The organism is Aliterella atlantica CENA595 (assembly GCF_000952155.1).
In the GTDB taxonomy this organism is placed as follows: Bacteria; Cyanobacteriota; Cyanobacteriia; order Cyanobacteriales; family Chroococcidiopsidaceae; genus Aliterella; species Aliterella atlantica.
The window spans coordinates 1-53,420 of record NZ_JYON01000037.1 but is presented as its reverse complement, the minus strand read 5'-3'; the positions used below and the strand labels follow the sequence as shown (position 1 = coordinate 53,420).

At 42.2% G+C, this 53,420-nt stretch carries 62 protein-coding genes and 3 pseudogenes; 33 read left to right on the top strand and 32 right to left on the bottom strand.

Annotation, left to right across the window (positions count from 1 at the left end):
• Positions 1-121: 121 nt before the first annotated feature.
• From UH38_RS28385 to UH38_RS22850, 5 genes and pseudogenes are all read left to right on the top strand, one after another.
• Positions 122-346 (top strand): annotated as a pseudogene (locus UH38_RS28385) (Uma2 family endonuclease); the annotation flags it as partial.
• 35 nt (positions 347-381) lie between these two features.
• Entirely contained in the window at positions 382-735 is a 354-nt protein-coding gene (locus tag UH38_RS22865) for a hypothetical protein (RefSeq protein WP_144405759.1), read from the top strand.
• 43 nt (positions 736-778) lie between these two features.
• Entirely contained in the window at positions 779-1,312 is a 534-nt protein-coding gene (locus UH38_RS22860; protein ID WP_144405758.1) for a hypothetical protein, read from the top strand.
• 221 nt (positions 1,313-1,533) lie between these two features.
• Positions 1,534-2,526 carry a hypothetical protein gene (locus UH38_RS22855; RefSeq protein WP_045057019.1) on the top strand — a complete coding sequence of 331 codons (993 nt, stop codon included), beginning with the start codon at positions 1,534-1,536 and terminating at the stop codon, positions 2,524-2,526.
• Between the two features lie 4 nt (positions 2,527-2,530).
• A complete protein-coding gene (locus UH38_RS22850) occupies positions 2,531-2,809 on the top strand; it encodes a hypothetical protein (protein WP_045057011.1) in 279 nt (92 codons plus the stop codon).
• Positions 2,810-2,834: 25 nt separating this feature from the next.
• On the opposite strand, the gene UH38_RS22845 is transcribed toward UH38_RS22850, so the two are convergent.
• From UH38_RS22845 to UH38_RS22795, 13 genes are all read right to left on the bottom strand, one after another.
• A complete protein-coding gene (locus UH38_RS22845; RefSeq protein ID WP_045057010.1) occupies positions 2,835-3,530 on the bottom strand; it encodes a hypothetical protein in 696 nt (231 codons plus the stop codon).
• A gap of 331 nt (positions 3,531-3,861) precedes the next feature.
• Positions 3,862-4,326 (bottom strand): hypothetical protein, encoded by a 465-nt coding sequence (locus UH38_RS22840; RefSeq protein ID WP_045057009.1) that lies wholly within the window; start codon positions 4,324-4,326, stop codon positions 3,862-3,864.
• A 225-nt stretch (positions 4,327-4,551) separates the two neighbouring features.
• A complete protein-coding gene (locus tag UH38_RS22835) occupies positions 4,552-5,232 on the bottom strand; it encodes an RICIN domain-containing protein (RefSeq protein WP_052672534.1) in 681 nt (226 codons plus the stop codon).
• A 397-nt stretch (positions 5,233-5,629) separates the two neighbouring features.
• On the bottom strand, positions 5,630-6,172 hold the full coding sequence (locus tag UH38_RS22830; RefSeq protein WP_045057008.1) for a hypothetical protein: 543 nt from the start codon (positions 6,170-6,172) through the stop codon (positions 5,630-5,632).
• A gap of 73 nt (positions 6,173-6,245) precedes the next feature.
• Positions 6,246-7,661 (bottom strand): WD40 repeat domain-containing protein, encoded by a 1,416-nt coding sequence (locus UH38_RS22825; protein ID WP_045057007.1) that lies wholly within the window; start codon positions 7,659-7,661, stop codon positions 6,246-6,248.
• A gap of 160 nt (positions 7,662-7,821) precedes the next feature.
• Entirely contained in the window at positions 7,822-10,137 is a 2,316-nt protein-coding gene (locus tag UH38_RS22820) for a prolyl oligopeptidase family serine peptidase (RefSeq protein ID WP_045057006.1), read from the bottom strand.
• A gap of 180 nt (positions 10,138-10,317) precedes the next feature.
• A complete protein-coding gene (locus UH38_RS22815) occupies positions 10,318-10,914 on the bottom strand; it encodes a hypothetical protein (protein WP_045057005.1) in 597 nt (198 codons plus the stop codon).
• Positions 10,915-10,995: 81 nt separating this feature from the next.
• The gene (locus tag UH38_RS27970; RefSeq protein WP_268748910.1) at positions 10,996-11,127 is read right to left on the bottom strand and encodes a hypothetical protein; all 132 of its coding nucleotides are present in this window, start codon (positions 11,125-11,127) and stop codon (positions 10,996-10,998) included.
• A gap of 112 nt (positions 11,128-11,239) precedes the next feature.
• The gene (locus UH38_RS22810) at positions 11,240-11,488 is read right to left on the bottom strand and encodes a hypothetical protein (RefSeq protein ID WP_144405756.1); all 249 of its coding nucleotides are present in this window, start codon (positions 11,486-11,488) and stop codon (positions 11,240-11,242) included.
• Between the two features lie 355 nt (positions 11,489-11,843).
• The gene (locus tag UH38_RS26940) at positions 11,844-12,026 is read right to left on the bottom strand and encodes a hypothetical protein (RefSeq protein WP_160296015.1); all 183 of its coding nucleotides are present in this window, start codon (positions 12,024-12,026) and stop codon (positions 11,844-11,846) included.
• Positions 12,027-12,033: 7 nt separating this feature from the next.
• Positions 12,034-13,407: a DUF4189 domain-containing protein gene (locus tag UH38_RS22805; RefSeq protein WP_045057003.1), complete on the bottom strand. Its 1,374-nt coding sequence runs from the start codon at positions 13,405-13,407 to the stop codon at positions 12,034-12,036.
• A 45-nt stretch (positions 13,408-13,452) separates the two neighbouring features.
• A complete protein-coding gene (locus UH38_RS22800; RefSeq protein WP_045057002.1) occupies positions 13,453-13,665 on the bottom strand; it encodes a hypothetical protein in 213 nt (70 codons plus the stop codon).
• Positions 13,666-14,095: 430 nt separating this feature from the next.
• Entirely contained in the window at positions 14,096-14,446 is a 351-nt protein-coding gene (locus tag UH38_RS22795) for a hypothetical protein (RefSeq protein ID WP_045057001.1), read from the bottom strand.
• Between the two features lie 431 nt (positions 14,447-14,877).
• Between UH38_RS22795 and UH38_RS22790 the strand changes: the two genes are divergently transcribed.
• Together UH38_RS22790 and UH38_RS22785 are read left to right on the top strand one after the other, a co-directional pair.
• The gene (locus UH38_RS22790) at positions 14,878-15,207 is read left to right on the top strand and encodes a hypothetical protein (RefSeq protein ID WP_045057000.1); all 330 of its coding nucleotides are present in this window, start codon (positions 14,878-14,880) and stop codon (positions 15,205-15,207) included.
• The gene (locus UH38_RS22785; protein ID WP_045056999.1) at positions 15,192-17,168 is read left to right on the top strand and encodes a sensor histidine kinase; all 1,977 of its coding nucleotides are present in this window, start codon (positions 15,192-15,194) and stop codon (positions 17,166-17,168) included. Before UH38_RS22790 ends, UH38_RS22785 begins: the two co-directional genes overlap by 16 nt.
• Before the next feature lie 8 nt (positions 17,169-17,176).
• Here UH38_RS22785 and UH38_RS22780 read toward each other — a convergent pair whose 3' ends face one another.
• The gene (locus UH38_RS22780; protein ID WP_052672533.1) at positions 17,177-17,896 is read right to left on the bottom strand and encodes a response regulator transcription factor; all 720 of its coding nucleotides are present in this window, start codon (positions 17,894-17,896) and stop codon (positions 17,177-17,179) included.
• Between the two features lie 378 nt (positions 17,897-18,274).
• Between UH38_RS22780 and UH38_RS22775 the strand changes: the two genes are divergently transcribed.
• The 6 genes and pseudogenes from UH38_RS22775 to UH38_RS22755 all read left to right on the top strand — a co-directional run bounded on the left by UH38_RS22775 (position 18,275) and on the right by UH38_RS22755 (position 22,972).
• A complete protein-coding gene (locus UH38_RS22775) occupies positions 18,275-19,732 on the top strand; it encodes an ATP-binding protein (RefSeq protein WP_052672532.1) in 1,458 nt (485 codons plus the stop codon).
• The gene (locus UH38_RS22770) at positions 19,729-21,261 is read left to right on the top strand and encodes a tetratricopeptide repeat protein (RefSeq protein WP_045056998.1); all 1,533 of its coding nucleotides are present in this window, start codon (positions 19,729-19,731) and stop codon (positions 21,259-21,261) included. Before UH38_RS22775 ends, UH38_RS22770 begins: the two co-directional genes overlap by 4 nt.
• Before the next feature lie 89 nt (positions 21,262-21,350).
• On the top strand, positions 21,351-21,932 hold the full coding sequence (locus UH38_RS22765) for a tyrosine-type recombinase/integrase (RefSeq protein ID WP_052672531.1): 582 nt from the start codon (positions 21,351-21,353) through the stop codon (positions 21,930-21,932).
• A gap of 112 nt (positions 21,933-22,044) precedes the next feature.
• Positions 22,045-22,203: pseudogene (locus tag UH38_RS26050) on the top strand (tyrosine-type recombinase/integrase); the annotation flags it as partial.
• Between the two features lie 83 nt (positions 22,204-22,286).
• Positions 22,287-22,481, top strand: coding sequence for a hypothetical protein (locus UH38_RS22760; protein ID WP_045056997.1), 195 nt, complete (start codon positions 22,287-22,289; stop codon positions 22,479-22,481).
• Positions 22,482-22,765: 284 nt separating this feature from the next.
• On the top strand, positions 22,766-22,972 hold the full coding sequence (locus UH38_RS22755; RefSeq protein ID WP_144405754.1) for a hypothetical protein: 207 nt from the start codon (positions 22,766-22,768) through the stop codon (positions 22,970-22,972).
• A gap of 135 nt (positions 22,973-23,107) precedes the next feature.
• Here UH38_RS22755 and UH38_RS25095 read toward each other — a convergent pair whose 3' ends face one another.
• The 7 genes from UH38_RS25095 to UH38_RS22720 form a co-directional block, all read right to left on the bottom strand.
• On the bottom strand, positions 23,108-24,670 hold the full coding sequence (locus tag UH38_RS25095) for a restriction endonuclease subunit S (RefSeq protein WP_052672530.1): 1,563 nt from the start codon (positions 24,668-24,670) through the stop codon (positions 23,108-23,110).
• A 148-nt stretch (positions 24,671-24,818) separates the two neighbouring features.
• Positions 24,819-25,304 (bottom strand): DUF3368 domain-containing protein, encoded by a 486-nt coding sequence (locus UH38_RS22745; RefSeq protein WP_045056995.1) that lies wholly within the window; start codon positions 25,302-25,304, stop codon positions 24,819-24,821.
• Positions 25,304-25,585, bottom strand: coding sequence for a UPF0175 family protein (locus tag UH38_RS22740; protein ID WP_045056994.1), 282 nt, complete (start codon positions 25,583-25,585; stop codon positions 25,304-25,306). Before UH38_RS22740 ends, UH38_RS22745 begins: the two co-directional genes overlap by 1 nt.
• Positions 25,586-25,615: 30 nt before the next feature.
• Positions 25,616-27,091: a class I SAM-dependent DNA methyltransferase gene (locus UH38_RS22735; RefSeq protein ID WP_045056993.1), complete on the bottom strand. Its 1,476-nt coding sequence runs from the start codon at positions 27,089-27,091 to the stop codon at positions 25,616-25,618.
• A gap of 30 nt (positions 27,092-27,121) precedes the next feature.
• Entirely contained in the window at positions 27,122-27,541 is a 420-nt protein-coding gene (locus UH38_RS22730; protein WP_045056992.1) for a hypothetical protein, read from the bottom strand.
• 327 nt (positions 27,542-27,868) lie between these two features.
• On the bottom strand, positions 27,869-31,192 hold the full coding sequence (gene hsdR, locus UH38_RS22725; protein ID WP_045056991.1) for a type I restriction-modification system endonuclease: 3,324 nt from the start codon (positions 31,190-31,192) through the stop codon (positions 27,869-27,871).
• A gap of 223 nt (positions 31,193-31,415) precedes the next feature.
• On the bottom strand, positions 31,416-31,664 hold the full coding sequence (locus tag UH38_RS22720) for a helix-turn-helix domain-containing protein (protein WP_045056990.1): 249 nt from the start codon (positions 31,662-31,664) through the stop codon (positions 31,416-31,418).
• Between the two features lie 294 nt (positions 31,665-31,958).
• Between UH38_RS22720 and UH38_RS22715 the strand changes: the two genes are divergently transcribed.
• Complete coding sequence (locus tag UH38_RS22715) at positions 31,959-32,285, top strand: hypothetical protein (RefSeq protein ID WP_045056989.1); 327 nt, start codon at positions 31,959-31,961, stop codon at positions 32,283-32,285.
• Between the two features lie 41 nt (positions 32,286-32,326).
• Here the strand turns inward: UH38_RS22715 and UH38_RS22710 are convergent, their stop codons facing one another.
• Complete coding sequence (locus tag UH38_RS22710) at positions 32,327-32,617, bottom strand: hypothetical protein (RefSeq protein ID WP_045056988.1); 291 nt, start codon at positions 32,615-32,617, stop codon at positions 32,327-32,329.
• A 72-nt stretch (positions 32,618-32,689) separates the two neighbouring features.
• Here UH38_RS22710 and UH38_RS22705 point away from each other — a divergent pair, with 72 nt between their 5' ends.
• A complete protein-coding gene (locus UH38_RS22705) occupies positions 32,690-33,898 on the top strand; it encodes a J domain-containing protein (RefSeq protein ID WP_045056987.1) in 1,209 nt (402 codons plus the stop codon).
• A 70-nt stretch (positions 33,899-33,968) separates the two neighbouring features.
• Entirely contained in the window at positions 33,969-34,631 is a 663-nt protein-coding gene (locus tag UH38_RS22700; protein WP_235355384.1) for a vWA domain-containing protein, read from the top strand.
• Positions 34,632-34,756: 125 nt separating this feature from the next.
• Here UH38_RS22700 and UH38_RS22695 read toward each other — a convergent pair whose 3' ends face one another.
• Positions 34,757-35,101, bottom strand: coding sequence for a hypothetical protein (locus tag UH38_RS22695; RefSeq protein WP_045056985.1), 345 nt, complete (start codon positions 35,099-35,101; stop codon positions 34,757-34,759).
• A 259-nt stretch (positions 35,102-35,360) separates the two neighbouring features.
• Here UH38_RS22695 and UH38_RS22690 point away from each other — a divergent pair, with 259 nt between their 5' ends.
• The 4 genes and pseudogenes from UH38_RS22690 to UH38_RS22675 all read left to right on the top strand — a co-directional run bounded on the left by UH38_RS22690 (position 35,361) and on the right by UH38_RS22675 (position 38,546).
• Positions 35,361-35,657, top strand: coding sequence for a hypothetical protein (locus UH38_RS22690; protein WP_045056984.1), 297 nt, complete (start codon positions 35,361-35,363; stop codon positions 35,655-35,657).
• 2 nt (positions 35,658-35,659) lie between these two features.
• A pseudogene (locus UH38_RS27785) lies at positions 35,660-36,925 on the top strand (glutathionylspermidine synthase family protein).
• A gap of 75 nt (positions 36,926-37,000) precedes the next feature.
• Entirely contained in the window at positions 37,001-37,948 is a 948-nt protein-coding gene (locus UH38_RS22680) for a hypothetical protein (RefSeq protein WP_045056983.1), read from the top strand.
• 208 nt (positions 37,949-38,156) lie between these two features.
• Positions 38,157-38,546 carry a hypothetical protein gene (locus UH38_RS22675; RefSeq protein ID WP_235355383.1) on the top strand — a complete coding sequence of 130 codons (390 nt, stop codon included), beginning with the start codon at positions 38,157-38,159 and terminating at the stop codon, positions 38,544-38,546.
• 19 nt (positions 38,547-38,565) lie between these two features.
• Here UH38_RS22675 and UH38_RS22670 read toward each other — a convergent pair whose 3' ends face one another.
• The 3 genes from UH38_RS22670 to UH38_RS22660 all read right to left on the bottom strand — a co-directional run bounded on the left by UH38_RS22670 (position 38,566) and on the right by UH38_RS22660 (position 39,647).
• Positions 38,566-38,841, bottom strand: coding sequence for a hypothetical protein (locus UH38_RS22670; protein ID WP_160296014.1), 276 nt, complete (start codon positions 38,839-38,841; stop codon positions 38,566-38,568).
• A gap of 18 nt (positions 38,842-38,859) precedes the next feature.
• Positions 38,860-39,102 (bottom strand): hypothetical protein, encoded by a 243-nt coding sequence (locus UH38_RS22665; protein WP_045056980.1) that lies wholly within the window; start codon positions 39,100-39,102, stop codon positions 38,860-38,862.
• Between the two features lie 89 nt (positions 39,103-39,191).
• The gene (locus UH38_RS22660) at positions 39,192-39,647 is read right to left on the bottom strand and encodes a hypothetical protein (protein WP_045056979.1); all 456 of its coding nucleotides are present in this window, start codon (positions 39,645-39,647) and stop codon (positions 39,192-39,194) included.
• A 105-nt stretch (positions 39,648-39,752) separates the two neighbouring features.
• On the opposite strand from UH38_RS22660, the gene UH38_RS22655 reads away from it, so the two are divergent.
• Both UH38_RS22655 and UH38_RS22650 read left to right on the top strand, forming a co-directional pair.
• A complete protein-coding gene (locus UH38_RS22655) occupies positions 39,753-41,288 on the top strand; it encodes an FAD-binding domain-containing protein (RefSeq protein WP_045056978.1) in 1,536 nt (511 codons plus the stop codon).
• Position 41,289: 1 nt separating this feature from the next.
• On the top strand, positions 41,290-41,562 hold the full coding sequence (locus UH38_RS22650) for a hypothetical protein (protein ID WP_045056977.1): 273 nt from the start codon (positions 41,290-41,292) through the stop codon (positions 41,560-41,562).
• A gap of 157 nt (positions 41,563-41,719) precedes the next feature.
• Here the strand turns inward: UH38_RS22650 and UH38_RS22645 are convergent, their stop codons facing one another.
• A complete protein-coding gene (locus UH38_RS22645; protein WP_045056976.1) occupies positions 41,720-42,094 on the bottom strand; it encodes a hypothetical protein in 375 nt (124 codons plus the stop codon).
• A gap of 265 nt (positions 42,095-42,359) precedes the next feature.
• Between UH38_RS22645 and UH38_RS22640 the strand changes: the two genes are divergently transcribed.
• Both UH38_RS22640 and UH38_RS22635 read left to right on the top strand, forming a co-directional pair.
• The gene (locus UH38_RS22640; RefSeq protein ID WP_144405753.1) at positions 42,360-42,851 is read left to right on the top strand and encodes a hypothetical protein; all 492 of its coding nucleotides are present in this window, start codon (positions 42,360-42,362) and stop codon (positions 42,849-42,851) included.
• A gap of 238 nt (positions 42,852-43,089) precedes the next feature.
• Positions 43,090-43,350 carry a hypothetical protein gene (locus UH38_RS22635; RefSeq protein WP_144405752.1) on the top strand — a complete coding sequence of 87 codons (261 nt, stop codon included), beginning with the start codon at positions 43,090-43,092 and terminating at the stop codon, positions 43,348-43,350.
• Between the two features lie 10 nt (positions 43,351-43,360).
• On the opposite strand, the gene UH38_RS22630 is transcribed toward UH38_RS22635, so the two are convergent.
• Positions 43,361-44,197 carry a helix-turn-helix transcriptional regulator gene (locus tag UH38_RS22630; RefSeq protein WP_045056973.1) on the bottom strand — a complete coding sequence of 279 codons (837 nt, stop codon included), beginning with the start codon at positions 44,195-44,197 and terminating at the stop codon, positions 43,361-43,363.
• Between the two features lie 144 nt (positions 44,198-44,341).
• Here UH38_RS22630 and UH38_RS22625 point away from each other — a divergent pair, with 144 nt between their 5' ends.
• From UH38_RS22625 to UH38_RS22585, 9 genes are all read left to right on the top strand, one after another.
• Positions 44,342-44,977 (top strand): hypothetical protein, encoded by a 636-nt coding sequence (locus UH38_RS22625; protein ID WP_045056972.1) that lies wholly within the window; start codon positions 44,342-44,344, stop codon positions 44,975-44,977.
• Positions 44,970-45,560 carry a vWA domain-containing protein gene (locus tag UH38_RS22620; protein ID WP_045056971.1) on the top strand — a complete coding sequence of 197 codons (591 nt, stop codon included), beginning with the start codon at positions 44,970-44,972 and terminating at the stop codon, positions 45,558-45,560. The genes UH38_RS22625 and UH38_RS22620 overlap by 8 nt, the downstream gene beginning before the upstream one ends.
• Before the next feature lie 50 nt (positions 45,561-45,610).
• Complete coding sequence (locus UH38_RS22615; protein ID WP_045056970.1) at positions 45,611-45,979, top strand: hypothetical protein; 369 nt, start codon at positions 45,611-45,613, stop codon at positions 45,977-45,979.
• Positions 45,980-46,021: 42 nt separating this feature from the next.
• Positions 46,022-46,426, top strand: a complete 405-nt coding sequence (locus UH38_RS22610) for a hypothetical protein (protein ID WP_144405751.1) — start codon at positions 46,022-46,024, stop codon at positions 46,424-46,426.
• 3 nt (positions 46,427-46,429) lie between these two features.
• Entirely contained in the window at positions 46,430-47,389 is a 960-nt protein-coding gene (locus tag UH38_RS22605; protein ID WP_045056968.1) for a hypothetical protein, read from the top strand.
• A 110-nt stretch (positions 47,390-47,499) separates the two neighbouring features.
• Complete coding sequence (locus tag UH38_RS22600; RefSeq protein WP_160296013.1) at positions 47,500-47,706, top strand: Lar family restriction alleviation protein; 207 nt, start codon at positions 47,500-47,502, stop codon at positions 47,704-47,706.
• A 133-nt stretch (positions 47,707-47,839) separates the two neighbouring features.
• Positions 47,840-49,003 (top strand): GIY-YIG nuclease family protein, encoded by a 1,164-nt coding sequence (locus UH38_RS22595; protein WP_045056966.1) that lies wholly within the window; start codon positions 47,840-47,842, stop codon positions 49,001-49,003.
• A 68-nt stretch (positions 49,004-49,071) separates the two neighbouring features.
• Entirely contained in the window at positions 49,072-49,353 is a 282-nt protein-coding gene (locus tag UH38_RS22590) for a type II toxin-antitoxin system Phd/YefM family antitoxin (protein WP_045057014.1), read from the top strand.
• Entirely contained in the window at positions 49,316-49,579 is a 264-nt protein-coding gene (locus UH38_RS22585; RefSeq protein WP_045056965.1) for a Txe/YoeB family addiction module toxin, read from the top strand. The genes UH38_RS22590 and UH38_RS22585 overlap by 38 nt, the downstream gene beginning before the upstream one ends.
• On the opposite strand, the gene UH38_RS22580 is transcribed toward UH38_RS22585, so the two are convergent.
• From UH38_RS22580 to UH38_RS22565, 4 genes are all read right to left on the bottom strand, one after another.
• Positions 49,580-50,374: a RecB family exonuclease gene (locus UH38_RS22580; RefSeq protein WP_045056964.1), complete on the bottom strand. Its 795-nt coding sequence runs from the start codon at positions 50,372-50,374 to the stop codon at positions 49,580-49,582. It lies immediately after the preceding gene.
• A 72-nt stretch (positions 50,375-50,446) separates the two neighbouring features.
• Positions 50,447-51,406, bottom strand: coding sequence for a ParB/RepB/Spo0J family partition protein (locus tag UH38_RS22575; protein ID WP_045056963.1), 960 nt, complete (start codon positions 51,404-51,406; stop codon positions 50,447-50,449).
• A complete protein-coding gene (locus tag UH38_RS22570) occupies positions 51,399-52,049 on the bottom strand; it encodes a nucleotide-binding protein (RefSeq protein WP_045056962.1) in 651 nt (216 codons plus the stop codon). Before UH38_RS22570 ends, UH38_RS22575 begins: the two co-directional genes overlap by 8 nt.
• An 89-nt stretch (positions 52,050-52,138) precedes the next feature.
• A complete protein-coding gene (locus UH38_RS22565; RefSeq protein WP_045056961.1) occupies positions 52,139-53,368 on the bottom strand; it encodes a hypothetical protein in 1,230 nt (409 codons plus the stop codon).
• Positions 53,369-53,420: the final 52 nt, after the last annotated feature.

Here is a 53,420-nt window from a genome sequence, read left to right as displayed (position 1 = left end):
CTCTTGGTTTCAACGCAAGTACAGAAGACTCGTTGTCCGATGGGAACGTTTGAAGGTGTGTTTTGATGCTTTCCTCCTCCTAGCCTGTTCCTATATTTGGTTTCCAAAGTTAGTGGGATAGGTTCATGCCGATCTAGGAGTAGCGGAAGTTTGGATTTATAACGGCGACGAGTTAACGGTTAAACAACTGCAAAATGGAATTTATACCACCACTCAAACAAGTCAATTTTTTGCAGGTGTGCCAATTTCAGAGATAGCTGGGTTTTTGCAACAAGCGCAAACAATAGATTATCTTGAAACCGTAAAATCTTTTCGCAGTTGGGTAAACAGTCAGATTGAAAAATAAAAAGGCGCTAATTGTTTGATCTTAAGGAATAGAAAATGTCTCGAAATTTACTCAGTTCGTCGTGTTGTGGAAATGTCGTTCGGCTAGCTGATTTGAGGGGTCAGCCGATTGAGTTCCGGCGTTACGGTAGTGAGCCAGTTGCAATCGGAACAAAGTGGGTATGTCCCAGTTGCAAGACAGCTTATTTCGCTTGGTGGAATGATGCTGTTTGGAAGGATGGCTACGATGAGCTAACGCCGAAGTTTGCTATTGATTTGAGTTATTACGAAACTTTTAACAACGAAAAAGAACTAGAACCATTAGGTGAGCCGTTGCATTTGTGCCTGAGCAATGCTGAGGACAACCAAAATGTATTGGGAAATCCTCAGCAGACAAGAACGCCTTGGTAGAGACTCTTGCCTTTAGCTGATGTCTTCAATTGGGAATTTTCCAGTGTTGAAGGATTCAAAAGCGCGAGGAGCGCGATCGCAAGCTTGCGAATTTCATAAGATGGATCGAAAGAAAGCCCCTAGAGCAATAAGAACTTCCCGCCGCCACCCTTGCCCAATCGATATTAACTGCGAGTTAGTTGCAGCCGAGCGTGGCAAGACTTGTCCAAATCGCAATTATTGCAAAAGTGTTGCAGCACCTTGGGAGTTTCCTTACAATCGAAGCACTCTACCTGATGGTACTGAAGTATTAATCGTTAGCTTTTCCTTTCTTTCGCCCTACAGAGCCACATATCAGGAAGCTGGATGGTATGCCAGTCAGGAACTTCCTTATTTCTATGCGGTCTTGCCAGAAGACAACAAGCCCATGCTGGTTGTCGCTATCGATCCAATAGGTCATGGCGCAAAAAAAATAATTGAATGTGGGTGGCAAAACGCGGAAGATTTGACAGACGATTTTTATATAGCTTACTGGTTTTACAGAATCGAGATACCCAAATGCAATCGTCCTCATTGCATACTACCGCCCAACTATTAGCTTGTCAAAATCCTCGATTGCCTTCGGTATTTCCCAAGTAGATTGCTCCCAAATCAAATAGCTTTGCTCGTGCGATCGCATAATAAATTCTTCGCTTCAATGCGATCTCGTAATATAGGCTTTGCAAGGGTCGCACTGAAGTGGTACTGACTTTGAAGTAAGATCTTTGTCTAGTTAGCAAGAAAATAACGATTTATGGTAGGTTCTGAAATTTGTCGACGATCGAGTGGTTTGAAACACTAACTGGTTTTTCTGAAGAGTCTCCAGAACAGGTCCGCAAGAATATCATTGTTGACGGTAAAGTATTGAAATCTCATATAAATGGGAGAGCGTTAATTTACGGTCAGTTAGAAATCCCGTCTTTGGTCGAACTGAGAGAACGTGTCCATTTTAGTGGACATGGTAGGGGAAAACTGTCGGTACGCGAAGTAGTTGCTAATGTCCAGTCATTGCACACAGATGAATCGAATGCGGACTCACTTTTTCAGGTAGTTTCCCAGTTCAATCTGCTGGAAATGGTGTCTCCAAGTGTAACGCCAGAAAGTGGGGTAGGAATTTATGAGAGAGATCGAACCCAAGGTCCAGCTTGTGCGATCGCGGCTGGTGCGGGAACGATTTATCGCAACTACTTTGCCATCGTAAATGGGCAAATTGGTCAATCAGCAACAAACCAAATCGATTGCCTTGCAGATATAGGAGCAGCCTTGGGAAATTCTCAGAACCGTCTTTGGGAAATGAAAAACGGTTATGCTTTGCCCTCAAATAGCGGTCTACTTGAAATTTCCAATCGACTGCGCGCGTCAAGCGAAAGCGAACTCGACCGATTAAGGCAGTTGCTACGAATCGGCATTCAGTGGGATACGCAAGTGACACTGGGCAACTGCAAACATACGATTTCACAAGCATATTGCTCCGCTTTGCCAGTTGCCTATTGCAATTATTCTGCAAATCTTTGGACGGAATTTGCCCGACTGGTTCTAGAGGCATCCTATGAAGCGACGATTTGTACTGCAATCTTGAATTCGCTTAGAAATGGAAATAATAGAGTGTTTCTTACGCTGCTTGGCGGTGGAGCCTTCGGCAACAAAATAGACTGGATTATTGCAGGAATCCAACGTGCCTTGAACCTTTACAAGCATTTCGACCTCGACGTAGCCATTGTCAGCTACGGCTCGTCCAAGCAATCTATCCAGCAACTTGTAAATCAATACTAAGAGGTTGAACGTTTTACTGATATTTGTAGATGCCATCCGACTGCACCGCTTTCGGCATGACTTTGGTACGAGCATTACTCGCAAAGGTGTAGATCCCTTGTATGGTAAGGAGCTAATGGGTATCAAAAGCGATAAAGTTTACTGTCGTTACACCCAAGGGGCGCTCTTTGCAGGCGGCGGAATCGCGCTTATTTGCAAGCGATTGGGGAAGGTGAGGATTAATACTATTACTGTTTACGGGGCGATCGCTTTTATACTATTGTTTGATACTACTCTCTGGTAACTGCACTCTTGATATAAGAGGTCAACTATAAGATATACCCTTGCTGCGCCCGCGCCGCATATTCTAGCAACTGAGGGCGGCTTGTAAGCCCTTGCTTAATCCAGTTATCAATAATTCTGTAAACCCGTTGGTTGGTTCCAAAGCTACCCATATGCCCTAACCCATGCAAGGCACTCTCTATACAAGCTGGATTTTTTAGGTAAAGAGCGAATTCAAGGACTTCTAAACTTAAGCTAAAATACTCGCAGTCCCCTTTATTGCCCCAAACATTAATGCGAGTCACCTCCCACAACATATAGCATATACCATTAATTGCTGAAGCTCCTGGTTCATCTAAGTGGCTTAGAACGGGTCGCGCTCGCTTTTCAAAACAATCAGTGTAGAGAATTTTGATGGCACGAATAGCCGCTGTACGATCTTGAGCAGAAATACTTGGTTCCTTTAAGGAATCGGCGATGTTTGTACTATCAGCGAGCATTGCATAAAGACCGTTACCGACTTGCTTATCTGAAAAACGAAGAAGCTCAGAACCTGAATTTACTAACGTTTTATAAACAAACTTAAAAGTTGTATCAACATCTAAGTTATTTATTTTGGAAGATGCAAAGCTTTGATTGTAAGACCTGCCAAATACACAATTGAGCCATTTTTCATAGGTTATCATAATTTTGTAAGCTTTATTATACAAGCGGAAATTTCTAGCTACTAAATTTTGTTGCAATTATCAATCGCGAGCGCTAGACTTATGTTTGTTACTAAATGTGGGTACATATTTTCCTAAAATCTGTACTACTTAATTAACTATTATCAAGTAAAGTCAAATTTTTACTTTTCGATGAAGTCATTAACTAGAGGTATAATTTGCTGTACATCTGTAGCATTTAGAGCTATTAATAAAATTACAGCAATATATTTTATTAACACGTAGTAACTGTAGCTACAGTCGGGTATAGCTTGAGATATAATTTTCTCATTATTTGCTCTTTGCAAATAATGAGAAAATGTGAAACTTGATTTACATTAGTATCAGCGCTAAGTTGATGAGACAAAAACTAATCAAAACATACTTGAAGGCTGCCACCATTATCACCAAGGGCATTATCTGCATCGTTAATTCTTAAACTAACAATCTTAATGTTGTTAGAGAAAACAACGGGGTTTTGAATCCAAATAGCTTCGTTATCGCTATCCATTAATAAAGCACCGAAAGGAAAGCTTTGATCGTGTTTATATTGGTTGTATGGGGCGAGAGCTTCTGCTGCACGTCCTTGATGTCCATACGCTCCAACTGGTGCATAATTACGAGTATCTACACTCCAACGCCCGCGAATACTAGCAACTCTTGTTACGCTATCAGACAGATTAAATGTTTGCCATCCACGTCTTGAACTTACAGAAACACAAAGGTAATCCGTTCGCTGTGCCAAAACAGGTAGATTTTTTATCATAAGTAGGTCACAAATTGCAGATAAGCAAACTACAGAAGGAATTAGTATTAAGGAGAAGTATTTGTTCATAGTAAAATTTGCTACTCTTAGCATCTAAAGATTAATTAATGATGGGTTCAATGCTCGAAGCGTGATAAAGCGCTCGCTACTCTCGTGAAAACTCCACACTAAAAGGATCGCTTTGACAATAGCCCAGTTACCTTGAAATCCAAGAGCTATCCAATAATAAAACGGTTGCTATCTGTAGAAATTACACACTAGAGCGAGGCAACACAATTACATTTTATACCATTATTACAATTTCCAGATTTGATCTGTCTCTGAGCCATTGTCAGCGTTACGCCCAGAGAATTCGCAAGTCCAAAGCTGTAGCCGTGTACCCCTACCCCTACCAGGAGCACCAACTACATCAATACATTTTCCAGACGAAATATTTAGAAGAAATCCGTCACGGGTAAGTGTCCAGGTTTGATCTGTCTCTGAGCCATTGTCAGCATTACGCCCAGAGAATTCGCAATCCCAAAGTTGTAACTGTGTGCCATTCCTATTACCAGGAGCACCAGCTACATCAATACATTTTCCAGATAAGGTATTTCGGATAAATCCGTCACTGGTTAGTTCCCATTTCTGGTCTGTAGATGAGCCGTTATCAATATTTCGCCCAGATAATTCGCAATTCCAAAGTTGTATCTGTGCGCCATTAGTATTACCAGGGGCACCAGCTACATCAATACATTGCCCAGATAGTGAGTTGAGTATAAATCCTGGGGGAGGATCGCCAGGAACAGAAACCTCGCCATCAATTACCCTAGGTTTTGGACTTCGGTCACAAGTTGGATCGAACTGACCTAAAAAACCATCACAGGCAAGAGCTTGGGGTGAATTTAAAGCAAAGAACCCAGAGATGCTACAAGTTACTCCTACAACAGCTAATACAGAGAACGCCAAAGCCTGCTTTTTCTTAATGAACTTCATTTGTATCTCCAGTTTTGAAACATAACTTCCACGTATAGTAAGGATGCGATATTGCGCTGTTACATCCTAATCGCTTAATTACGATATACATTGATTGGCACAAATCTTGCTTGTGTTACTTCTATTCTTCTTTCTTTTGATCTTTGAAGGTAGAGGACTTCCCGCAAACAAAATTGCGGGTTTACGCAAGTAATTTGAACTCCGCGTAGGATAAAGTGAAAGGGGTTAGTTGTGTTTATAAGCCGATCGTTCTCTATAGACGAGATTAGCGATCGCCTAGTTTAATTAGTGAACTCAGGGCAATCGATTTATAATCTGCCGTGCAATTACACCAAGTAAGTTTTAATTATCGGCGATCGCTTTTTTGCTTAAGTGTCTGCTTTCTCAAGTAGTAAATTCAGTGACGATGATGTTTTAAAACTACTGTAGCTTCACCGCTATCAGTAACATCAAGCAGTTCTAAAATCATTCCAGGTTTGCAACTACCTACGGATATTATATGTAGACTATGTTTAGATTCGTTAGCACTCGGAGTTAAAGTATAATCAGTAGATTTAGAAATCAGAATTGATGAGCAATGTTTCTGATTTTTGTGAGGATGTTCTTGAAAACTATTTATTGAAATTTTCTCTATTTTTGTACCATTTGAATTAATCTTAAAGTTTTTGATATTAAGCTGTATTCCTTCAACTAATCCTCTAAGTCGCTTGGTATATAGTTTAACCGCTCGTCCTGGAACTACAGTAAAAGGCTTGTTCAAGTAAACTTCTTTGTTTACCTGTGGCTCATTTAATTTGGTATTATTTAAACTTATTTTTGCTTGTTGCTCTATATCTTGACTCAAGGTAACTATATTAGCTGCCTCGCTAGTATTAATTTGAGCAGCTATAGTTAAAACTCCTATAGCTACGATAATAGGTTTCGATCCTAGATATATCATTTTATTTGTTACCTAATTTGAAAACATTAAAAAAGGTGAAGAGCGGTAAACCTTAATCACTCTCAACTGCTACTTATGGTAAGTTCCAAATTTTCACATTCAATTCTTCAGCAGTAATCAAAGAAGTAGCACTGGGATGGAAGCCAATAAAAGAGCCTGAAAGCGTAGTAATTCTCTTACCAGAGCGCATATCATATAAACCTATAGCTTTTTTAATATTTCCCACAGCTAAAACTTGAGAATCAGGACTAAAGATTGCTGATCGAGCATACATCCCAGTAGTTTCATTAGGGGTGTTGATATCGTGCAATACTTCACCTGTAGATAGCCACCAAACTGTTACTCGGCTACCCTTAGCAAAGGCTACCATTTTACCATCTGGGGAAAAACTAGGACAGCCCGCGAGCGCGGAAAAATCTGAGCTAGTTAGAGAGCTTATTTTTTTGCCAGTTTGCACGTTGTAAAGATCGACTGATTCATTACCGAATTCGACAAGCGCCACCTGTTTTCCATCAGGACTTATAAGAGTTGCATTTTGGCAAAAATAGAAACCGTCGGATCTAGAATTAAATAGCTGCTTGCCTGTTTTGGTATCCCAAATTTTCGCAGGAAACAAGTCCCCTGCAATCGCTAACAGCACTGTTCCCTCTCGGCTGAAACTTACTAAATTTGTTGAGGAGAGAAACCCACTGCCTCCAAACCCAAATCCTCCGCCAGGAATGGGAAAAGTGAGTAACTGCTTTCCACTTTCTACATTCCAAATTTGAGTAGCGCTACCTCCATTAAAAATAGTTTCTGAAGAAGAACCAAGATTGCAACTCCAACTAAATGAACTAGTAGTATCAGTAGATGTGCAACCCCTGGAACCACTTTCTTTCTTGGCAACACCACTGCTATTGGTGGCAAAAGTTTGTCCATCAGGATGAAAGGCGATCGCATTATAACTAATTGGATATTCTTGAGGAATCCAATCGGTAATTAGCCGAGATTTATCAGTTGACAAGTCCCAAATTTCTAAAGTCCTTTCGCCACCTGTTACCAAGGTTTTTCCTGATGGACTAATAGCTGCAGCTAAAACTAGAGTTCGAGCTTTCAAAATCTTTTGTAATTTAATGTTTGCCCAAGAAGAAGGAGGCGCACTTGGATCTACTTTGGGTTTAGGAATAGGGGGTTGACTGTCTACTTCTGGTACAGGTTCTGGCTCCTCTTGTTGGACAGAGCTTGCTAATTTGCTTTGCAAACTGGCTCGATACTCTCGCAAGGCTCTCAATTTTTGAGGTTCTGATTCGATAGATATTAATTTATCTACTAATTCAATTGCTTTTTGCCAGTCTTTTGCTTGTGTTGCCTGCTGTAATTGATTGCGAATATCAAATTCTTGAAGATTCAGATTAACAGGGTTTTGGGCAATGGTAGAGGAGATTGAGATCGCCTGGAAAGGAAATAAAGATAGTATTAACGATAGGAGAAACGCAGATGGTGATTTCATAATTAGTTAAGATTTTGAGAAGATCAAGTAGTTATAGATAGCGAGATCTTCACTTGTTGGTCGGATGACAAGGGCGATCACATTCACGATCAACGCAAATAAATCTGCGCCGATCGTAATTTACTTGAGTAGAAATAGGGGAAACTAAAAAGGCTTTCTATTATTTAAGTAACTTAGATTCGTGCTTTCCTAGTTGCTGGAACAGAAAAGCATAGGTATCTGCTCGTTTTTCATTATGTTGCTGCTTAGTTGAACCTTGCCCGTGACCTGCATCGTAGTCAATCCTAAGCAACACAGGTTTACCGCTCGTAGAAGCCGTTTGCAGTTGCGCCGCCATCTTTGCAGACATCCAAGGCTCTACACGCGGGTCGTTAATGCCGTGTGTCAAGAGAGTTGCTGGATACTTCACACCCTTTTCGATTTTGTGATAACCGTCCATTGCCAAAAGAGCTTTGAAACCCAATTGGGTTTTAAAAGAGCCAAATTCAGCAATATTTGGTACACCGTTAGCTGTAGTTTCGGCTCGCAAGGCATTGTTCAACCCGACATTGATAATTGCCGCGCCAAAAAGTTCGGGACGTTCAGCGATCGCATTACTAATTAAGATTCCGCCAGCACTTGCGCCTTGGATACCCAAGTGCTGGGGAGAAGTATATTTTTCCTTAATCAAATACTCAGCACAGGCGATAAAGTCTTTCCAAGTATTTGGCTTGGTTTTCTGAAAACCTGCCTGATGCCACTGTTCGCCGTACTCTCCCCCGCCGCGAACACCTGTCCAAATGATCGCGCCACCGCGATTGAGCCAAGGTAACGTATAAGGGGCGAAAATAGGTGAAATATTTTCCACCCCATACGCACCGTAGCCATCCATCAAGACGGGATTTGTACCATCGCGTTTCAGTCCGCGCTTGTACATGATTACAAGCGGAATCATTGTGCCGTCGTAAGACTTAGCTTTGGCGTTGACAAATTCGATATCAGACATATCAATAGGAATTGGCGGTACAAGGTTGGTGTCCTTGGCGATGCCGTTATTTGGCTCGTAGACGAACAAGGCTCTTGATTTCGTCCACGAAACTAGATTAAAAAATATACCTTCCATGTCGGCAGGGTTGAAACCGAAAGATGCCGAGCCTTCATAAGGCAGTTTGAGCGGTTCTGTTTGCTTGTTTTTGTAGTCAACGCGCCAAATTTTGCGATTACCGCCATCTAACGTCTGCACGTAGAGTGCATCTTTTTGAACTTTAAAATCTTCGACGACTGCTTCGCTTGCTGGAAAAATGGTTTCGGCTTGTTGCAAATTGGGCTTCAATAGACTTGTGCGAATAATTTTGTAACGAGGTGTGTTTTTGTAAGTTTGCAAATACAGATCTTCACCGTGAATACTAATATCAGAAACTTCATCATCAAAAGTAGCAAGCTTTCTCCAGGGAACTGGCGTTTGCTTGAGGGCATCAAGCGACGTAATATAAAACTCACTATTTGGTGAAACACCTGAATTGACTCTTAATAAAACATACTTCCAGCTTGGGTCAGTAAGAACAGACGGACTCAGCTTCTGGTCGAATTTAATGCTTGGATTCACATCAAAGCCGAAAACAGGCTTGTCTGTATCAGGATTTGTGCCAAGTTTATGCAGATAAATCCGCCTTTTTTGGTAAAAGTCAGTTGCTGGTGAGCCTGCGGACACTTTTTGCATTCTCTGGTAGAGAAACGATTTGCCATCGGGCAGCCACGAACCCCCACCAAATCGCGTGCGGTCAATTCTTTCTCCTAAATCGCGTCCGGTTTCTACTTCAACAACACGCAGTTCGCCGTTCTCTGCACCGCCGACAGAAATGATATAAGAGACGTATCTACCGTCCCAAGACATATTCCAAGCACCGAGCGAGTAACGCTTGCCCATACTTGACAGTTTTTCTGGGTCAACAAGCAAGCGTTCTGTACCGTTCAAGCCTTTGCGTACATAAAGCTTGAAGTCATTTTCATTAGGAGCGCGACGGGTATAAAAATACAAATCGCTACGCCGTCTGACATCAGTAACGCGCACGCCTACATCGCTTAGAGCGTTGAGTTCCTTCAAAATCTCGTCCCGCATTGGCAATTTGTCAAGATAAGTACGAGCGTAATCAGCTTGGGCTTTCATCCATTTTTGGGTTTCGACCGCTTGCAAATCTTCCATCCAGCGATACGGATCTGTAATAGTTTGCCCGAAATAGGTGTCTTTGACTTCGCGCACGGGAGCTTTTAAGGGCGAGTTCTGTGCCAAGGCGTGTGGAGTAACGATGGATGTTAATAACAAGCAAGTGGCTAGCCCGATCGAGGCAAATTTAAAAGGGTTCAATTTGAGCGATCGCACAATTGCTTTTGATGGCAAACTCTGTCGAATCTTTCTAATTAAAGTAACTGCTAGGCTTGGAATATAAACTTTATGAGAATAGCGATTTTTAAGTTGATGTTTTTTGTTGATTTTCATTTCATATCTTCTATGTGTTAGTTTTTAAGCGAGCGCTTTAAATAATTCATTAAGCTTTTCTTGCTTTTTTAATCTGTATTAGTCGGCAACCAAGCTTTATACTTGCCTTTATTGAGGTCTTAGCTATCGATCAATTCAGGGCGATGTTTCTCCTAACTGAAGCACCATTGCTGCTGAATTTTAATTTTTTAAAACAGCATATTTTAATTGTTTAAATAAATCTCCAACATCGTTAGCGTCTTTTCCAGCCACTAAAATAAAAACGGTATTATTTTGATGACAAGCTATTCTGGCTGTATTGTTTTTTCGTTCGCCTGCTACATACTTAATATTTGATGTATTTCTGGCTTTTAAGCTCGTAAACTTTAATGTTTGCATAGCCTGATAAGCTTTTTCTTGGCACTCTTCAACACTTATATTGGATGTCGCGATCGTCCAGCTAAGGCGAGGAGGATTTGCTGTTTCTTCAGGAAGTGGACAACCATAGGAACTACAATCTCTATTATTTGTGCAACCATAGGAATTACAATTTCCCTCTAATGAATGCCAGCAACCATAAGAATTGCATCCTCCCGAATTCTCCCAACAACCATAGGAATTACATCCTCCTGTGGAGGTTCTCCAACATCCATAAGTATTACAACCTCCCGCAGCAACAGATGGTAGTTGAGATGATATTAAAGTTAAGCTATTGCTCAATATACCGATTGTCAATAATTTAATAATTTGGGATATTGAATTGGAAGGTTTTTGCTGACGTATACACAGTTTTTTCATAACTATTACCTATTACTTTTACAATCGAATAGAGTTGGCTAGTTTGTGTTGCAGATTGACTCGACAATCTCATAAGTTGATTTACTTATCCAAGCGATCGCTTTCTTGGCTTGATAAAATTAGGGCGATCGCTTTTACAATTTGAAGTTCAATTGCTGCAATTATACGAGGAGCGATCGCTTTCACTCCCTGTTGCTGCTCAGTTGCAAACAAGTTTGTAAAGAAAGCCGTTCGCCAAGTTTTTTGCCATCAGCTATTCTAGTAATGTAAAACCAATCCTGAAATTCATCACCCGTACAAACAACTTCAGAGTTTGAAGCTTTCACTACTCGCTGACACGCTTTAATGACAACTTTTCTCCAAAATCTCCAAATTGCTTGCCATCAGCTATTCTAGTAACGTAAAACCAGTCTTGAAATTCATTCCCCGTACAAATCACTGCCTTACGTACTGAGGAAGACCGATCGGTTGCAGTTTGACAAACCAAGTTTTTGAGAATCATTTCTGAACTGGCTGTCTCCCTATGTCCATTTAAACAGATTACATTAAAGTAGCCGTTAGAATTTTGACTCATTTGTCTTATGTTCGATAATTCAGCAAATGCAGAGATAGGAGTACATAAAATATAAGAGATGGCAACAAGTAATTTAATCATAAGTTCTACTATTAATTGCTAAAAATTTCTAAGTCTTGTTAGCAGCTTTTACTTACCTTAATTGAATAGGACTTACGCAACTATTTGTTGCTTATTGATAAGGGCGGTCGCTTTTTTGGGTTAGTAAATTTAGGATGATTGCTTTTACAATTTGAAGTCCAACTGCTAAAATCACACAAAGAGCGACCCCTTTCACTCTCTGTTGCTGCTCGGATGAATCTGTAGAAGGTGTAGAGGGTGTAGAGGGTGATACAGATTGCTGTGGTTTATTAATCTATGCAACTGCGATCGCACTAACTGTGCTAACAATAGCTACAACGGTTGGAACCGCCCACGATTGCTTATTGTTGTCATCATTAGGCATAACGGCTTCCTTAAACTTATAACTCACTCGAACCTGGGAACTCGCAGACAAACTTCCATCTACGTTTCTACTATTAACTCGGCGGTTTAACATTTCACCATCAGCCAGCAGCCTTATGCAAACAAATGTTTAAAGAACCTGCATTATCACCTAAAGCAGCATCAGTATCGTTAATTCTGAAGCGAACAACAGATCCGACTGGAAAAGAGGTGTTCCAATCCACAATGTAATCGGTTGTCTGAATCCAAATTGTATCTCGATTTGAGACACTCATCAGCAATGCTCCGAAGGGAAATCGCTGATCGTACTTGTAATCATTATAAGGAGCTAGTCTTTCAGCCTCCGCTCCTTGATGACCTAGATGATTGACTGTAGAATATGAACGAGCATCAACTGACCATCCTCCTTCAATACTTTCAGGAGAATTGATCGTTCGAGGTAAGACAAAGCTCTGCCAACCTTGCCTAGCATCGACAGAAAAACAAGTTTTTTGTTCAACACGAGGAACTGGTTCTGAACGACGTACTACGCCTTGCTTAGGACTAATGACTACATCAAGTTGACAGGAATCTGGATCGCGACTCACTTCTCTACAACTTGATAGAGCCTCCTGAACGGCATTGTTGATAGAGGGGTTAGCTCTTGTTGCCCAAGCATTATCACTTGCTTGGACTAAGGCTAAATACATTCTATTTATACCAAAGTTCGACGTGAAAAATGATTTGCAATTGCTTCCGCATTTAGATATTAGTCTTGACTCTAGTGCTTGCTTGTTAGTGTCGTTCCATCCATAGTAGTAATCTCCTGACGGCGAAATTGCGATGCCAGCATATCTTGGTTGGAGTTCAACATCTTGTACGGTTGTCGGTAGAACTTGCCCTCGACGAGCTATCAGAAAATCATCTACTTTTCTAAGATAACGAGCTTGTTTTTCTTGAGCTTCTTGATGATACTTAGACTGTCCAGCGATCACAGCTTTAGACATCCATTCTGCTCTTATTTCACAATTTGCTATGGCTGTTGCTCGCGATTTACCACTGCTAACTACATCTTGGGGCTTAAGTGGCTGAAATATACCGTCTTTACAAACTTGGAGTAACTCTTGAGCGTAGGGGATATTGCATTGTCCTGGCGTTGTTCCTAGCGTGTAGTAACAGCGATCATGTCTGTTACAAGCTTCACGGAAGCTAAAATTATAGCCAAGACTACCAAAATTATCATACTCGCCTGGACGACCTCCTGGAATGCTACATCCATTAGGACGTTTTGCATACGGATATAGTGGTAGCGTTTCTTCACCTTCTCCATCTTCTAGAAACTCTGTCCAGCAGGGCAATGGAATTCCATTTTTTACACCACACCTTTGATCTTGAGCAATTGCTGGCTGAGGAAGTATTGCCCAAGGAATTGCTTGTGCTGTGTATGAGACAAGAAAAGCACACAAGTAAGATATGTTGCTTATAGTTTTCTTCATTACCCTTCCTCTGTTAGAAATACGATATAGCCAAGATTTAGCGGGCTAACTATTAGTTAGATTGAATTTTTGTGTTGCTTGATGCGGAATGACCAATTTGCTTTGCTTTAACTCAAGTGATAATCCAAGAGCGATCGCCTTGACAATTTGAAGTTCAACTGCAATTACACAAAGAGCGATCGCTTTCACTCCCTGTTGCTGTTCAGTTGCAAGCAGACTTGTGAATTCCCACAGAGTTCCATGACTTGTACTATTCACTAATTGCACAGTGCGACCATCACTGGTACCATCAAACTAACGATAGTTGTTGTCGCGAAAGTTTCTGTTTAGATATCTGATTTAGTAGCCGTTTCGGTTTCTGTCTTTAGCAACTGAGCTACCATAGCGCTATTTCATTACTTTTTTCTCATCATTTACACTGTACCTAATAAGTGCAGTTGTATTACTAGGATCTACGTCAGATGCCCTGAGACTCATAAAGAGTATAAAGGAACGTACATACATGGATATACAGGACTTGCTAGAGATGATAATCAGAAATATCGAAATAGAAGCCCCAGCAGAGGAATGGTGGTTCTATACAGATAGGCTTTTACCTCGAATATTCCGTTCGAATGTCCTTCCGTTCAAAACACAAATCAAAAGGCAGTCTAATAATACTACACTTATATAGGTATAATATTATACGTCAACGACATAGACCTCTAGCATCTTGCATAGAAAGTATGGTACCTCTATCTCTAGCATCTGCACGTAATTTAATAATACAATCAGAGATGCTTTCTCGTGGAGGTTGTACTTGTTGTTGAGGTTGTCCACCGTAGGGAGGATATACTCCATAAGGACCAACAGGTACAACAATCGGTGGTTGAGGTTGCGGTTGAACTTGAGGACGGGGAGCCGTAGGACAACCCCATGGATTACAACGTTGACCTGGTACTTCTGAGCAACCCCATGGATTACACTCAGCTAATGCTACTGTATCTAGGATGCTAACAATGCCACTAGCAAATACTAAACTTGCAATAATTGCCTTCATTAGAATGTACTCCTTGAGAATAATTAACAACTGAAATAAACTTGAAGAGAGCTTTGACGATCGCCAAGAGCCTCATCATTAAAAAATATCTACAATCCTTACTCCATAAACCATTATTAGTGAACCTGTACAAATTAAGTCTTGGAATTGAAATACGAGGGTTTCAAACTACGTACACAGCACCGTTAATCGCTGATTGTTTACCTTGTATCAGACATTGACAACCTATTTCCATTGTTGATTTCTCTAGTGATTTAAGGTAGAGGAATTAACGCAGACAAAATTGCGGGTTTACGCAAGTAATTTGAGGGCAACCCAGGATAAAGTGAAAAGGGCTTGCTATGTATCTGGAGCGATCGCATATGTACTTGTTTTGCTATTTGAGAAGGGTGCGATTCCTAAGTATTTTTGCTTTCCATGCGCTTTGCCAAATGCTCCTATTACTTGGTATATTGATCCTTCCAGCCAGTGCTAGCCAAATTTGGGAAGGCGTTGGACGAGTTATCAGTGGGGTGGGAGAAGGAGGTTCTGTCGATTTACGTTTAGAAATTGACGGCGAGGTTGTGCGCTCGCTCTGGGGTCCGCCACTTTATGGAAAGGTACAGACAAACCCCAATTTAAACGGTACAATCCAGACCAAGAGCGGTACTTGGCTTCTTGAGCAATGTGGCGAAGAGCTTTGTATCAATTTACAACAGTACAATCCTAAGCAAACAGTTTTCTACCGTCTCCAACTAAAACAGTTATGGCGAAAATATTGAAAGCTTTGAATACCTGGCAGATGTTAGGGATTGGTTTGGGTATGGGTTGGAGTTTAATTATAGGCGTAGTCTTTATCAAACTACCGATAGTGCAGAAACTAGAACTGGAGATTCAAGACAGTTTGACAGGGCTGTACAAAAATGACGATCTGCCTAAAGAAATCCTGATAGTTACAGTAGACTCGGCGATTGCTAAACCTGAGCATAAATTCTATGCAGATTTGGTTGAACGCCTGATAAGTCAAAAAGCTAAAGTTGTAGTTATAAATTTACCCTATTCTTTGAGGCGACCGCTTGATAGTAGTTTAGAAAATCTCATTAAAAAACTAATCGAGAAATATCCAGACCAAATTGTATTAGTTACTTATACAAAAAAACGCTCTGAGCAAACTCCTTCATTATCAATTTATTATCATCTACTACCGTTTGACGATAAAAAAATCAAACCAGCAGTCGCTCCAGAACAAGTACATGGATTTTTTGAGTATGAAATTGACCTTTCAGACGTAACTAGTCCTGCACGTCGAGCGCACCTTACAGGACACTTTACTTATGTAGAAGATTTGTACCAAACCTATCACTTAAAGTCATTTGCAGTTCTAGCTTTAGATAAGTTTTTTTTACCTGTAAGGAACAAAGCGATCGCACTTGCTGACTATGACAAGCAAGCACTTTTAACTCAAAACGCTGTTAGAATTAACTTTTATAGTTCTGCTGAAACATATCCTAGTCTTAATATTTCCTCTATTTGTATTCCAACTTATATTCAATTAAATCAATGTAGTATTCCTCTTGCTAACTTTGAGGTTCAGAATATCCAAAACAAATTAGTGATAATCGATCTACCTAAAGAGTACCTAGCCTCAACTGGTATGCTTTCTCCTGATGGCGATCGCTTATCAGTTGCCCAGGTGCAAGCTAACTTGATTGGTAACTTGATGACTGGTTCATTTTTAAGAGATTCACCTGGGTGGTTAAATTTCATTATCACTACTTTAGGCACATTATTTTTTGGTTTATTAGTCGCATTCCAGATACTTAAAAACAAATCTGATTTCCTTGGCTCAAAAATTTGGCTGGCTTTAGGATTTATTGGAGCTTATGTTGGCTTGAGTTGGCTAGCTTTTGCTCAAGGGTTAACTATCCCACTTGCTATACCAATTTTAACCTGGCTTTCGACGGGGGCATCTGTAGCTGTCTGTTTATTACTTTGGCAAAAACAACAGCAGCTAAGAAAGCAAAGGCAAGCACTAGCCGAACGACAAGCAGTTCTTATGCAGGCGCGGAAGCTGCTTCATCGAGTAGCAACAGACATTCATGATGGTCCTTTGCAAGAACTCAAGCTAGTAATGGATGGGATTGAACTTTTAGCCATTAAATACCCAACATTTAGTCCCGATCCTCTGTTAACTCGCTTAGAATCTGTTGGACGCGATCTTCGCAATCAATTAAGTAATACTCGCACAATGGCTGAAAAGTTAGAGATTACACCAGAATTACAAGCAGGGTTAGACAAGGGAATTGAACAAAGGTTAAAACAACTTGTCAGCACAGGAAAATTAACTATCAATGTTGAGAGTCGCTTACAACCCCTTCATGAACCAGAAGATAGTAATTGGTTAGATACTCGCGAAGACATTTTCCGGTTCTTTAAAGAAGCGATCGCAAATGTCATTCGTCATGCTCAACCGCCAAATGGTACGGCAACGGGCGTTACAATTAGTTTATCTCAGGTAGGAACTCAATGTAAATTGAGTATTGAAAACGATGCAATTAAATCTGTCAGTTCTGAAAGCAGCAAACAATTAGGCGCTGCTGGGTATGGTACTAAACTGATGAATACTATTGCAGCAGAACTACCAGGTGGACACTGGGAGCGAGTACCTCTAGAAGATGGTGGGACTCAAGTAACACTTACTTGGAGCTTAGAGGCTACTGCTGAAGACACAAATCCTGCTTAAAGCTTTGTTTAACACACTACTAGCTTACGTCCCATAGCTGTCATACAAATAGCAACACGAGGATTAACATTCTGCCCATCATCGAGATGCTCGATATCCAACTTTACCTTGAGGCGCTGCACGTAGTTCTGAGCCGTTTTGAGCGAGACGTGCATACGCTCGGCGATCGCCCGATCTGTTAGTGCATGATTGCACAATAGGTCTAAAATCTCTAAATCCTGCTGGCTTAACTGCATTTCTTTCATCAGTTCTCGATGAACTTTAAGTTGTCCTTCTATTGCACACCGAGCGCCTTCTAGAAACGCACTGCGTCGCTCCATCTTATTGACAACTGCAAAACCCCCTTGATATTTGCTAATCTGCGGTATAAGTTGCCGTAGAAAAGTTGGTTCGCTAGTATAAACTAGAATATTTACTGTAGGGTAATACTCAAAAATTTGTTTCAATAATTCTAGACCAGGTTTTGCGGACTGTTCTCCTCCGACTGTACCGAACTGCAAATCTACTACTACTAAATCCGGTATTCCTTGCCTTAGTTGCTCTACTCCCTTTTGGGGTGTATCTACACTAATACAGGAACACTGAGGTGACATTATTCGCAGAAATTCACAATTATTTTGACCTACTTCGGGATGATCCTCGATTACAAGAAAAAAAGGTGTTTCGGAGTTAGTAGCTTGTAAGGCAGTTTCAGGTTTATGGGTAGCAAGCAGTGACAAAGGAGACATAATATAGTGTTCTGTTTGTTATAGATGGTAACAAAAGTGTCATTGTTAGACAGACTAAAAACAGTAGTAGTTCGCTTAAACTGTGCATTAGCAGGCTTTGACACCCTTGCTCCAAAGAAAATAAGTGATGCCTGTAGGTAAGCAGTAAAATTTTTAACCTACATTAGGCTACCATTATGTATAATATTTTTCTACAGAGAAAAGGTCAGGAAAAAGTCAGGAAAAAGTCTGTTTTATGATGAAATCTTGCGAAATAGCCCTTTACGGTAAAAAGTTGGATATTAGTAACAATTTTTTAAGCACGCTTGCGTCTGGTAATGCGGAATTATCAATCGAAAATATGTAGAAGTAGCTATAAGAGAAACTAATTGATAAAAAATGAATGTTGATGAGGCGCTAGAAATCCTAGAAGAGATTGTGGAAACAGGGCGATTGAACAAGGTGCAAAGAATTGTCTTTCGCCAAGCTTGGGAAGGAAAATCTTATCTGGAAATAGCTAGTGCCTTTGACTATGACTATAACTACATCAAAGAGACGGGTGCTGAACTTTGGCAAGTTCTTTCCACTGTTTTAGGACAGAAAGTGACTAAGTTCAACTTTCAGATTGTCCTCAAGCATTATGCCAACCGAGTATCTCAGTTAGCTAGTCAAAGCACTGTTAATAGGTCGCAACTTGAGCTAGGAGAAATGCCTCAATCATTTAATGCCAACCATTTTGTAGAGCAGGAAACTCGCTGGGTTGGGCGTGAAGCATTAGTAAATACATTAACGCAAAAGATTCAAGATGATTGCCGCGTATTGATGCTGGTAGGTATTACAGGTATTGGTAAGTCATCGCTGGCAGTTCGACTTAGCTTAGAATCAAAGATCGCTCAAACTTGGTCAAAAGTAAAATGGTTTCGCTTTAATGCTGACCGATATGCCTTTGATGAGTTCGCTTGCCAACTGTTAGGACAAATGCCATCTACTTTTGAGTTTGACCAAAATCCTCAAAAACTGGTTAGTGACCTCGTGACCTATCTGCAAGCTCATCCCTGTTTGCTCGTCCTTGATATGGTTGAAGAACTCTTGAGCGCAAGCGATCGCGGCGAGCTTAGATACAAAGATAACTTATTTGCTAAGTTTTTCGACCGACTGCTCGAAGTAGAAATAATGCCATCGCGCTTAATTCTAACTTCCCAAGACCGACCACCTGTAATAGCAGAAGGACGGTGTAAAGAGCGATCGCACTTGGAACAACTAAAAGGTTTAAATATAGCAGAAGCCCTAGAATTATTTAAAGTTTGGCAGGTAAATCCAAGTAGAAATGAGGGAGTTGAATATCTGCGACGCATTATTCAAGCTTATGAAGGTCATCCCCTTGCCTTGGGTACGATCGCTGGAGAAATCCGAGAACCCCCTTACAGTGGAGATATTCAAGCTTACTGGCATGATTACGGTCAAGAGATTGTAGAGATTGAACAAGACAAGATAGCTTCTAGTTTAGACTCTAATGCAGAACCAGTGACTTTAGCCTACTACAGCATCGATCTAACCGATCTAGTCAAGTGCCGTATAGAACGAACCTTTACCCGCTTACAAATCTCATCTCCCTTAGCTTATATTTTGCTGTGTATGGGAGCTACTTATCGCTGTTCTGTAGAACGAACTGCTTGGTTAATTTTAATTGCAGATGCTCCCAAGGAGGCGCAGATAACAGCTTTTCAAGCCTTACAACGCCGCTTTTTATTAGAGAGCGATCGCAGCGTCGAGCGCGTGCTGTATCGTCTCCATAGTTTAATTCGTAGTATTGCGCTCCAACACCTCAGTAACCTCGAATCGGAAGCAGCACGATGAAAGAATTAGGGCGAAAGCTGCAACTACAAACACTTACAAATACAGAAATTTTAACCTGCTGTTTTACACCTACAGGGCAATTAGTTGTAGATGGCGCTCATCATCTTAATAGACAGCCCACTGTTCGGGAAAAGGCTCATTTAAGAGCAGCTTTTTACTGGCTCAAGTACTATCAGCCTAATAGTCAAGCTTCGCAATTAGACACAGTTCGAGGCTATTTAGAGGCGGCGCACCATTTAGGGCAACTTGAAGTTTGGGATTTAGTCTGCCAAATCTTATTTGTTAGCGTAAATAGCAGTTGCCATATACCCTTACACGAGCAGCTTGGTATTTGGGGCTTCTACTCTGAACAGATTGACCTATGCAAACCTGTGTTAGGTAAAGTTAACTATGAATTAGACTGTCTTTGTCTCAATAACTTGGGGTTTGCTTACACTCATCTTTGTCAGTACCAAATAGCAATTAGTTACTACGAGCAGTTATTAGATATAGCCAGAAACACAGGCAATGCTCAAGCTCATGCCAAAGCACTTGGTGGGTTAGGACTCTGTTATGGTAACTGGGGACAGTATCAAAAAGCTTGGGATTACTGTCAGCAACAGTTGTTGGTGTTAGAGCGGATAGAGAAAAATTCTTTTCCAGGTCAAATAGAGAATACCGAATTACTCAACTCTGTCAGGGAGCATAGTAGCGCTCTCTCTAGTTGGTCTACCCTAACCGAAAGAGGTCAAACACTGGTAACTCTAGGATATTTAGAAATTCATCTTCGGCGTTACCGCAAAGCTGTTAATTACTGCAAACAGGCATTAGCGATCTCTTGTAACGTTAACGATCCGCAAACTCAGTGGTATGCACTGGGGCGACTTGCAGTTGCCAATGCTCAGTTAGGAAAGTCGCAAAAAGCATTAGAGGCGCTACAGCAACAGTACCAGCAACGGCATCAAAACCAGAATTGTCGTCAAGTTAGTTCTGTACTGGTGAATCTAGGCTTAGTATATTGTTATGGGCGCAACTTCGATGCTGCCGTAACCTGCGGGCAAGAACTGCTGGAAATTAATCAGAAGAGCGGTAATGTTACTGCTCAATGTTATGCGTTGCTAACGTTATCGTTCATTCATATTTGGCGTGATGAAGTTCAGTTAGCTATGGAAAGAACTAGGCAATGTTTAAGCCTTGCTCGTCAGTATAGCTACCAACATCATGAATCTCAGTGTTTATCGCAGTTGTCTTATCTCTACAGCGACTTAGGAGAAATTCCTCTAGCTCTAGACTATGGACAACAGGCTTTAGCGATCTCTCAAACAGTCAACAATCTTCTGTTCAGAGGGATTGCGCTGGCTGTTTTAGGTTTGGCTCGCCTTGAAGAGGGTAAGTTTAAAGATAGCATACGTTTAATTGCTGCAAGTTTTATTACTCTCCCTCCTTGGCGCGGTGGAGATAGTAAGTTATTACTAGCTCTGATTTGGAAAAGGTCATTCAACTATTTAGCTAAAAAAACGTTTAGACAGAATAAAGGTTGCGGAATTTAGGACTGATATCGGTAGAAGATTACCATAGAGCAATCGCGCTTTGAGCGACTGGCAGGACAAAGGTTATTGAAGGGCAGAGCATTAGGGAAGTGCAAGCCTTATTTCATGTCTGCGCCCAGGACGAATCTGTTAAGGGTAGCCGCGATGCAGCACTAATAGCTGTACTGTACAGCGCGGGTTTGCGGCGTTCCGAAGTGGTAGCGCTGGATTTGGCTGACTGGAACGAGCAGGATAATTGCTTGATAGTGCGATCGGGTAAGGGAGACAAAGACCGAACAAATTATCTAGATGATGGAGCCGCATCGGCGTTAACCGATTGGTTGAGGTGGCGGGAAGAAGAATCTGGAGCGCTATTTTACCCGACACGCAAAGGCGGCAAAGTTGAAAAGCGACGCATGACTGACCAGGCGGTGTTGGATATTTTGCAAGGGCGGGGGAAGGAGGCAAAACTTGCATCGTTCTCACCGCATGATTTTCGGCGCACGTTTGCCAGCAATATGATTGACGCAGGAGTAGATATTGTAACGGTGCAAAATCTCATGGGTCATGCAAGTCCTGTTACCACTGCGCGGTATGACAGGCGTGGGGAAGAGGCTAAACGTAGAGCGGCAAGTCTGTTGCATACACCTTATGCGGCATCGCGCATGGCAGGTATTAAAGATCGGGAGTAATTGTCAACCTTGCGATATTTTTCAAGCACAACTAAAGTAAATTACATAAACGTTTATGGAATTTGTGGCATGGCACAAGGAAACAAGGAAGATAGTTTACTTTCTCCTTAAAAATGTATCGCCCCACTGGCTGCGTCATCCTCATGCCAGTCATACAATGGATCGCGGCGCTCCGGTTCACGAGCGTCAAAGAAACTTTAGGTCATGCAAATATTGCTACAACTGGGCGCTATGACCAACTGATAGTTCTAGCTTGTATCTGGACACGTAAAAGCGCTTGCCTCTGGTGTGGCTTGAATTGGTAAAATGCTAGAGTATATAGCGATTATTACGAGCGAAAAGTGTAAATAAAATATGGCTGACCAAAAAGATAAAGCTCAAGAAAAAAACCGCCTTGAACAGCTTCAGGAAGAACAAGGCAACACAGATTCTAAACACTCTGGTGGTGCTGGTGCTTCTGGCGGTAATTCGGGTGCAGGTAAATCTGGCTCATCAAAAATTTCTGCCTCTGGTACACCTGACGATATCGAAAAAGTTGATGAGCAATAAAGCTGACTCCGACGGCGAGTCAAGATTTAACCGCATGGGATTTCAGCAGTAACCACAGCAAAATAATGGTGGACTGAATAATCAGGTATTCAATCCACCTTGGCGCGAGCGCACGTTCTTATAACTTGAACGAAGTAGTGTTAGGGTCTTGGCTTAAACACCTCTCATCAGTGCGTAATACTTGCGCTCTTGCTCTTGGGCTAACCGCCTTTATGAAGCGAGTAGAAGCAGGCGAAAAAGACCCGTTCCCCTACGCAGATGCTCTACTGTAGGGTTTCAACCAATTGCTTCTCACCTGTGCATTGCGCGGTGTACCCAGAGCGCAGCGCCCGACCAGTATTCCAGAATTTGTTGCGACTTGGGCAATCTTGCCATTAGCAGAATGGGGAGTAAAGCTAGATGTACCAGCAGATGTATTTGTAGTAGGCGATCGCTTACTTGACCCAGCATATGATGTCAGACCAACAGTATTGTCCCAGAGACTTAGCTGAGGGGAAGCGATTGGGCAAAGCCCACAATACGCGATCGCAGATAGGGTAGTTGATAGCAAGGCGATCGCCAAAAGTAGGTAACAGTAAAATACTCTTATCCTTACTCTACAGTGCGATCGCTTTCTGCTTGTCCAACTACTCTAACCCTGGCAGCCCCAACTGAATTGACTCTGAATCTTGCTGTTTCGCTTTCCTGCTGCTTTGTCCAGTTGTCTTACCCGTAGACTTTTTAGCGGCTTTGGCTTCGGCTGCTTGTTTTGCTCGTTCTGCCTGGATGCGTTCTAGCAAGACAGATGCAGGTTCATCGTTGGGGTCTTGGGGAACCAGTTCGCCGCGAAAGGCTTTGGCGAGGATGGATTGGTTAAGGGATTCAAGTGATTGAGTCAGCTTTGAAACTATGTTTTCTATTTTGTTTGAATAGTCAAATATAGCTCTAATTCTTTGGACAATCTCTTGCTGCTCTTCCCAAGGCGGTATAGGAAAGATTAAGGAGTTCAAAATTGTCTGATTAAGAAAATCTCTTGTGCTGCCAGAGCATAGAGCAGAAACTTGATTCAAGATAAACGACGAGCCACGAAATAGAAAACAAAAATAATCAGGTAGCAGAGAATTTTCTGCTAGACATACACGAATAAGGTTTGTCGAAATTATTGCCTCACCTATCCCAGATGGCACAACACATACTTCACCCACTGTTCCTGAGCGTGAGATTAGTACGTCACCCTCTTTTGCATCATAACTAATAAGCTCTCCTGCTTTTGCTTCATCAACATAAATTTTGTTTCCTTTAACAAAACCCATAGAGCTAATATTTTCGATCCCCAAAACAGGTATGCCATTAGCCCGATGCTCGTGTTTTTTCAACAAGCTACCGAAAGGACCCGTCTTAAGACCTGCCCTTTTTGTTGAAAGAAGGGGTTCTAAAAGGCTATAAGTCCAGCCATCCACAAGTTGCGGTAGGTGAGATACATCTAGAGCGGGAGGCTCTTTATATCTTTTCTTCCACCAATCATCTGTAGGCACTTTGCCACTAGCTTTCATCTTTTCCAGTTCTGCTTCTTCCCAACGGCAACGACGTTCTGCACAAATACGCTCCAACAAAACTGATGCAGGTTCAACGTCTGGGTTTTTCTCTCGCCAATCAGCAGTTAGATCGCCACGAAAGGCGGCAGCGAGGACTGATTGACGGAACTGGTCTAGGAGCAGGGTAATTGCCTCAAGTTCCTCTTTTGCCTTCTGACTCCGAGCCTTCAGCGCCTCAATTTTGGCAACAATGCGGCGTTGTTCGTTGAGAGGAGGAAGAGGAATAGGCAATCTATAAGCATCTTCTCTATTCAGTCCTGGAATAGCTGATGCTCGGTTCAATTGTCCAAGGGGCAATGCTTTGAGCCGATAAAACCAAAATTCGATAGGTTGTTTGTAAAACTCATCAATATAGTAAGTTGTGTCAATTGCCCAGCATGGCTGTTCTGATATGTGAACCTCACCAATGCTTCCCTTACGTCCAACTACCAAACAAGAGTTCTCGATCAAAAAGTTTGAATGCGTTCCTACAACCCCGTTTGAGCCATAAACTGCATAACATCCACCATCTCGGCTTGACTTTGTTAGTCCTTTACCGTACTTCAGTTCAATCACATCACCAAGACTAGCGAATTCCCATCCTTGAGGAAGTGCAGCAATTTCATTAGGTATCAAGCCTTTTCCTCCATGCTTTCAGCAACTATGCCAAGCATTTAGCATTTAAATTTATTGTTCCCAAAAACTCGTTAACTGTCGTCCTACTCTGAAAAAAGCGCATCTAAATCGTGAGTTACCAACTTCCTACGTAACTTTAACCCCTTTCCTATTTGTCTTGTGATTGGTACTGCTGTAAAAGCGAGTCAATCAATTTGGATGAAGCTCGAAATGAGGTTTGTTGCAAACGAGTGATCGCTCTAGGAAAATCAATCAAGCCTTTTTCTGCCGCAGAACCAAGAATTCCCAGCAAGCCAACAATCTCTAGCTGCAACTCAGTTGCTACACATCTTGCTGCTAAATCATCCAATAAAATTAAATCTACTTTTAGTTGAATAGCTAAGGTAATCGCTTCCTGCTCTCCCACATCCAACTGATTCAAGGCTGGATCGAATTGACCTGTAATAGTTTGCACCTCTAGCCAATCTGGAGGCTGAAATATCCACTCTCGAACAACTTCAGGAGCATCGGCGGCTAACAACTCATCGCGGACTTTTTGCGGAATAATTACTCGCTCAAATAACTGAGGTAAAACCTCAATTAAGTCAATCAGTAGTAAATAGCACAGAGGCGAAGTATCTGAAACAACAATCATTAGTGCTTTAGCTGCCCCTTTTGCTCCAGCCTTTGCATGGTTGACATATCTTGTTCAAAATCAGCCTCATTGTAGTGTAGATATACACCCTTCTCTTTTAGAAACGCATCGACTTCTAAGCGGGTAGACATACCTAACAACTCTCGCACCTTACCAGCACTGATTGAACCTTCCTGATAGGCAGCGATCGCTAGCATTTCTAATAATTTTTGTTCTAGACTGCCCCATTTTGCTTCTAGCGAATGGGCGACATCATCTGGTATTCCAATTTGAATTTGCATGAATTCCTACTAGAGATGGTGGTCTGTTACTTATTGTATTTCAGGCAAGAGCGCTTCAGAATCTTCAGGGATTTCATCATCTACTTCATCTGGTTCCAGCAATGCTGTCAGCGCTTCCATTTCTTCCATTGCAGTTTGTAGCTTCGTCATAATCAATGCCGCAATTTCCTCTGGTTCCGGTAGGTTATCCCCAGACTGCAAACTTTCATCCCGCAGCCAGGAAATATCGAGGTTTTCGCCTCGTTTGGCGATCGCTTCCCGTGTAAAGCAGCGAAAACGTCCGTCCTCTCCTTGGTCAGTGCGCGAACTTTCCCCATTAGGATCGTTGCCATAAGCTGCCTCAAAATCTTGGAAATGCACTTTAGTGAGCGGTATGCGCTTGCCAAAAGCAGGCATATTCGTCCGCATATCATAAATCCACACCTGCTTAGTATTGCCCTTCTCAGTCAAGCCGCGTTGGAAAAATAACACGTTGGTTTTGACTCCTTGGGCATAGAAAATCCCCGTAGGTAGACGCAGGATAGTATGTAAGTTGCACTTATCCATCAAATCGCTGCGAATTTGGCGACCCTGCCCATCTTCAAACAGCACGTTATCAGGTAAAACCACCGCCGCCCTTCCTCCTGGCTTCAGGCTGCGATAGATGTGCTGCAAAAAGGCTAATTGCTTATTGGAAGTAGGATAAGTAAAGTCATCCCGCGATGGCAAACCGCCGCCCTTCTTCGTCCCAAATGGTGGGTTAGTTAGAATCGCATCAGCTTTAGTTAGTCTTTGCCCGTCAGGTGATAAAGTATCGCCCAAGCCCACTGCCCCTTCAATCCCGTGTAGCATCATGTTCATCAACAATAAGCGGTGAGCATCTTGCACTAACTCAATACCATAGAAAGCTTGATGGCGCTGAAAAGACTGCTGGGCTTCGGAAAGGTCGAATAGATCGTCAGTGTGCTGCTTGATGTAGCGATCGCTAGCAATTAAAAACCCACCCGTTCCGGCTGCGGGGTCTTGTACCAGTTCCCCTGGTTGGGGAGCAATTAGCTCTACCATGCAGTCAATTAGCGGTCGGGGTGTAAAATACTGCCCTGCTCCTGACTTTTTCTCGCTAGCATTCTTTTCTAGCAAACCCTCATACAGATCCCCTAGTCCTTCTGCTTTAGCAGAGTACCAGTCCAACTGGTCAATACTTGTGACTAGCTTATTGAGAATGCGGGGCTGCTTTAATGCAGTTTGAGCGTTAGCAAAAATAGCTTGGACTCGCGATCGCCCGTTAGTTCCTAGCTCCAACAGCAAAGCGCGATAAAAAGTAATTTGCTCAATCCCCTCCTTTGCCACTAAGTCTGACCAATGGTAGCCTTGTGGCAGTTGGTCTTCATTACCCGTTTCCTGCATCATTTTAAGAAACAGCAGGTAAGTCAACTCTGTGACGTACTGGAGATAGGAAATGCCCTCGTCCCGTAGGACGTGGCACAAACTCCAGAGTTTTTGAACGATATCAGTAGTAGCGGTCATATAAAAGTTCTGTTGGATGTTACTGGGTGCTTACTTTAAACGTACTTGTACTACTCCACCTTGCATATATAGGTCGTAGATCTGATGATACTCTTGCCTTAGCTGCCCGACTGAAATCCCTAACTGAAGGGCGACTTGTTCCTCAGTTAATTTGAAACCATTGCTGCTTAATTTATGAATTGCCCCAGCAAGGATAAGACGTTTAAGTTGGTCAGACTCCAAACTTCTTAGGATAACAGGCTCAGTAATAGACTGTCTTCTAGATTTTTCTTGTTTCCAGTAATTTTGCCAGCAGGAGTGGACTTGCCAAGGACATCCCCCTAAACTATCAAATAAAACTGAATCCCCATAACCATTAGTGTGATAGTAAACTAACGCACCACACCACCAGCACTTAGTTGGGTAGGTTTGAGCGTCTTCCGTTTTGGCAGCGAAAGATGCTATTTTCACACGATTTGAGTTTGAATCTATTAGATATGAACTTCCAGTAGATAAGTTATAGCTTGACCCTCTCCCGCCCTTCCAGCCTCCTGTCCCACTACCACCCCAGCCACAATCACAGCTTGCGCTATGGTTCCACGCATTACACATATTTATTACTCTTAAATAGCAGTATGCTTTAAAGTTTTCAAGTAGCTTTTGTTACTTGTTGTTCCGTTCTAACTCAACTTCTGTATAAGCGTAAGTAGCTTGTTTGTAGTATTTTCAACACCTTAACAATGCATTGACGATCCAAACTGAAATCTGTAAATTCATGCTGAAGTGCTAGGCTAACTATTAGCTTGCGTCTTGCCAAAGAGCATCGTTAATCTCAACTAAAATCGTCTCTAGCTGCCCATCAAAAATTTTATTAATCCGCGTAAATCCCCCTTGCGTTTTGAACTCACCTTGATTGAGGGCTTCAGTATCTACAATCGTTTCTACCTTTAGTTGCTTGCCAATCCGCTCCAGCCACTTGCGCTGGGGAAGCGTCCAAGCTCGACTTGAAAGAATTTTGGCGATCGCTTTATCTACCCTTTGTTCGTAGGGAACTAAGGCATCACCTAACGCCGCCTGCCGGATAAAGCCAATAATTGAAGCGGCAATATCTTCATTGGTTGTAGTTCGCCATGCTGCTTTAAGATTGCTCTCAGAGTAGCCAACACCATCTAGATACAACCGCAGGTCCTTTAGCTGCGCTCTAGTCAAATCGCGTGGGCGTTGAGTAACTACTATCAAAGCAGGAATTTTATTAATGTTATCCCTCAAAAAAGCTGCAAAACTGTCTAAGTAGTCTTGGGGTTGTTCGGCATTGCCGTACCCTTGCTCTAGCCGTCTTATTCCATCGGGGTGGTGGGAGATTAGCACTGGTAGAGTACCGCCATCGCGCAGGTCTAAAATGCGGGCAATCTCAGCACGTTCTTGAAACCACTGTTTTAATTGCATTGGCTCAGTTTGTTTCAAGTGTTCGACCAGATTTTCCACAGGCATTCCGGCGACTTCTGTAATGGCTGATTGACGCTCGTTACTTAGTTTGCGGCGTTGGAGTTTAGCAACAAGTTGGTCGATAATTAATTCGACTGCGGCTGTGTCTTGGACTGTCTGTAATTCATCAATTAGTTGAGTAAAGGAAATATTCGGATCGACTACAACAGGTTTCATTGACGAAAAGGGTGCGATCGCCGCATATAAATTTACGGCATCAAAGATGCGAAAAACCTCTTTACCAATTTCATCGCAGCGACGAGTAGCGCGACCGAGCATTTGTTCGTAGAGGATGCGGGAATTGACTCGGCGGATAAAAACTAAGTTGCAGATTGCAGGTACGTCAATACCTGTAGTTAATAGATCCACAGTTACAGCAAATTTGGGATTAACTTCATTGCGAAACTGGCGAATCAGTTGCAATGGTTTATCGGCATTGCCCGTAATCTTAGCTACGGCGCTATCGTCAATGCTGCCGTAGCGTTCGTTTAAAGCAGTTTTTAATTGGTCAACTACGATGTCTGCATGAGCGTCAGTCGCACAGAAAATTAGAGTTTTTTCAGGCAAGTCGGGGTCGATATGGTTAGCTAGTTCTTGGCAGATGACCCGATTAAATTCTTGGGTGACAACCCGCCGATTGAATTGCTCTACTTCAACTTTGACTTCATCAGGCGCGTGAACTAGGTCGAGTTGCCCAGTTTTCGGGTCGAAGAACTCCATCGCTTCGCCTGCGTTCCACACTATCCCGTCCTCAGATAAATCTGTAACAATTTGAATCGGTGGTTCGTGGTCGATTAACCAGCCGTCAATTACAGCTTCTCTGTAACTATAGGTAAAGACAGGTTCGCCAAAAATTTGCGTAGTGTGCAAAGCTGGTGTTGCTGTTAGCCCAATTTTGACAGCATCAAAATAATCTAGAACGCGACGGTATTTGGAGAAGTAATCGCCGAAGTCACGAAAAGTTAGTTCGGTATCGCTCAACTCTCGGTCTAGTAAATATCCTCGGTGGCATTCATCGACCACGATGCAGTCGTATAAATCGGCTGTAAGTAATGGCGCATTGTCAGCAGGGTAAAGGATGCGCTTGACTAAACTTTGTACGGTGGCAATTTGGACTTTAGTGTCGGGGTCGGGGGCAGTGTCGCCTAGTTCTTTAAGATCGAAAATATCGGCAAAGGTCTGTAAGTTCTCCAGGCGCGAATCTTTGAAGGCATTAGCTGTTTGTTCTCCTAGCGCAGTGCGGTCTACTAAAAACAGCACTCTACGAAACCGCTTAGTTTTTAATAGTCGATAAACTAAGGCAATACAGGTTTTAGTTTTTCCCGTCCCCGTTGCCATTGCCAAAAGCAGTTCTCTACGTTCGTTAGCTAGGGCTAATTCGACAGCTTGAATAACTTGAATTTGGTAGGGGCGTAAGGCTAGATCGTAGTTGAAGCCTTCAGATGCTAGTTTTTGCTGCGCTCCATCTATATCTTGAGCGAGGGTATCGAGCAACCCTTGAGGGCTGTACCAACTAGGTAGGGGGTGGCGTAGGTTATTCGGGCGGCGCAGGTCGCAAAACCAAATACCGCTTTTGGTGCGGAGTTGCTGTAGAAATTCCCTACCATTGGTAGCAAAGGCAAAGGGGATTTTAAATTCTCCCCAAGGACCTCCAGCAGCTAAAGTTTCATTTGCTTTGACCTCAAAGCCACGACTGTAGCGTTTGGCTTGGTCTATCATTGCCGATACGTCTTTGCTGCGGCGCTTGGCTTCGACAACGGCGATCGCACTTAGTCCTGCAAACAAGATATAATCGGCGCGTCCTTGGGTTGTTTGCCATTCGGAGATCGCTAAGTTCCTACCTTTTTGGGGACGTGTGCCGTTCTGATAGGTAAGATTTTCTGAATCTGCTTCCCAACCAGCACTTCGTAGCTGGCTATCTATTAAACGGCGCGTTTCTCGCTCGTCCAACTCAACGTCTGTTTGCTGCGCTGTTTGAATAGTTTGTTGGATAGTTTGGGTTGGGGCTTCGATTGCTTGCGCTTGAATTGCCGCTAGACGCTCTAGAGCATCTTGAGCTTCTGCCTGGGCAGTTAGTGCTAATTCTTGGGCTGATGCTCGTTGTTGCGCTTCTTGTTCGGCAGCTATTTGAGCAAGTTGTGCTGTTGTCTGGCTTGCTTTAAGTTCACTACGCAACGAAGCTAATTCTTGTTTTAGTGCCTCGGTTTCGACTGCTGGATCTTGGGGCGGGACAAATGGACTGGGAGAAAACCTGGGATTTCTTGTAAATACCCGATGAAACCAAATACCTAGTTGTCGAGCGTACTTGAGATTACTTAGGGCTGTTCTTTGGTCGTCAAAGTGCGCGTGCGTTGCTTCGTTTCCCGTCCGCCGCAATTCGTGGAACAGGCGGTCTACGTCTCCTTTAATTAAGCCGCGATCTCTAAGACGGCGTAGAAGGTCGATTTGTCGCTCGTCAGGCGAGACGTATAAGCCAACTTTTGCTGCTGCTAGTTGCGCCAACAGTTCGCCAAATTGACGCAGTTTAATTAGGTAGGTGTTAGGGTCAGAAGTAAAATATTGTTCGGCAAGAGCGCCCAAGCGCACCAATTGCGGATCGTGGGTGTCTAAGAAGGCAAAGTTTAGTGATACTACCATGTTTTTCCTTTCCAATGGCAGTAGAGTTGCCATTCTCTCTATTTCATGTTCCCACCGATAAAGCGGCAATTTTTCTTTTAGTAAGTAATGCTAGCCTCCTCATTGTTTTGCGATCTCCCTGCTTCTTTTCCCACTGAGGTAGCGATCGACAGACCTATAATATTGATTTAGCACTTAACTAATACTGTCTGCTTGCCTTAAGAATATATCTAGGGTTACTTATTTACTTAGAAGTGTACTGCGCCAGCAACTCCTGACCGCGATCGCCCATCTGCTCTAACATTGCCTCGATCTTCTGAATAGCCATCGGCGAGGGTTTTCCTCGTTGATTTTCCCAGCGATTCAAGGTGGAATAAGTAACTCCCAAATGCCCAGCTAGTTGCTCTTGAGTTAAACCAACGTGCGATCGCATCTCGCGGATTAGCGCGGCGGCTTCAGGTTGTTTAATCGATAGTGGTTTAGCGATAATCATTTAGCTGTTTTGTATTGGTAATAGTATGAAATAAGCTGTTTCACTTGCTACATGATATTCAGCTAACTGGAGAGATGTAATTGACAAGACTACGGAATAATTTGGGGTAATTTATGTTTGTCTTAAATTAATCTCAGTGTATTTACTCAAGCGTTATTGTTTGTACTTGAGTAAACGCCCTTTAAATCCATAAAGGTTTATGTATTTTGTTGTTGGGAAGGCAGAAGCGCTCTCTATGTTTTGCCGCATGAAGAATTAAACTGAACGGGAGAAGATATCGAAACGAGGATAACCATGATTCAAGTCATTTTTGAACAAAAGGAAGGGGTAATCATTCCTGTTATCGCCTGTGACGTTTGCAACAAGCGAATTGAAGACGTGATGCAGGCTGCTGCTGTTAATCTAAGCATTTTAGATATGGGAAAAACGCCAACTAAGGTTCTTCACGTTCACAAGGGTAAATGCCACGATCTTGCAGAGGCACAAGTGAAGGAGCAGCATGGGCATTACGCTGGCTGGGAAGAACTATCGACACATTTGTATTACTTGTGTTACAACTTGGGTCTAACCCCGCAGTGGTTTGAAGAACGCGATCGCCAGTTTGAAGATGATGGGGTGTAAGCGATCGCTCACGAATCACGAAGAATTATCAACCGCTACGACTATAGCGATCGCACATAAGCAATTCCTGACCGAGATCGCCCAGTTATTGATATATCCGAGTCAAAAGGCTGAACGAGTATTTGAACAATAGGTAGTGGCAGCAGTGGCAAATCTACAGGCTTTCCCAAGTAAGAAACTCTCTTTTCAGAGTCTTTATAGAAAACTCCATAGACGCTGTGAAAAACTTGGGTTAACCCGTCACATTCTAAGTGCTGCAAAGAATCGTAAGGGTCGAGGAGAAGCTGGAGGTGATCGCGCGATACCTTGTTGTTCGGCTCAGGTTGGTTCATATGTTTAAGATTTGTGCGACTGCTCTGAGCGGACTATACTAAATCCATAAACGTTTATGTTTATTTTAGAGCATGGCTTGGCATAACCGCTACATCGACTCCATCGCCAACAGTGGCTTGCGAATAACAATCGAGTTCAAGCGTCAAGATTTGCTATGGGTATCGCCCAAGCCGATCGCTCACCCGCGTACAGGAGAAGACATATTTTTGCCACTGCGCCTTACTGAAAAAGTAGCAGTCAGTCCAAACGTACTAGATATTGTCAAACGTGAACCTGCAATCGTCGAGGAGGAAGTAGAAGAAATCGCAGCTAATGGCAGCAAGCAAAAAATCAAGCGCAGCGTGGAGAAGCTAGTTTGGCGCTTAAGACAGCCTCATGAGTTTTTTCCTCAAAAGCCAGAAGAATATGCAGAAGAACACCCATTTAGCAAAAGTCTGTGTACGGGAGGAACGGTAGTATCAGAAGACAAGGAATTTATCGCTGTCAAGAAACGCTCGACTGTAAGTATTAATAGCCTAGTATATCGTTTGGCAGTCGGAATGACAGGCTCGGAAACAGAAGCAACTAGATATATTGGGCGAATAGCAGCAGATGCTTGGGAAGGTGACAACGATCGCGCAGTTAAACTTTACAAGCTGATTTGCCAAGCAAAAATTGGATACGTGCTAGATGAAAAAGTACCGCCGCAGCTAAAGGCAAGCGCTAGTATCGGGCAAATAGTAGAATCGGTAGTGTTGCGAACAGCTTGTCTGTGGATGGGAATAGATCCTAATAAGCCCTTAAAACGCCAAAGGGGAAGACCGAGAACGCGCTCTCAAGACGAGGATGGTAATGCCACTAGAGCCGGAGAAGTAATTCAGCTAACTTTGCAACCAGACGAGACAGTAACGGGCAAGCTGATTGCAGACTTTTTAGGATTACCTAAAGAAACTAATCTAGCTATTTTGACCTTGAGCAAACTTGCAGAGATATTAGTAATGTTATGCGATCGCGAACTAACTACAGATGCAGAACTACTAGAAGCCTATCTAGAAGCAGTAGACCCAGACTGGCGGACTAAAGTTGCTGCGGAAATTGGCTTAGAGGACAATAATGAGGAAAAAACTAATCCTTGGATAATATTAGGGTTAACTTCTGATGCATCTTTGGAGAAAGTGAAAGCTGCTTACCGAAAGATAATGCGCCAAGTCCATCCAGACACATCAGGATTACCCACGTGGTACGCACAGACAGTTAACGATGCTTACAGACAATTATTGGAGGAATTGGGTGATGCCTGAAGACAAGAAGAATCTGCCCGCTAAGAAACAGAGCAGTAACTTTCTAGACAAAGTGCGCTCCAGCAAAGCGATGTCTGCAACACCCAAGCAAGAAATACTTGCCAAAGCGATCGCTAATCCCAAACGTCCCCGCTTGTTGTTTGCAATGGATGCAACAGCTAGCCGCGAAGCTAGTTGGAATATTGCTAAAGAAATTACAGGGGCTATGTTCGAGGCTGTACCAGGGGAATTAGATGTTGCGCTTGTGTATCACAGTGGTGGGCGATTGCAACAGATGACAGAGTTCTCATCGCAAGCAAAGGCTTTCTTAGATAAAGTACAGTCTGTGCGTTGTTCTGCTGGTGGTACGGCACTTAACCAGATTTTAGATGCAGCAACTCAAGCGCCAGGGCTAAAAGCACTAATCTATATTGGTGATTGCTTTGAAGAAAATCCTGCATTAGCTGTAGAACTAGCAGAGCAACTAAAGCTAAGAGGTGTGAGGTGTTTTATGTTTCATGATAGTAGCTCCCAATCTCAAGGTTACGATACTCAAGGCGCAAGCAGAGTATTTAAGGAAATTGCTCGGATTACAGGCGGTGCATTGCTACCGTTCCATGAGAAATCGCCCGCTCTTGTAAGAGAGTTATTAGCTGCGATTGCACTTTACGCTACTGGCGGCATCAAAGCACTAAAGCAGAAGACAAAGCTACTACCTGCTGCGCGGTTGCTGCTAGAGCAGATACAGAAGTAAAGCGGTTGAGTTTCATTGCTTCAGTAGTTGAGAGTTGAGCTTGAGTTGAGCTAGCAGTAAGCCATAAACCTTTATGGTTTATTTAGAGCAAGATCAGTACATAAATTAAATCACATGAGTCATAGCTAAGGCTTCCAGCCCTCTCGCAACGCTTTTGTTAGACAATTGGTAGCGTGATATTGGTCTTGAAAATCTTGATGTTTTTGTTGCAAAACTTGGGCATATTCCAGTACCGCTTGGATCGCAGCTTCCATGTTGTAAGGATAGGCATTAAGCGCATCTTGCAGGCGCTCATCCTGGAGGTTAATCCCAATACCTTGTAGTGCGGCGACATACTGTGCAAATAGTTCTAGTTGCTCTTCGTCTAAATCTACATTAGGCATAAATCTGTCGCGCATTTCTATTGCGGGCGATTTAGAGCAGTAGGCTTCACGAACAATGCGATCGATCTCTTGAATGCGGTAGGACATAGGCGTAGGGCGAACGCTTGTACTACCAATAATTTAACAGACAGGTAAGTAATTGAGTAGGGGAAATTACGCTTGAGCAAAATAAGTGGGTTAGTGCGATCGCACTATGAAAAGTGCGATCGCGTAGCTAAAAAACTTTACCTGAATAAAGCAATTGAGAAAAACAGGTAAAATATATGTAGCGTCACTAATTGTAAGAAAACGAAAGTATAAAGTGGCTGACTCTAAATCAAATAGTTGCAGGCTGTTAACTATACTAATGGTTTCATCTCTAGTAGTAGCGTGTAATCCTACACCGAACTACTCTAGGGAAGAATGCGATCGTAGGGCGCTGCAACAACAATATGCCAAAGAATGTTATCAAAACTATCCTGTCAACCATCCTTACTTCATTGGAAGTGGTGGTTACGGAGGCGGTTATACTGGCGGCGGCTACTATCGGCGCACTACAACAGGTACGGGTAAATCAACAGTAACGAAATTTGCTCCAATCAGAACAGGCGTAGGGAGATCGGGCTTTGGTAGTTTTGGTCGCGGTGGATCTGGGGGAAGTTGAGCATGGAAGTATTTGAACATCCCAATAGAGCATCATTTTTCCGCAAAATGGGCTTGAAGTGGTGGAATGTTTGCCCAATTGATGAAGATACAGGATTGCCGCTAACGAAGGAAGAACAACCTTATGGGATGTATCGTTGCCAAAAAATCCCATCGAATCAGATTGCACAAATCAAAGCAGCTAGTGCTGATGCAGGCAGGGTGATTAGAAAAGTTTGGGACGTAGTTAAGGGGTTAGAAGACGATACGTTACTAGATTTGGGATTTCCACCAGAGAGCCTTAAAGTCATCAAATCTGACAAGCTGACCCCGTTTACGATGAGGCTGGATTGGTCGTGGAACAAAGCAACCCAGGAATACAAGATTATCGAGATTAACTGCCAAACGCCGAGCTTTTTGTTCGAGTGTTTGGCAGGAAATAAGTATGCTGCCGAATATTTTGGCTTAGAAGACCCCAACCCTGAAGCGATAGAGGTTGCAAGAGATAGTTTGAGGTGTCAACTCGTCCAAGCTGCGGCATCGATAGGCAAACACTTGAGCGAATGTACTGTAGCTTTTACTGCCCTCAATAACGTTGAGGACATGGGAACAATGCACTGGTTAGCCCAGCAAGCTAAATGTGTTGTTAACGATGTTTTATTATTCCCATTAGAATTTCTAAAAGTTGTTGGAGATAAGCGGTTACGTTACATCAAAAGCGACCGCCAAATAGACATTTTATTTATGTGGTATCCCTTGGAATGGGCGATATACGACCGAGACGAGCAAGGTAATCTGCTGTAGGGTGCTTTAGAAAAAGCGATCGCCTCAAGGCAAGTTGCAATAGTTAACTTTGCGTCGGGGTTTGTTTTACAGCCCAAGACGATTATGAGTTTGATAACAGATTTAGGGGCTGACTTCTTTGGAGAAGATGCGTTAACAGTCCTAAAATATTTTCCTCGAACATCGACAATTACCGCAGATATTGGTAACTCGTACTTTGCCAAGCCTGTTTTGGGTAGGCAGGGAGAAGGAGGCTATGCAGTGTATAAAGATGATGTACTGGTAAAAAGTTCGGGGAATGCAGAATGGTATGTCAAGCAGCAGTATGTATATCAAGAACTACTAGATTTACCGACAATCGATGTAGAAAAAGTTGAATACACGGCTTTGTGGGGTTCGTGGTTGTTTAATATTAATGAAGAGTTTGTTCCTGCTGGAGTAGGGATAAGAGTTTCCTCTGGTCCCATTACCGATGATTATTCTTATTACCTACCAATCGGTAAGTAGAGCGAACTAGATTTGCTGCAAACAGAATACGTTAGCTTGATTTATCAACTTTAATATTATTTATAACTTGCCAATATGAGTAAAAACGAAGAAAAAAGATTAACTTTTAATTGGCTAAATAGTCCTTTTAGTATAGTCGTTTGTGCTGGTATTTTTCTTTCTACTTTTGCATATATATATCTGGGTAAACAATATTTTGACTTTTTATCAAAAAGAAGCGAAAGCGTACATCAGTACAAGAGTAGCAAGTACAAAGAACTTTACGAGCAAAGCAGTCCAAAAATTCTTGCCTTGCGTAAATCTACAGATGAACTGTTGTCTCTTTTGCAAAATAACTACGGGATTTCAACATTTGAAATAGAAAAACCTCTGGAAAATCTTCAGAAAGCTATCGTGTCATACGATAATTATGTTTTTGATGTAGAGTTTTATGGTAACTCTAATCAGGTCACATCAGCTAAAGAGATTCAACGCTGGTCTTATGATGTTTACTCCCAGTTTTCATCTCAACTCCTATTAGCTGAAAAAGTACAAGATTCCATACACGATATGGCGATTGGAGTGAATAAAATTTCCGCCAATCAGGAGCGAAAAGAGTATATTAGATTTCATTTTGATAAAATCCAAAATGAATTGAATACAATGATCCAAGAGGAGAACAAGTTATATTACAAATATTATAAATTTGACATTCCTGTACTTAAGCTTCTATATAATCAATTAAGTTATAACTTTAGGGTTTCTATAGGTTTAAATATAACCAGTGAGCTAGCCCAGTCATCTGAAATTGCTTCGGAGATTAAGCAGTTAGAGAAGAACTCTAAACATCAGGGTAGTCAAATACCTTATGTTGTAGCCCAATCAAGAGCCGTATTGTCAAGCGACTTCTCAGCTAATGATATCTTGTTAACTAAAAAGGATTCTCGGCTGAAAGCGGAATTAGTAGATAAACTGATAAATCAGGTAGTCGAAAACGATTCGTACCTCAGAAAAGAGAGAAGTTTAAGGAGAAAGGACTTTTAGCACACCAAAAAACAGATGAATAAATTGTTTTTGTATAGTGCAGCGCTATTTCTCTCCCTTCCAGGTGGTAATTAGGGATAGAGCGAAATAGCTTGCACCAAGTTCAGACTCAATTTGATAGTTGTGACGAGAATATTAGAAAGTGCGATAACTTCGTTAAGCGTTCGCTAACGCACTTCTTGGAAAACTTTCTGTTAAGTGACAGTTATTGACTTCTCCCCTGGCTGAAAGCCGAAGGGAGAAGTCAAACAACTTTGATTTACTGGTAACTCTTGATATTGAGAATATGAACAAAGTAGAAATTGAAATATTTAGCGAAGAAGCGGATGTTTTAGAAGCCAAAATATGTAGTTTGCTGGAATTACTTCCGCCCAAAGTTAAAATCATTATCAATGAATCACTAATTTCTTATTCAACAGATATTGAATATTCAAACTGTTCTGCCTTGGAGATACTGAAAGGAGAAATGACTAGATTGAAAGATAACAGAAACTACCGCAAAAGAACTGTGTCAGCAGAAGGTGAAATAGAGGAATTTGAGTTTTTCAACCTGCTTGAAAAAGCTGGCTTCTCAGTTTTTCGGAAGCTAAATGGTTAATTTTGGAGCAACCTATTCATCAATCAAGCGATCGTGAATTTCCTCTGTCAACTATTTCAATCTCAGCTTGAAAAGGAAGTTCACTGAAAAATTGCGGACTATTAAAATAAGCAGAGAAATCCTTAAAAAGTATCCATAATTGAAACTTACAATAACCTTCGGCATCTTCAGTAGGTAGTTTGAAAGCTGGTTTTCTGTGCAAAGGAAGATTCGCAAACAGCATATCGTGCTGGTCTTGCAAATATTGTTTTCCTTGCTGTGTTAGGCGTACTTTCACAGTATCGTTTATATGCATTTTCATTTTTTCTCAACTTTACCTACCGCTAAATTCGTTCAACAACTGGGTAATACTCCATCCAGTCCCGCAAACCGACTGATCTGGCGTAACTTCTGCCAAAGACTCTAGCTGTGCTGCGGGTGCTGGCTGTTCCGGCTGTTCTATCTCTAAGGGTGCTGTTGGTTCTACTTCTGCTGGAGGTGCTTCTTGAGTTGGCTTTTGGGGCTTAGGTGTAGCTCTATTTGGTTGCTTGATTTTGATGAAGTTGTCAGAGTTCATAGGATAAGGAAAACGTTTTATTGATTATGAAATATGGCTAGTGAAAAAACTAACTACAAAAGCGCGATTGCAAGCTCATTGGCAGCTTCCTAATAGGGTTGCGGCAAAAATCTTTCAGATACTTTGGGATCTGCGGTGCGTCTCCAGGCGAAACTTTTGTGTCCCATTTTTAGTGCGCCATCATGATAGCCTTCTTCACTTCCCGCAAATTCTCCCACTATTGACACGGCGTAAAAACCTGGGTTCATCCCCACCTTTTCTGCCCACTCAACAACCCCTTGCCAGCATATTTCCAGAAATGCGTCGCAATCTGTTAGGTTGATTGGGACTGCCACAGAGAGGGAGTGCGTCTCTAAATCGTCTTGCTCGATTGTACGCATAATTCCAAGCTCGATAGCGTTGATGAGAACTCTAGCAGACCCCGCCATTTTGATTCTAGTTTTTTTGCCAAACTTTCCTAGTTCTCCATTAAGCTTGCGATGAGAGTATGGTACTGTCGCGCCCCTCTCCTTGGCAATCCCTACGCACAAAACCAGCACTGACATTTAGATCTCCTCAGTATTTGCTCTTTAACTGTAAATACAATAGGCGATCGCTGCAAAAACTAGGATAATAGAAATGTAGTAGTACAATAATAGTACAGACTAAGAATGCACATCCTCTGGTTTAGGCGTGACTTGCGCTTGAGTGATAACGAAATCGTTGCCTTATCAACAGCCGATAATACTGAGGTCCTACCATGCTTCATCATCGACCCCTGGTTTTATCAGCAAGCGGCAGTAGGTAAAGCTAGAGTGAGGTTTTTGTTTGAGTCTCTAGAAGATTTGGATAACAACCTCAGAGCGCGAGGGAGTCAGCTTTACTTGTTTGAGGGAAGTAGCGTTAGCGTACTGCAAAAACTTACAAGCCAATTACTGCAAAAAGGCGATCGCCCCAAACTATTCTTCAATTATGATGTACAGGTGCAGTACGGGATAGAACGAGATCGCCAAATCATAGATTTCTACCAGCAGCACAACCTCAGCTACCACCAAGGATTAAACAACTTCCTGCAAACTGCTGGCGAACGCACAGACGGGTGGATAGAGCAATACTACAATTATGTGCGGCAACCACTACATCCAACGCCAGAACGTATCAACACGCCAGCGCTAAAACTAGATATACCCCAGCTTACTTTTAGCCAATTGAAGCAAAAGTACAGCCAGTTCTGGGGAACAGAAAATACTTATTTCAAGGGCGGCGAAACTCAAGCAATCGGTACATTAGACTCATTCTTGGATGAGCGCTTCGGCGGCTACCATTGGAAAATATCGCGCCCCTGGCATACCCAACAAGGAGCTACATCGCATCTATCGCCTCATCTAGCTTTTGGCACTATCTCAGTAAGGCAAGTCTACCAACGTACCAAAGAACGAGCGGCAGAACTAGCCGATAATCCTAAAGCACAATTTTCTCTCAAAGCGTTTCGCGATCGCCTGCGCTGGCATGATAGTTTCACCCAGCGATTATACAATCATCCAGAGTTATTTGATACCAATCGCTACAGCGAATTCGATCGATACTACTCGCCAGCAGAATTAGATGAGGAAAAGCAAGAGTTGTTTGCTGCTTGGAAGGAGGGTCAGACAGGCTTTCCTCTGGTAGATGCGTCAATGCGGCAACTACTGGCGATGGGGTGGATGAACTTTCGGATGAGGGCGATGTGCGCCACCTTCCTGTGCATCAACTGCGGCATCTCCTGGCATCACGGGGCGACACATTACATAAAATACTTAGTAGATACGGATCTAGCGATCAATCAGTGGCAGTGGCAGATGCAAGCAGGCGTAACTAATCCCTTATCCGATACCTTCCGCATTTACAACCCCAATAAGAATCTGGAGGAATCTGGCGGTGACTTAAAGTTCATTTACCACTGGGTTCCAGAATTGCGCGGATATAGCCTAACGGAAATTCTTGATGGTGCGTATTTGAATGAAAGTCCTTATCCTGCACCGATGATAGATTGGGCAGAGACTCGCAAAGTCAACGGTAAGATTGTCTCAAACTTGCGCAAACAGGTGAAGGAGCGCTTGTTAGCGGAGCAGGGAGCAGAGTTAGAGCAGGCAGCGATCGCCAGGGAGACAGTAAAGAAGTATTGGGAAACTAGAAATAAGCAGTACCAACAGTTCAAGCAAAAATAACATGAATTTTATTAAAGGATTGCTGGGAGTCGGACTGTTGGTAAGCGCTATTTATACAGGTTTTGCCAATTTTCCCTTGTGGAGCATTCTGTTATTATCCTTATTGTTCACCGCCGCTTATATTCAGGGTAAGTGGTACTTGTGGCATAGGTTATTTCAGCAACAGAATCGCCAACTATATCAGTCTCTACTCGTGACTTATCTAATTCAAGCAGTTGTAGTGTTCGTCTTTTACTTGCTTGGTAGTGGAGTAGCAAGATTGTTGAATCGGTGATGATATTTCGACTTACTGTCTGTGATTTACTGGGTACTACAGATGGACTGATTGTAACCCCTACCTGTAGAGTGCGATCGCTCGTGAATCTATAGAAAAGTATTGGCACAGCAAAGACAAACAGTACCAAGAATACAAACGAAAGTTATTTATTTATTTATTGATTAGCAACCATTCTTGAACAAGTAATTTCTTGGTTGCCACTGTTGAGGATTTTCACAGATACTTCACCTTTAGCAAGACAGGTAGTAATTTTATTGCCTTTCCTAAGAAGCAAGTCACGAGCAAGAGTACAACTTCTAAACTGTCCTTTCTCATCAAAGGAGATATATTGTTTTTGCTGGCAAACAAAGTGATTGTTACTCAACCCAATATTGACATCAAAATTCAAAATGCAACTTGCTAAAGAACCATTAGCATAATTGATAGCCGTATCCATTTCACAAGAAAGTGCCGCTTTGACGGTTTGAGGAGATATACCAATAAAACTGAATGCAAACAAAGAAGTTACTAATAATTTTGCAGCTTTCATACAGGAATTAAGCAAGTAAAATAAAGCAATAAATTACTTACTATTCTCAATATGAACATCTTCTAGAAGCATCAGGACTAATACGGTACTTCATATAAAGCTTTATTGTTGCTCATTCGCTTCTAAGTAGAATTGTTGGAGTTACTTAAATTCTCTATGTTCTAAAGCAGCTTCTAAAGACTCAGCCAGCATAGTAATATTTAGTGAATTCTTGAGGTACACGAGCGCTAACGCGCAAGCAAGAATGAAGATTTTGCAATTAATTATGAAATTATTATTTACTTATGACTTGGAAATGGTGACTGTATTACAATACCTGAACTTCATCCAGTCTGAACTACCCCTAGCGAAATATCCCCTTGCTAGCAATACTGTAAAAGTATTCCTGCAAAAAAAGACTGCTTCTCGTCGCCAACTCTTGAAAAACGCCAGCTACGCAATGCACCTTAGCAGTTTAGCTAGCCAAGAAAAATTACGCTCGTTTAGGAAGCTAATTTCTCAGGAGCAAAACATCCTTTTCCAAGCATACAAAACAAAGCTATACCAATTTTTAGCAATTGTTACAGTTGTTACTCTACTAGCAGCATTGTTAAGCATATTAGCAAAAGATAATACGCAAGCTATCAACGGCATATACTACAGTATTTTAGCGATCGCTTGCTCGTATGTTATTTATCATGCCGATCGAATTTTGATACAGATAGAGAAATACGATACTTACAAAAATTTGATAAAACTAGCAGAATATCAAGATTAACTGTTGTAATTCTCAAGCGCTGCTTTGTGTTCATCAATCAAGCGATCGCGTACTAACTTAGGCGCAACAACAACGCAGTCTTTGCCATAAGGTAGCATCTCGCGGGTAAACTAGAAGGTATTGGAAATGCGCCGAACTACTTGCAAAGAGCAAAACATCCTTTTCCACAGTGATTTTATACTTTAAGGTAGCAAAAATGAATTTTGTAAATCAACCTGAAACTTTTAAAATTTCGATTTTGGGTAATTATCCTGAATGTCAACACTGTCCGATAACAGATTATCTTTGGCATGATGTTGTATTATCGCTGCCAGAGTTGGGAAATGTTATCAAAATTGATGACAATTTGTTCCAAATTGAGGGTGTTCGTCTTGACAATTTGTGGATTGATGAAGAAGACAAAGACACTTACATAATCGATGTTCGTCCTTATCGGGGAGAGATTGAACCTGTACTTACATATACATATAGTTCTGCGATGAGTGAATTTGAGTATTAAGCAGAAGAAGCTACCTACTATGTTGATAATTCCCGATTGCAGCTTTGTGTTCATCAATCATACGATCGCGTACTGGTTCTGGCACAACAACAACACAATCTTTCCCATAAGTTAGCATTTCTCTAACAAACCAGAAGGTGTTAGAAATACGCCTTTGGACTTGCTTAATAGGCGGTTCAATGCTCTGCCAATTAGTAGTAATGTCGCTAGAGCGACGAGCATAAGCATGAGCAAATCCGTCAAGTAGTTGAAATTCTACATCTATGCAATCTAGCCCATCATGCCAATCGCCCTCAAGTGGCACAATTGCCGCATCTATAATTCTGTCTAAGCGCAGCGTCCAATTATGTTGAAGCTCCTCTAAATCTCGATTGCCTTCTGTTTCCTCACACCAGCACTCCAGATAGTTACGCTTCTCGCGCCAAATAACTTGTGCAAAGCGCACATTGTACGACCACACTCTGCCTGCCCCGTCCTGGTAGGAAAGCCCAAAAGGTTGCTGCCTATCAATATATTCCTCAATTCTTTCAATCCAAGGCGAGGCGATCGCACTTGCGGCATCATCTAGCTGCTTCGTCAATTCTTCCTCAAGGAGCAAATTATCTAACGCGAAACTAGCAAGCGTTCTGGCTGCTTTTAGTTCGGCACGTTCGGTAAGTGCCAATACTGCTGTAAGTATTGTCTGCTGCTCCAGCTTTGATAACGTCACTCTCCCCAATGATATTTGCCCAATGGCGATCGCTTGGACGAAAGCGCTAACACTTCTATAGTCATGCTTGTGAGCTAAGGAAGCCAAGTCTTGATACTGCTGGTTGGATTGAAAGGAAAACTGTTTCTGTAAGCGCATTCCAACAAATGTCTAACGGTTGTATTGACAGCTTAACATTATTTTAACTATCTGTATTGACAATACTTTAACTCTAGCATACACTAAGATTGTCAATACAAAATTTATATCTGTAAATACAGCAGTGTTTTAAAGGAGGCAAAGATGGACTTTTCAACACTTAATGACGACCAACTATTACAACTATTAAAGCTAGCGATGGCTGAAGCATTAAAGCGTGGCGGCGCAGTACGTGTCGCTGCCGAGCAAGAGGTAGTGAGCGCCCAGGAGAAAGCAGAGATCGAGCGTGAAGTAGCAGAGAAATTGCGATTAGAAAAAGAAGCAAGAGAAAGAGAAAGGATTAAACAAGCAGCAGAAACGAGGTTCAGGCAGGAGGAAAACCAGAAAAAAGCTGCTGCAACCTCTTCTAAGTGGAGTAAAAAAAGCGCGATCGCTTGGGCGCTGAAGGAATGGGGCTACGAAGGTAAATTTGAACTGAACATCTGGAGTAACGGCGCAGACAGGCGTGTTTATTTCCAACAGGATTGCCAAGGAACTTGGAAGTGGTGTTTGTATTTAACTGGTAACAGGTATCATCCACCGATGGAACTAGAGGGAGAAGGTGTGGACTGTTGGTTTGACGATCGGCAAAAGGAATTAAAGGCGTTCCTCTCTTTGATAGCCAAACAGTGGCAAGGCGATCTGAAAACATCGAACGAAGTGGGGGACGTTACGCCTGACTTTGCGACACTAAATAGTTACCGCAAAGTCTTAAATTTGAAGGAAACTGCAAATGTCTAATCTTACCAATCCTTTAGAAGCCATACTCGTTCAAGCAGCACAGTTACCAGAAAGTGGGGCGCTCAAGAAAGTAAGCAAGCGGATTGATGCTTCTGGAGAGAATTCAGCAATACTACTCGATGTCTCTTCATCAATGAATGAACTGGTACATGGTGGCGAAAGAAAAATTGACGTTCTACGCAGCGTATTTCACTTGAGAACCAAGGCTGCTAATGAAATAGCGATCGCCTTCAGTAGCATTGCTGCAATTATTCCAGATTTTGCTTTTATTCCTCACCCTAACGGGAATACAGATCTAGAGCAGGCGATTTTTCTTGCTGCTACTTACAAGCCCAGAGCGACTTTAGTCATTAGCGATGGAATGCCGGACTGCGAAACTAAAGCACTTAATGTTGCTAAAAGACTCACTGGCGTAATCAATTGCCTATTTGTTGGTAACGAGGAAGATTTGAGCGCGATTGCTTTTATGAACAAGCTAGCGAGACTTGGCTGCGGGACAGCTACAGTCTGTGACATCTCTAAGCTTGATGGGGAGCCAAAGCTAAACAGTGCAATTGCCCTTCTACTACCACCTGCCTCCTAATTCTGAACCCATTGGCTAAATCGACTACAACATTTTTCCTAAGCAGGAGCATGGAAATAGTGAAAATTTATCTACTTGATGATAGCGAACATCACTACAGCGAAACTGGATTGTTCTTATACAAAGTGGTTACATCAATTATTCACTTTGAGTCAAGTGATTTCAAGTCAAGTGATAATGAGCAAGCCCTGCCGCCGGAACAAGTCGAATGGACAGAAGATAAAGTTTTATTAGAACTGACCCTTGGAGATAAGGTTATTTCTGGAATACCAGGGGTAGAAATAAGACGCGAGGCAGTTTACAGCGACGGGCGACGAGAAAGATTAGAAACTTTGAGCTTGGACGTTACTACTGTGTACTCGCTGTATCAACACCTCAAAAATATTGACCAGTCTAACCCAGATAATTTGATGTGGTAAATTGGCAACTTATTTAAAGAATTATTATTGGAAGTTAAAGCAGTGAAATTTATTTGTACTTTGCCCGAACAAAAACATTATCAACCTGTTCAATCGACTACTCCAGAGCAATACATCTGGGTAGATAAAGCTTCCAATCTAATACGCATAGTAGCTCCTGTCCCCGACCCCTGGAAGCGAAAATGGGTCGTATTACCGACTATTAATAGGTCGAAAAATGACACTGAGCGATATCCTAATAAACTATCATTGAGATGCTTTGCCCTCGATGAGTCTAATCAAGATGCACCCAAGGGTTCAATCGAGCGCGAAGTGATGCACGGCAAGTTCACTCATTCTCAGAATAGCCCTGTTCTATTCTATAGTTTTCCTCTAGAGGAAAACAAGAAAACCTACGGGCATTCAATAATTCAGCAATGGCTAGTTTACGCCTTTTTTGAACTATAAGTTATGCAACTAGCATCCTCCATCCGCTACGGTGGCATATTCGTTAAAGCGGCAGATTGCGATTACGAAGCATACCGCAACCTGGGGCTTATCTGCCCAAACTGTCACGAGTCCGTTTTCTTAGTGCAGCAGCACGATCGCCACTACACTAAAACAACCAAAGTAACCTCAGTAGCCGCCCACTTCAACCATCGCCCTGACAAAAGCACTGATGCAATGCAAGAATGTGAATTGCGCGTTAAGCAGATTACGCCAGCAGAAATTGAAAGGCGAGAAAATGCCAGCCGCAGCCAAAGGCTAAGATTGTTCAACCGCCATCTTTGGAATATTTTGCAAACTTGCTACAAACTAAAAACTTTTGATGAATCAGTTATCTTGCTTAAATCAGGTTTTAAGTTAGTAGCTGAAAATCCCAATCAAGCACAAGCTATTTTCCAAGTTTACATTGAATTATTAACTACAATTTTTGTCAATGAAGTTCCGCGAATTCACGATGAATCTGAGTATTGCGTGGAAAGATTGATTAAAAAAACTGAAAAAGAGCAATTGGTAAAAAACGAAAGCTTACAATTTCTACTAGCCGTATGGCGGCAGAAAATCGATAAAAAGATGCACATTGCAATATATAACGAAGTTGTAGACTGTTTGGTACAGAAAAAGCACTTACTAATTCTCCAAAATCTAGCTACTTTAGGATTGTATAATTTCGTTTGCATAACTGCTATTTGCAAGGAAAAGCAACTGCCGATTAACGAACGATTAACAGCTTATAATAGTCTACACTCGCAAACTACTAATATAAATGAATTGGTCATTTGTGAAGTATTTTCTAACTTAGTTGATGTCTTCTGCAGCAATAACAAACAAGCAATGGAAGCGATCGCTGCTTTTGTGCGCGATGATGTACTAGAAACGATCGCCTTTACACCTTGGGCGGAAGGCTTTGAAAAATTCAGTGGTTGAGCGAAGTCTATAAAGAGCTTTGCATTTATAATTTTTTTGAAGCTGACATACATTAACATCTGAATCATTAGACAGTTTAAATGGATCTGTTTAGTAAATTTGGTTTTGTAATGAGTGAAAAAACAATAGAAGGCAAAGACTATTTTTTGCCTTGCCCATTTTGCGGCAACTGTGAATTGGAAATCATTGAATCAGAGTTTGAAGATAGTCAGAATGGAGAGGGACTAACAGTTTATTGCGATTGTGGCGCACAAGGTCCGGCGGCAAAAACTGAGGATGAAGCAACACTAAAGTGGAATAGTCGGTTTAAAAGCTAAAACCTGAATATTGCTACAATTGTTCGCCGATACTCTCTTCAAGATAATAACCAAATTATAATTTGTTGCTCTTAATGATGCTGCATTCGAGAGCTTTCTGGGCTAAGACACTGTTTAGTTGGGCAATAATTGTATGTGGCTGCGGTACGGCGTAGATGCTACTGGCAAACTAATCGAAATTGAGGATGTAGCCAGCGGCAAGGCAAACTTGAGATGCCCGTACTGCGGCAAAGTGCTGATCGCCAAAAAGGGTAAAGTTAAGGAACATCACTTCGCCCATGATGGAGAAACGTGCAACCTAATCATCAAAAGACAACCACGAGATATTCCCCATCTACCTCTGTATGATGCCTTCGATATCTACCTATCAGGCAAAGAATTAGAGCAACTCAAGAAGCTTTGGCACAGGCACAAATCTCATAACAACGGTATAGATCGCCTGGAGGTATTGCCAGCATTCACTAGAGAAAACCTGATAGAGACTTCGCCCTCAATCAATGCTGTTACTGGGAGAAATGCATACCAGTTCACAGAATTAGGACAAATCCCAGTTGGTATATTACCTCTAGCTGTATTTAATCCCATTCATGAAATACAGATTAAGCAAAAATTAGCTCAATTGGAAGCAGCGATTTTTAATAACTCTGGCTCTGTACTACCGCCAGGCGAACTACGGATTCGCCTTACGGATTTGCGGATCTATTGCGCCCAGATGAGAAAAATCTTGCTCTCCAGCTTGTATTATCTGAGAGTGCAGGCAGAGGGGCAAGTGTTGCATAAAATCGGTATAACTACCCGCTCTATGACCAAAAGACTTGCAGAAATATATCGGGATTTGCGATTACACTATGGGGTAGTAGAAATCGAAGTGCTGAATACCTGGGCGAATCGGGGAAATGTAGAACGCTATTTTAAATATCGGTATTGGGATTTTAATCATCCCATCGGTAGCCTAACCGAGTATTTTAAGTTTGCTAACCCAGACGAAATCCAAGCAGTGGAACGCGATCTATCCCAGATGCAAGCTAAAGTGCTATCACCAGTAGAACAAGAAATTATGGATGGTAAGCAAGATGAGTTTCTGGCACTCGTCTTAGCGGATGAGCAGATTGCAACGGGTAACAAACAAGTTAGCGATCGTCTACAGGTAGAATTACAGCACAATTTCCTTACCAAACCATCGTCGCAACAGGTAATTACAGCACTGCACCAGGGCGCTTCCTTGCGCGATGCGGCGCTAACGGCTTCTGTGCCTGTTGAGGTGGCGCGTAAAGTTTTGGCGGCAATGCAAAGATGATTCAAGATTAGAAAATAATAGCTTGTACGCAATAACGTACAATTGAATAAGCAACAGGGATGAAAATTATGGATGTACTATCTGTAACTCAAGCGAGGGCAAAGCTTTACCACTTGATTGATGAAACAGCTAATGCTCATAAACCAGTTTTAATTACAGGTTCGAGAAATAATGCGGTGTTAATAGCCGAGGAAGACTGGAATGCGATTCAAGAAACCTTGTATTTGATGTCAGTACCAGGCATGGCAGAGTCGATTGCCCTTGGTAGTAAAGAACCAGTAGAAGAATGTATCACTTTAGAGGAGCTAAAACTTGAGTTGGCAAATAGTGCTGACGAAGCAAGCAGCTAAAGATGCACAGAAGCTAGTTAATGCTGGCATTTGGAGTAATGCAGAAAGATTGCTAGCGATCGTAGAAATTAATCCTTTTCAGAACCCGCCGCCCTACGAGAAATTAATTGGTAATTTAAGCGGGTACTATTCGCGCCGAATCAACATTCAGCACCGCTTAGTTTATGAAGTGTTGAAAGATAATAATACAGTTAAAGTGCTAAGGATGTGGAGTCACTATGAATGATTAAATATTCAAGGCTAACTGAATCTGCTCTGAAGCTCTAGTATTACATGGCAATGGTTCGGGATTATCCTCAACGGCAGCACAATAGCGCTTGTAGCTACAGATTTCGCACTGCTCCCCAGTATGCGCTTCCCAAAGCTCATCGTTACGTAACTTCCAGGCTATCTCGCCCACAACAGCTTCTACTTTCTGCTGACAACTGCTACTCGCCTCAAGTACAACCTTCTCCCCCGTCCGCAGGTACAATAAGCTCAACTGTTGTAAGCAGGAGTGATATTTCTGCTCTAGAGCGATGTAGTACAGACCAATTTGTAGATCGATCTCCTCTTCTGGCAGCAATTTGACTTCTTTGCTCGATTTGTAATCGATTAGCTCTAATCCGTCTTCTAAATAGTCAATGCGATCGTAGCGTCCAGAGATTTTGAACTCTAATTCATTAACCACCAAGCGACCCTGAATTTTGCCTTCAACAGCTAGGGGTCTTGCGATCGGAGTTTCTCCAGCGATGAACTGCTGATAATAATTTGTTAAAATCTCTAGCCCTTCCTCCACTTGGCTAGGACTCAAATTACCAGAGTATTGCTGCCAGCAGGAATTGAACCAGGTATCAGGTGGTATAGGTTTGAGGTAGTCCCAATCGCGGTAGGCTTTAGCTAGCGTTTGATGCAGGGCTGTACCGAGTGCGGCATTACCAAAGAAACCAGGAGCCTTCAGACCTAATTCGTATCTGAAATAGTACGCTTGGGGGCAGCGATGGTAGGTCTGGAGTTTGGTAGCTGAGATTTGGTAAGCCATGAGAAGATGCGATCGCAGTGCGGGATTTTTAGTAGAACCTATCTCACTAATTCACTAATATAAAAATCAATCCTATAATAACTGTTCCAGTTGAGCCATAAGTCGCTCTAATTGTCTTGCTTTCTTGGGGTCTTCCCAGACTTTTGCTGCCTTAATTCGCTTGTAAGTATCGCTAAATCGATCTTGCGTCGTAGATACCTTTCGTTGACTTTTTGGCGTTAGTTTCAAAATGTGTTGTTTGATTTGAGTGAGCGACAAGCAGTCGCAGATAGCAAGTTGTAGTAGGTCTTGCCTTTCTTGCTCGTCTTTTACCTTAGCAATTTCTAGGGCTTTAGTGTATTCAATCTTGCCTTCGCGAATTGCCTGCAAAATTTCTGGCGGCTTCTTAAGTAACGGTAAGCGTGTAGAGACAAAAGAGCGCCAAGAAATTTGTCCTAAAAAATTGAATGTGGACTCAACAATTTCATATTCATCGCTAACCAAAACGTTTTGGTTAACCTTCTTTACCTCGTTGTTTAAGCGGTAAAGTGCCTGCACCGCACCCTCCAGCGTAGTATCAAGCTTTATAGCAAGTAAGTTTAACGTCCCATCTAACTGCTCTAAAACGCTAAAACTACGCCTGTTAATATTTTCTGAGAGCGAAGCGATATAAGCTTCTTCATCGCTCCAATCGTAAACGAGCGCAGGGACGCTATCTAAATTCAAGATTTCTGCTGCTAGGTAGCGTCTTAGCCCTGCTACCAGTTCGTAATTATCCGCGCTACTTCCAGGCAGAAGACGCACCCAAAGGGGCGACTGAATACCGTTGATTTTAATATCAGATTCTACCCACTTTTCTAATTCTTCCCGATCGTAGTAGTGACGTAGTGGCTTACGATCGCGCGTAAAACTAAAAGTTAAATTAACTGATTTTCGAGGTAGTAATTGCAGCGTGTTTGCGGGCGCAGGCTCGTTTGATACGCTCCGACCAAAAACAAAAGCTTCTAATTGCGGTGAATTTTCTACAGCTTCTTTAAGAGAGCGCCTAGCCATGCAATACCTTCAAAACTTCTTTAAACAGTTTATTGTATTCTGCCGATGCCATTTCTGCTTGCTCTCCTTTGATTTGAAATACAGTTTTTTGCTGTCCTGGAGCGTCAGTAATGCAAGTGCGATCGTAAATTACCGTACTTGCAAGCAAGAGCGAACAATCTGACAAAGCTTCTTTCGCTTCACGCAAAAGAACTGAGCGCTTGACTTTTGCCGCGTTGATAAAAATTAAAGCTTCGGGCTTTCCACCTCTAAGTTCGCGGACGTGGTTGACAAACTGCACGATCGTCGCACTGCTACGCAAGTCAAACTCTGAAGCACGAGTCGGTACTAAAGCTAGATCGCAGCGACTTAATATAGCTTTTGTAATTTCTCCAGCATTTCCAGGTCCATCAACAACTACTGCTTCGTACTCTTTCGCAAGTATTGGTAGTTTTTCAAATAGCTGTTCTGGATTGCTAATTTGTAGTGTCTTCAACCCTAAATGCTGCATCCAAGGAGAAGCACTTTGCTGACCGTCGGCATCGACGAAAATTAAAGAGTGCTTCTGGCTCAACCAGTAAGCAAAATGCCCTGCCGTACTCGATTTGCCTGCTCCGCCTTTTTGTCCGACTACAGCATAAATTTTGTGAGGTTTAATTGGCATTCGACCCTTAAAAATTTACTACTATCGAGTCATACTAGCACCAAATAATATTTTGTTAGCAAGCCTTGCAAGATATTGGTAGTTGAGCATTAAGAGCGTAAATGATTTGGTACTTTCTCCAACACCATAGTATAAGCCCCCAGCTTCCCTACTACTGATTGCCACCGCTTCTGCCTAGCGCCAGTCCACAAGATTTTGCCTACCTTATCTTTCGCCTTACTCAAGTTTTTCCCCTCCAAGTCGCCGTAAAGTATCCGCGCTACTTTCTCGGAATCCATTTCTTGCCCAGCATTTTCTTGTAATACAGTTGCTACTGCCTGGGTATAGTTAAGGTGCTGGTACGCAGGCAGTAACTTGAGGATTCCGTTACTTTTGGGAGTGATGCCTGTGGCGGTATGCTCGTTCGCAACCTTCGCTTGCTGCGAACTAGCAGGTTGATCGGGCTTCACTTCACGATCGACTAGCTTTATATCAACCGTGTAACACCCAGGTTGGTCTGGTACTTTGTCCCATAAACCCTTAGCAATACCTTTACCCAAAGTTTCATATAACCTTTGCTTCTCAACTTTGAAAGCTTCTGGTTCTAGATTGCCGTAGAGCGAACGGACAATGTAATCTGTGTGAAGAATAGTACCAATATTCTCTTGCAACAGTTTTTCTACTGCCTCGGATCTAGTTAAGTGTTGGTACTGTGGCAGCAGAGGTGTCTTGAGTAGTTGAGTCTTGTTCCCTCGATTAGCTTGAGGAGCTTCTATTTCTGGAATGGGTAGTTCATCCACTACTGATGACTGTGGCTGATTTTGCTCGCCCGCCTCAAGCTGGTCTTCTGAAGGTATATCGGCAGGACTGATTTGTTCTAGGTCCAAACTAGATTCCTGATTTTCCTCAATTGCTTGTACTTTGCCCTGGAGAGTAGGGATATCCTCAGATTGCTCTGCTACTGGAAGTTCTTTGGGTTCAACAACTTCGGTTAGAGCTAAATTGTTATTAATAGTTGATGCCTGCATAGAGATAGTCTGCCCGTCTCTATCCTGCATGGCTATTTGTTCTGCTAGGAGCGCGTTGATATGAACTAATTGCTCTTTTGCTCTACTTAGCAGCCCTTTTTGGTCCTCCAACGTAGCTTGATAGTACGATCGCATTTGCAGCAGATTCGTTGCAAACTGCTGGTTGTCCAATGTTTCGTCTACTAGCAGAGCATTGACGTGAATCAGCCCTTCTTGGGCGTTAGCGATCGTGCGATCGCATTGATTGATTTGCGTTTGGTAGTGCGATCGCATAGCAAGTAAATTAGCGATGAAGCTATCTATCGGTGGCATTTTGGAGGATTACGCTTTATAGCTAGGATAATTGATATGCAGCTACCACGTT

Bases quoted from the DNA above. Each gene is read 5' to 3' on its own strand.
- UH38_RS22865 (WP_144405759.1), top strand. From the start codon at position 382: ATGTCTCGAAATTTACTCAGTTCGTCGTGTTGTGGAAATGTCGTTCGG.
- UH38_RS22840 (WP_045057009.1), bottom strand. From the start codon at position 4,326: ATGAACAAATACTTCTCCTTAATACTAATTCCTTCTGTAGTTTGCTTA.
- UH38_RS22835 (WP_052672534.1), bottom strand. From the start codon at position 5,232: ATGAAGTTCATTAAGAAAAAGCAGGCTTTGGCGTTCTCTGTATTAGCT.
- UH38_RS22830 (WP_045057008.1), bottom strand. From the start codon at position 6,172: ATGATATATCTAGGATCGAAACCTATTATCGTAGCTATAGGAGTTTTA.
- UH38_RS22825 (WP_045057007.1), bottom strand. From the start codon at position 7,661: ATGAAATCACCATCTGCGTTTCTCCTATCGTTAATACTATCTTTATTT.
- UH38_RS22820 (WP_045057006.1), bottom strand. From the start codon at position 10,137: ATGAAAATCAACAAAAAACATCAACTTAAAAATCGCTATTCTCATAAA.
- UH38_RS22815 (WP_045057005.1), bottom strand. From the start codon at position 10,914: ATGAAAAAACTGTGTATACGTCAGCAAAAACCTTCCAATTCAATATCC.
- UH38_RS22810 (WP_144405756.1), bottom strand. From the start codon at position 11,488: ATGAGTCAAAATTCTAACGGCTACTTTAATGTAATCTGTTTAAATGGA.
- UH38_RS26940 (WP_160296015.1), bottom strand. From the start codon at position 12,026: ATGTTAAACCGCCGAGTTAATAGTAGAAACGTAGATGGAAGTTTGTCT.
- UH38_RS22805 (WP_045057003.1), bottom strand. From the start codon at position 13,407: ATGAAGAAAACTATAAGCAACATATCTTACTTGTGTGCTTTTCTTGTC.
- UH38_RS22795 (WP_045057001.1), bottom strand. From the start codon at position 14,446: ATGAAGGCAATTATTGCAAGTTTAGTATTTGCTAGTGGCATTGTTAGC.
- UH38_RS22790 (WP_045057000.1), top strand. From the start codon at position 14,878: ATGCTCCTATTACTTGGTATATTGATCCTTCCAGCCAGTGCTAGCCAA.
- UH38_RS22785 (WP_045056999.1), top strand. From the start codon at position 15,192: ATGGCGAAAATATTGAAAGCTTTGAATACCTGGCAGATGTTAGGGATT.
- UH38_RS22780 (WP_052672533.1), bottom strand. From the start codon at position 17,896: ATGTCTCCTTTGTCACTGCTTGCTACCCATAAACCTGAAACTGCCTTA.
- UH38_RS22775 (WP_052672532.1), top strand. From the start codon at position 18,275: ATGAATGTTGATGAGGCGCTAGAAATCCTAGAAGAGATTGTGGAAACA.
- UH38_RS22770 (WP_045056998.1), top strand. From the start codon at position 19,729: ATGAAAGAATTAGGGCGAAAGCTGCAACTACAAACACTTACAAATACA.
- UH38_RS22760 (WP_045056997.1), top strand. From the start codon at position 22,287: ATGGCTGACCAAAAAGATAAAGCTCAAGAAAAAAACCGCCTTGAACAG.
- UH38_RS22745 (WP_045056995.1), bottom strand. From the start codon at position 25,304: ATGATTGTTGTTTCAGATACTTCGCCTCTGTGCTATTTACTACTGATT.
- UH38_RS22740 (WP_045056994.1), bottom strand. From the start codon at position 25,585: ATGCAAATTCAAATTGGAATACCAGATGATGTCGCCCATTCGCTAGAA.
- UH38_RS22735 (WP_045056993.1), bottom strand. From the start codon at position 27,091: ATGACCGCTACTACTGATATCGTTCAAAAACTCTGGAGTTTGTGCCAC.
- hsdR (WP_045056991.1), bottom strand. From the start codon at position 31,192: ATGGTAGTATCACTAAACTTTGCCTTCTTAGACACCCACGATCCGCAA.
- UH38_RS22720 (WP_045056990.1), bottom strand. From the start codon at position 31,664: ATGATTATCGCTAAACCACTATCGATTAAACAACCTGAAGCCGCCGCG.
- UH38_RS22715 (WP_045056989.1), top strand. From the start codon at position 31,959: ATGATTCAAGTCATTTTTGAACAAAAGGAAGGGGTAATCATTCCTGTT.
- UH38_RS22710 (WP_045056988.1), bottom strand. From the start codon at position 32,617: ATGAACCAACCTGAGCCGAACAACAAGGTATCGCGCGATCACCTCCAG.
- UH38_RS22705 (WP_045056987.1), top strand. From the start codon at position 32,690: ATGGCTTGGCATAACCGCTACATCGACTCCATCGCCAACAGTGGCTTG.
- UH38_RS22700 (WP_235355384.1), top strand. From the start codon at position 33,969: ATGTCTGCAACACCCAAGCAAGAAATACTTGCCAAAGCGATCGCTAAT.
- UH38_RS22695 (WP_045056985.1), bottom strand. From the start codon at position 35,101: ATGTCCTACCGCATTCAAGAGATCGATCGCATTGTTCGTGAAGCCTAC.
- UH38_RS22690 (WP_045056984.1), top strand. From the start codon at position 35,361: ATGGTTTCATCTCTAGTAGTAGCGTGTAATCCTACACCGAACTACTCT.
- UH38_RS22680 (WP_045056983.1), top strand. From the start codon at position 37,001: ATGAGTAAAAACGAAGAAAAAAGATTAACTTTTAATTGGCTAAATAGT.
- UH38_RS22670 (WP_160296014.1), bottom strand. From the start codon at position 38,841: ATGCATATAAACGATACTGTGAAAGTACGCCTAACACAGCAAGGAAAA.
- UH38_RS22665 (WP_045056980.1), bottom strand. From the start codon at position 39,102: ATGAACTCTGACAACTTCATCAAAATCAAGCAACCAAATAGAGCTACA.
- UH38_RS22660 (WP_045056979.1), bottom strand. From the start codon at position 39,647: ATGTCAGTGCTGGTTTTGTGCGTAGGGATTGCCAAGGAGAGGGGCGCG.
- UH38_RS22655 (WP_045056978.1), top strand. From the start codon at position 39,753: ATGCACATCCTCTGGTTTAGGCGTGACTTGCGCTTGAGTGATAACGAA.
- UH38_RS22650 (WP_045056977.1), top strand. From the start codon at position 41,290: ATGAATTTTATTAAAGGATTGCTGGGAGTCGGACTGTTGGTAAGCGCT.
- UH38_RS22645 (WP_045056976.1), bottom strand. From the start codon at position 42,094: ATGAAAGCTGCAAAATTATTAGTAACTTCTTTGTTTGCATTCAGTTTT.
- UH38_RS22640 (WP_144405753.1), top strand. From the start codon at position 42,360: ATGAAATTATTATTTACTTATGACTTGGAAATGGTGACTGTATTACAA.
- UH38_RS22630 (WP_045056973.1), bottom strand. From the start codon at position 44,197: ATGCGCTTACAGAAACAGTTTTCCTTTCAATCCAACCAGCAGTATCAA.
- UH38_RS22625 (WP_045056972.1), top strand. From the start codon at position 44,342: ATGGACTTTTCAACACTTAATGACGACCAACTATTACAACTATTAAAG.
- UH38_RS22620 (WP_045056971.1), top strand. From the start codon at position 44,970: ATGTCTAATCTTACCAATCCTTTAGAAGCCATACTCGTTCAAGCAGCA.
- UH38_RS22615 (WP_045056970.1), top strand. From the start codon at position 45,611: ATGGAAATAGTGAAAATTTATCTACTTGATGATAGCGAACATCACTAC.
- UH38_RS22605 (WP_045056968.1), top strand. From the start codon at position 46,430: ATGCAACTAGCATCCTCCATCCGCTACGGTGGCATATTCGTTAAAGCG.
- UH38_RS22600 (WP_160296013.1), top strand. From the start codon at position 47,500: ATGAGTGAAAAAACAATAGAAGGCAAAGACTATTTTTTGCCTTGCCCA.
- UH38_RS22595 (WP_045056966.1), top strand. From the start codon at position 47,840: ATGTGGCTGCGGTACGGCGTAGATGCTACTGGCAAACTAATCGAAATT.
- UH38_RS22590 (WP_045057014.1), top strand. From the start codon at position 49,072: ATGGATGTACTATCTGTAACTCAAGCGAGGGCAAAGCTTTACCACTTG.
- UH38_RS22580 (WP_045056964.1), bottom strand. From the start codon at position 50,374: ATGGCTTACCAAATCTCAGCTACCAAACTCCAGACCTACCATCGCTGC.
- UH38_RS22575 (WP_045056963.1), bottom strand. From the start codon at position 51,406: ATGGCTAGGCGCTCTCTTAAAGAAGCTGTAGAAAATTCACCGCAATTA.
- UH38_RS22570 (WP_045056962.1), bottom strand. From the start codon at position 52,049: ATGCCAATTAAACCTCACAAAATTTATGCTGTAGTCGGACAAAAAGGC.
- UH38_RS22565 (WP_045056961.1), bottom strand. From the start codon at position 53,368: ATGCCACCGATAGATAGCTTCATCGCTAATTTACTTGCTATGCGATCG.